Origin of the sequence: Nonomuraea sp. NPDC049607, assembly GCF_040675375.1 — a bacterium.
Lineage (GTDB): Bacteria > Actinomycetota > Actinomycetes > Streptosporangiales > Streptosporangiaceae > Nonomuraea.
This window is the reverse complement of record NZ_JBFAOV010000003.1, coordinates 505,530-562,416: the sequence shown is the minus strand read 5'-3', so window position 1 is coordinate 562,416 and position 56,887 is coordinate 505,530. Positions and strand designations below refer to the sequence as shown.

Here is a 56,887-nt window from a genome sequence, read left to right as displayed (position 1 = left end):
GACGTGACGGCGGAATCCGCGGCCGTCGGGGGCCCCGGTGACGGTGACCGTTCCCGACGTGGGCTCGGCGAAGCGCACCACCATGCGCGCGGTGGTGGTCTTGCCCGATCCCGACTCCCCGACCAGGGCGTGCGTGGTGCCGCGCGGCACCTCGAACGAGACGCCGTCCACGGCCCGGAAGGCCCGCCGGCCTGAACGGAACTCCTTGACCAGGTCGCGCACCACGATCGCGGGCTCGGCGGCCACCGGCTCGCGGAAGGGACGGGCCGACAACGCGGGGGCGTCGTGCAGCAGCCGCCGGGTGTAGTCCGCGCCGGGCGCCGCCAGGATCTCCCTGGTCGGGCCCTGTTCCTCGACGCGGCCGTCCTTCATGACGACCAGCCGGTCCGAGCGGCTCGCGGCCACGCCGAGGTCGTGGGTGACCAGCAGCACGGCCGTGCCGAACTCGGCGCGCAGGTCGTCGATGAGGTCCAGGATGCGCCGCTGCACGGTGACGTCCAGGGCGCTGGTGGGCTCGTCGGCGATGATCAGCCGGGGTTCGAGCGCGACGGCGATGGCGATCAGCACGCGCTGGCGCATGCCGCCGGACAGCTCGTGCGGGTACTGGCGGGCCCGCGTCTCGGGGTCGGGCAGGCCGACGCGGGTGAGCAGTTCGACCACCCGGCGCCGGACGGCGGCCCGGTCGCCGCGCTTGTGGATGCGCAGCACCTCGGCGATCTGCGCCCCGACCGTCTTGACCGGATCGAGGGAGTTGGACGGATCCTGCGGCACGAGCCCGATCTGCGCCCCGCGTACGGACTCCATCCGCCGCGGCGACCAGGTCGCCAGGTCGTTCTCGCCCAGCAGCACGCTGCCGCGCTCCAGCGAGGCGTTGCCCGGCAGCAGGCCGATGATCGAGTGCGCGGTCGTGGTCTTGCCGGACCCCGACTCGCCGACGACCGCGACGACCTCGCCCGGCTCGACGGTGAAGGAGACGCCGTGCACCGCCGGGCGGCCGTCGTAGGAGACCGCGAGGTCGCGGACGTCGAGCAGGCTCACGAGGACTCCTTGGCGATGGACCGGCTGATCCGGCCGGCGGCGAGCACGACCGCGACCACCACGGCCCCGGGCAGCGTGGTCAGCCACCAGGACGTGGCCAGGTAGTTGCGGCCCTCGGCGATGAGCAGCCCCCACTCGGGGGTGGGCGGCTCGGCGCCGTAGCCGAGGAAGCCGAGCGTCGAGATGGCCAGGATGGCCACGCCGAACTGCAGGGCGGCCAGCGCGACGACGGGACCGAGCGAGTTGGGCAGCACGTGCCGCCACAGCACGGCGGTGAACCGGCCGCCGCTGCCGAAGGCGGCCTCCACGTAGTCGGTGCGGCGCACCCGGACGACCTCCGAGCGCGACAGCCGGGCGAACGCGGCGACCGAGCCGACGCCGACCGCGACGGCCACGTTCACCGTCCCCGGGCCGAGCAGGATGATCATGACCAGGGCCAGGAGCAGGCCGGGGACCGACAGCAGCACGTCCACGACCCGCATGACGGCGGCGTCGGTCACCCCGCCGAGCGAGCCGGCCAGCAGCCCGAGCAGCGTGCCGAGCAGCAGGCCGACCGCGACGGCGACGAACGCCCCCGACAGCGAGTTCACGGCTCCGTGCACCACCCGCGCGAACACGTCACGCCCGACGGCGTCGGTGCCGAACAGGTGCTGCCCGCTCGGCGCCTGGAGCTTCTCGACCGGCACGCCGGCGATCGGGTCGTACCCGGTGAACAGGCCAGGGACGACCGCCCACAGCAGCACCACGGCGATCACCGTCCAGGACAGGATCAGGCCGGCCCTCACGACGCCGCCTTCAGCCGCGGGTCGAGCACCGGGAACAACACGTCCACCACCAGGTTGACCAGGACGAACACCGCCGCGGCGAGCACCACGACGGCCAGCATCACCGGCGTGTCCTGGGCGGTCACGGCCTGCTCGGTGAGCCGCCCGATGCCGTTGCGGCCGAAGACGGTCTCCGTCACGACCGAGCCCGCGATCAGCTCGCCGAACGTCAGGCCCGCCACGGTCAGCGTCGGCAGCACGGCGTTGCGCGCCACGTGCCGCCACAGGATCCACCAGCGGGTGGCGCCCTTGGCCGCGATCACCGGCACGAACGGCTGCGCGTACACCTGGTCGATGCCGCGCGCCAGCACCTGCGCGATGGGCGCCGAGATCGGCACGGCCAGCGTCACCACCGGCAGGACGAGTTGCTGGAGCTCGCCGCCGCCGATGACCGGCACCAGCCGCAGCCGGAAGGAGAAGACCTGGATCAGCAGGATCCCCAGCCAGAACGCCGGGACCGAGATGAACAGCGACGGCACCGACAGCAGCGCCCCGCGCAGCCACGACGTCCTGCTGTAGCTCGCCACGAAGGCGATCACCACGGCGAGCAGGACCGCCAGCGCGAACGCCGCCGAGGCCAGCCGGGCCGTCTCGGGCAGCGCCTCGCCCAGGCGCTCGACCACGGGGGTGCCGGTGTCGATCGAGTAGCCGAAGCCGCCGGTCAGGAAGCCGGACAGGGTGCGCAGGTACTCGCCGATCGGCGAGCCGCCGCTGTAGTACGCCCGGATGTCGGCGATCTGCTGCGGCGACAGGCCGAGCTCGGGGTTCTGGAACTTGATCAGGATCGAGTCGCCGGGCAGCAGTTGCAGCAGCACGTAGCTCGCGGTGAAGGCGGCCCACAGCACGAGCACCGCCTGCCCGGCCCTCGTCAGGAGGTACCTGGTCATTGCTGCGTCTTCCAGGCCGAGTAGAACCACGGGCGGGCGACCGCCTCGAAGGCCACGCCCTTGACGTACGGCGCGCCGCCGTACACCTGGGGCTCCTCGAACAGGGGGATGGCGTAGCCCTGGTCGATCACGTACCGCTGGATCTCGGCGACCTTGGCGTTGCGCTCGGCGTTGTCGGGCTCGGCGGACTCCTCCTCCAGCAGGGTGTCGAGCTTCTTGTCCTTGGAGAGGATGACGTCGCGGTTCTGGCTGTGGAAGTGGCTCTTGATGACGTCCTGGTCGGCGCGGCCGACCATGCTGTGCGCGACGGCGGTCTTCTCGGCGTCCTTGATGTCGACGGCCTGGGTGCCGGCGTCGGCGGGGCGGATCTCCAGTTGCACGCCGAGCTTGGCCCACTGCTGGCCGACGAGTTCGAGCGTCTGCTTGGACAGCGGCTGCGGCCCGGCCACGAAGACGCCCAGCCGCAGCTTGACGCCGCCCTTCTCGCGCACGCCGTCGGCGCCCTTGGTCCAGCCGGCCTTGTCGAGCAGCTCGCCGGCCTTGACCGGGTCGTAGGCCAGGTCCTTCGACAGATCGACGTACCCCTGGGCGAGGTGGCTGAGCACAGAGGTGGCGCGCGGGTAGCTCGCGGTGAACAGGGTGTCCACGACCTCCTTGACGTCGGTGCCCGCCTGGAGCGCCTTGCGCACGTCGAGGTCCTTCAGGATGCTGTTGGACGGCCGCAGGTACAGGCCGTTGTTCACGCCCCTGGTCGGCTCGGCGTAGATCTGGAAGCCCGCGTCCTTGACCGTCTTCTCGTCGTAGGCCTGGACGTAGCGCACGAAGTCGGCCTGGCCGGAGGTCAGCGCGCCGACCCGGACGTTGTCCTCGGGCGTCACGATGATCTTGATCTCGTCCAGGTACGCCCGCCCCTGGTGCTTGGAGGAGGGCGGCGCCCAGTCGTAGTCCTTGCGCGCGGCCAGGTCCACCTCCTTGTCGACGATCTGGTTCTTCAGCGTGAAGGGGCCCGAGCCGACGATGTTCTTGAGCTGGCACTGCTGCTCGTACGGCAGCGAGATCGTCTTCTTCGACACCAGCCCGGCCCCGATGACCGAGGTGCCCTGGAGGAACCCGGGCGAGGGCTTCTTGAAGTGGAACTTGACGGTCAGCGGGTCGACGACCTCACTGCGCTCGTAGTTGTTGACGAACTCGGCGACCGGCAGCTTGAGCTCGGTGTTCCCGAGGCCGTACACGTCGAAGTTGGCGGCGACGGCGGCGGCGTCGAGCGGGCTGCCGTCGCTGAAGGTCACGCCCTGGCGCAGGTGGAAGGTGTACTCGGTGGCGTCCTTGTTCACCTCCCACTTGGTGGCGATCCAGGGCTCGATCTCCAGGGTCTGAGGGTTCTGCCAGGTCAGCTTGTCGGTGATCTGGTTGAGGATGCCGCCGTTGGGATAGAAGCCGGCGGCCGGCAGGTAGAGGCAGGTGGGCGGCTGGTGCTCCAGGTAGGTCAGCGTGCCGCCGTAGACCGGCTGATCGCTGGACGGCGCCGCGCCGGCAGCACCCCCTTGACCACCACAGGCGCCGAGGAGCCCAACGACGGCGAGCATGACGGCTGCGGTGCGCAGGTTGGATGAGGACATGGGGGTACTGCCTTTCAGACAAAACATACCTAAAAAGTAGGAAAAGGCTACAGCAAACGTGGCACCGAAGCCACCAGGGCCTCGGTGTAGGCGTGACGCGGGCGGGTGAACACCTCGCCGACCTCGCCCTCCTCCACGACCTGGCCGTCCTTCATGACCAGCACGCGGTGGCTGACGTGGTGCACGACGCCCAGGTCGTGGGAGATGAACACCATCGCCGTGCCGTCCTCGGCCTGGATCCCGGCGAGCAGGTCGAGCACCTGCGCCTGGATCGAGACGTCGAGCGCGGAGACCGGCTCGTCGCAGACCAGCACGTCGGGGCGGGGCCCCAGGGCCCGCGCGATGGCCACGCGCTGACGCTGGCCGCCGGACAGCTCGCGGGGACGGCGGTCGGCCGTCCCCGGCGGCAGGCCGACCCGGGCCAGCAGGTCGAGCACGCGGGCCCGGCGTTCGCCGCGCGGCAGCCGCAACGGCTCGGCGACCAGGCGGCCCACGGTGTGGCGGGGGTCGAAGGAGCCCAGCGGGTCCTGCGAGACGAGCTGGATCCGGGGCCGCAGCGGGCGGCGGCGGCTCTCCGGCAGGTCGCTCCAGGGGCGTCCGTGCAGGCTGACCCGGCCCGCGTCGGGCGCCAGCAGGGCCAGGACCAGCCGGGCGAGCGTGCTCTTGCCGGAGCCGGACTCGCCGACGACGCCCAGCGTCTCGCCCTCGTGCAGGGTGAAGGAGACGTGGTCGACCACCACCCGCCGCCCGTACGCGCGGGTGAGGCCCGTACCGGCCAGCACCCGGGCATACGGGTCCGGCTCGCGTACGGCGATGGGCGGGCCGGCGGTGAGCCGGGAGCCCCGGGAGGCCGCCGACGGCACGGCGGCCAGCAGCGCGCGCGTGTACGGGTGGGCCGGGGCGCCCAGCACGTCCCGCGTCCGGCCCTCCTCGACGACCCGGCCGTCCTTCATCACCAGGACACGGTCGGCGATCGAGGACACGACGGCCAGATCATGGCTGATCAGCAGCAACGCCGTGCCGGCCGCCTTGCGTTCGGCCAGCAGCCGCAGGACCTGGGCCTGCACGGTGACGTCGAGCGCCGTCGTGGGCTCGTCGGCGATGATCAGCTCGGGGTCGGCCGCGATGGCCGAGGCGATCAGCACGCGCTGCCGCAGCCCGCCCGAGAGCTGGTGCGGCCGCTGCCGGGCCCGCAGGGCGGGCTCCGGCACGCCGACCGCCGCCAGCAGGTCGAGCACCCGCTCCGCGCGCCGGGCGCGGGGCACGACGTCGTGCGTGGCCAGCACCTCGGCGATCTCCGCGCCGACGGTGCGCAGCGGGTCGAGCGAGACCAGCGCGTCCTGGAGCACCAGCCCGGCGAACCGGCCGCGCAGCCGCCGCCACTCCCGCTCGCCGAACGCGAGCGCGTCCCGCCCGGCGACCGTGAACGCCGAGGCCGTCACGGACGAGCCCGGCCCGGTCAGCCCCAGCAGGGTGCGCGCGGTGACGCTCTTGCCCGACCCCGACTCCCCCACGATCGCCACGCACTCCCCGGCCGCGACCGACAACGAGATCCCGTGGACGACCTCGGCGTCGCCGAAGCTCACCCGCAGGTCCTCCACGGCGACCAGCGCGGAGCCGGCGGGCCGGGCCACGGCGGGCGCGGTGCCTTCGTCCCGGACGGCGGTCATGGGGTCCTCCCTTCGAAACGGCGTTGCAGCCGGCGTCCGACGACGGTCAGGCAGACCACGGTCAGCGTGATCGCCAGGCCCGGGAACAGCGCCTCCCACCAGGCGACGCGCAGATAGTTGCGGCCCTCGGAGAGCATCGCCCCCCATTCGGCGGCCGGCGGTTGCGGCCCCATGCCGAGGAAGCTGAGCCCCGAGCCCGCGATGACCGCCGTGCCGAGCCCGATCGTGGCCAGCACGGGGACGGGCCCGAGCACGTTCGGCAGCACGTGCCCGAACGTGATCGCCGCGGGCGGGCGACCGAACGTGCGGGCCTGCTCCACGTACCCCGATCGGCGCACCACGAAGGTCTGGGCGCGGACCACGCGGGCGTAGTTGGGGATCTGCGCGACGGCGATCGCGAGGATCACGTTGACCGTGCCCGGCCCGGTGATCGCCACGACGAGCAGCGCGAGCAGCAGCTCGGGCAGCGTGGACAGCACGTCGAACGAGCGGGCCAGGGCCTCGTCCAGCCATTTCGGCGACAGCCCGGCGGCCAGCCCGAGCAGCGCGCCCGTCACGACCGCGAGCAGGGTGGCCCCGACGCCGATGCTGATCGAGTGCCGGGCGCCGTGGACGACGCGGGCGAGCACGTCCCGGCCGAGATGGTCGGTGCCGAGCGGGTGCGCGCCGCCCGGCGGGGACAGCGCGCCGAGCGGGTCGGCGGCCAGCGGGTCCGCCCCGGCGAGCAGCCCCGGCGCCAGCACGGCCAGCGCGAGCAGGGCGAGCAGCAGGACCGGCGCCGCCGTCCGGAGCGCGGCGGCGGACGGGCGGCGGCGCGGGAGCGCGAGAACCGGCGCGCTCATCGCCGCTCAGCCCCTCATCCGCGGGTCGATGACGCGGTAGGCCAGGTCGAGCAGGGTGCTGATGGTCACGTACGCGACCGCCGACAGCAGCACGACGGCCATCACCACCGGCATGTCCTGCCCCGTGACGGCCTCCATGGCCACCCGCCCGAGCCCGGGACGCCCGAACAGCACCTCGGTGATCACCGTCCCGCCGAGCAGCGTGCCGGTGAACCAGCCGGCCAGCGTCACGGCGGGGATCAGCGCGTGCCTGAGCGCGTGCCTGGCCACCAGCGCCCGCTCGGTCAGCCCGCGGGCCCTGGCGGTGACCGCGAACGGCTGTTCCAGGGCCCGTTCCAGCCCGCCGCGCAGCACCTGGCCGAGCACGCCCGCGATCGGCAGCCCCAGCGAGAGCGCGGGCAGCACGAGCGCGAGCGGCCCCGCCGCCCCCGACACCGGGAACCAGCCGAGCGTGAACGAGAACACCGACAGCAGCACGATCCCGATCAGGAACGGCGGCACCGACACCGACACCAGCTCGGCCAGCGAGGCCACGCCGCGCGGCAGCCGCCCGCGCCCGGCGGTGACGATCGCGATCACCCCGGCGAGCGCGACGCCGACCCCGGCCGCCGCGAGCGTGAGCTGCGCGGTCGGCAGGATCTGCGTGGCCAGCACCTCGCCGACGCCGAGCTGGAGCCGGTACGAGCGCCCGAGGTCGCCGTGCAGCAACCGCCACAGATAGGACAGGTACTGGACGACCTCCGGCCGGTCGAGTCCCCATTCCTGGACGATCCGCGCCCGGATCTCCGGCGTGTCGGCCCCGTCGCCGATCAGGATGTCCACGGTGTCGCCGGGGGCGAGCAGCAGCGCGAGGTAGGAGGCCGTGGCCGCCGCCCACAGGACGGCGAGCCCGGTCCCGAGTCGTCGGATCACGTCCCGATCCGTACGTCGTAGGCGCCGGCCGGCGTGCCGGACGCGGGATCGAAGCCGAGCCCCTGCACGCTCCTGCGCGCGGCGAGCTGGTCGGCGGGCACGTAGAGCGGGAACACGATCGCCTTCTCCCGCACCACCGCCTGCTGGACCTTGGCGTAGAGCTCCTTGCGCCTGGCCTGGTCGGAGCTGGCCGACGCCTGCGCGAGCCACTTGTCCACGCGCTCGTCGGTGAAGTGGGTCCGGTTGATCGCGCCCTGGCCCGGCAGGATGAGGTTGAGCGCCGCGCCGACGTCGGGGTCGCCGCGCGAGTTCTCGAAGATCTCGTACTCGTTCTCCTCCACGGCCTTCTGCGCGCTGCCCTGATCGACGATCTTGACCTGGAAGTCGATGCCCGCGCTCTGCTTGACCTGGGCCTGGACGGCCTGGGCGAGGATGTCGCGGCGGTCGCGGACGAACGGCGCCGAGGCGACCGTGCGCACGGTGAGCCGCCTGCCGTCCTTGACCCGGAAGCCCTCGGCGTCGCGCTGCCGCCAGCCCGCCGCGTCGAGCAGCGCGTTCGCCCTGGCCGGGTCGCCGCCGTAGGCGTTCTCCAGGGTGGCGTCGTAGAACGGGCTGCGTTCGCCGACGACGCTCCACGCCCTGGTGGCGGTGCCCTGGTAGACCGACCGCAGGACGGCGTCCACGTCCACGGCCTCGCGGAAGGCCTCGCGCACGCGCTGGTCGTCGAAGGGGGCGCGGCCGGTGTTGAAGTAGTAGGAGAAGGAGGTGCCGGCGTTGAGCGACGTGCGCAGGGCCAGGTCGGGGTCCTTCTTGATCAGTTCGACGTCGGTGGCCGGGACGCCCTCGATGACCTGCACCTGCCCCGAGGTGAGCGCGCCCACCCGGACCGCCGCCTCCGGCAGGAACCGGTAGGTGAGCTCGGAGAGGTAGGCGGGGCCCTGGTGCGCGGCCCCGGCGGGCGGCCACTTGTAGGCGGGGTTGCGGCGGTAGCGGATCTCCTGGCCGGGCACGTACCGGTCGAGGATGAACGGCCCGGTTCCGACCAGGTCCGTGCCGCCGAACTTGAGGTCCTTGGCGTGCTTGAGTGAGGCCGGCGAGACCTGCCCGGCGTACGGGGAGGCGAGGAAGTCGAGGAACAGCCCGTCGGGCTCCTTGAGCGTGATCCTGACCGTGTACGGCGAGACCACCTCGGCCTGGTCGAAGGCGCGCAACTGGATCGCCGAGACGGCCGGGTTGTAGCCGGGCACGCGGAACTGGTCGAGGTTGGCCTTCACCGCGGCGGCGTCGAACCGCGTGCCGTCGTGGAAGGTCACGTCCCGCCGCAGGTCGAGGGTGTAGGTCAGGCCGTCGTCCGACGCCTTCCACGAGGTGGCCAGCCAGGGGTGGAAGGTGCCGTCCTCGGCCCGCGAGAGCAGCGCGTCGAACTGGTTGAACACCAGCAGCCGGACCTTGTTCTGGGCCCACTGCTGGGGGTTGAGGGTGATCGGCTGCGTCTCGATCGCCCAGGTCAGGGAGGTTCCGGGGGCCTGCTCGGCGGGTCGCTGGGCGCCGCACGCGGCCAGCGCGAGTGCCAGCAGGACGGCGGGCAGGCGCTTCACGGGCGTTCCCAGGCTTCGGCGAGCAGCTCGTAGGAGCGCACGCGGTCGGTGTGGTCGTGGGTGATGGTGGTGACCAGCAGCTCGTCGGCCCCGGTGACCCGGCGCAGCACCCGCAGCCGCTCGGCCACCGTCTCCGGCGTGCCGACGAACTGCGTGTCGATCCGGTCCTTGACCAGCGCGCGGTCGGCGTCGGTCCAGACGTGCCGGGCCGCCTCCGCCGGCGTCGGGTACGGCATCGCCCCCTCCCCGGTCCTGATGCTGCGCACCCACAGCCCGTACGGCGAGGCCAGCTCGCGCGCTCTGGCCTCGTCCTCGGCCACCACCGCGTCGGCCGACACGATCACGTACGGCTCGGCCAGCTCGCCCGACGGCTTGAACGCCTCCCGGTACGCCTCCACGGCCTCCAGCACGCTGGACGGGCTGACGTGGTAGTTCGCCGCGAACGGCAACCCGCGCTCCCCCGCGACCTGGGCGCTCTGCCCGCCGCTGCTGCCGAGGATCCACACCCGCAGGTCGGCTCCCTCGCCCGGCACGACGTGCGCCTCGTGGGTCCCCTTGAGCAGCGCCAGCACCTCGTCGATCTGGTCGGCGAAGTCAGGCGTCACGGCTCCGGGCTGCTGGAGCAGGCTCGCCTGGAAGGCCAGGCGGGGCACCTTGGCCAGCCGCGACCAGTCGAAGGGCGGCGGGATGAGCAGCCCGTCCACCACCCTGGCCTCCTGGCCAGGGTGGTGGACGGGGGCCGGCTCGGTCCTGCGCTGCCCTGACCGCCCGATCCCCAGATCGAGCCGTCCCGGATGCAGCGCGTCGATGACCCCGAACTGCTCGACCACCGACACCGGCGTCTGGTGACCGAGCTGTACGGCGCCCGAGCCGACCCTGATCGTCGCGGTGGCCGCCGCCACCAGGCCGATCAGCACGGCGGGGGCCGAGCCGGCCACGCCCCGGGCGAAGTGGTGCTCGGCCAGCCAGTAACGGACGTAGCCGAGTTCCTCCGCGCGGCGAGCGAGGTCGATGGTGTTGCGCAGCGCCTCGCCCGCGGTGCCGCCCGAGCTGATGGGGGCCAGGTCGAGGATGGACAGGCTCATGACGCGCTCCCCGGGAACGGACGGCTGGGGATCTCCTTGCGCAGCGCCGGCGCGATCTCGGCCTGGAACAGCTCCAGCGTCTCCCGGTGCTGCCCCGGCGTGAGGCCGTCGGCGTCGGCCTGCAGATGCATGACCTCGTGCCCGAACCGCTTGTGGTAGCGCAGCACCTTGTCGATGATCTGCTGCGGGCTGCCGACCAGGATCGAGCTGCGCTCGATGGCGTCCTCCAGGGTGGGGAAGACCGGCTCCACGCCGACCCGCCGGAACGTCTCCAGCCGGGCTTCGTAGATCGGCCGGTAGACGGCGACGGCCTCCTGCGAGGTGCGGGCCGCGTAGTAGCCCGCGGTGCCCGCCCCGACCAGCGCGTCGGCGGGGTCGTGGCCGTAGTGCGCCCAGCGTTCGCGGTAGTGGTCGATCAGCTCGGCGTAGGGCTCGATGGGGTTGGTGACGTTGGCCGAGAACAGCGGGTCGCCGTAGCGGGCGGCCAGGTCGACCGACTCCTTGCTGGTCGCGCTGCCGTGCCAGACCCTGATCGGCTTCTGCAGCGGACGCGGCCAGGTCTCGGCGTCGGTCAGCGAGGGGCGGAACCTGCCCTCCCAGGTGACCCTGTCCTCCCGCCAGAGCCGGCGGAACAGCTCGTACGACTCGCGGTTGCGCTCCCACTGGTCCTCGGTGGTGACGTGGAAGAGCTTGGCCTGCGCCGCGCCGTTCCCCTTGCCGACGATCAGTTCGAGCCGGCCGCCGGACAGGTGGTCGAGCGTGGCGTAGTCCTCGTAGGCGCGGACCGGGTCGAGCAGGCTCAGCGTGGTGACCGCGGTGAACAGCCTGATCCTGGACGTCCGGGCCGCGATGTGGCTGAGCACGACCGGGGGCGAGGAGGAGATGAAGGGCCGTTCGTGCCGCTCGCCCACGCCGTAGCCGTCGAAGCCGAGTTCCTCGAAGAGCACGGCGTTCTCGACGACCTCGCGGAAACGTTCCGTCGGTGATCTGCCGTCGTTGTGGACGATCAATGTGATGCCGAGAAATTTCATGACACCTCCGCGTACCTGCTCGCCGGGCGCGGCAGGCCGAGGAGCCCGCGTAACGTCCCGGCTTCGTACCTGCTCCTGAAGGCCCCGCGCCCGCGCAGCTCGGCCGTCAGCTCCCGGCTGATCCGCTCCAGGTCGTACGGCACCGCCCCCGGCCGCAGCCGGAACCCCTCGATCCCGGCCCGCCGCCACTCCAGCAGCAGGCCGGCCAGCTCCGCCACGGTCCCGGTGAAGATCGCCGCGTCGGAGGCCAGTTCGGCGCCGTCCAGCTCGTCGAGCCGCGCCTTGCGCCGGGCCGCGTCCGGGCCCAGGAAGACGACCAGGTCGGCGAAGATCTTGATCGTGCCGGACAGGCCCCGGACCTCCTCGACGATGTCCCGCGCGTGCTCGGCCGAGCGCGGCGTGACGAAGACGACGTCGGCGCTCGCCGCGGCGAACTCGTACGGCAGTCGCGCGTGGGCCAGCGCGGCCACCACCGGCTGCCCCTGCGGCGACCTGGGCGTGATGGACGGCCCCTTCACGGAGAAGAACCCGCCCTCGAAGTCGATGTAGTGGAGTTTGTCCCGGTCGATGAACCGGCCGGTGGCCACGTCCCTGATCTCGGCGTCGTCCTCCCAACTGTCCCAGAGCCGCCGGGCCACCTCCACCGCGTCGGCGGCCTCGGCGAACAGGGCGCGCACGTGCGGGTCGGCCGACAGGTCCACGCCGCCGGGCCGGTTCAGCACCTGGTCGATCGGGGGGAACCGGCGGCGGCCGAAGTGGGCGGCCTCGCTCGCCCGCGCCGAGATCTGCGGCCGCCAGCCCGCCCGGCCGCCGCTGACGTGGTCGAGCGTGGCGATGCCGATGGCCACGTGGAACGGCTCGGTGTGCGTGGTGGTGGCCGTCGGCACCAGGCCGATCCGGGTGGTGAGCGGCGCCAGCCGGGCCGCCAGCAGCACCGCGTCGAACCGGCCGCGCACCTGGTCGGTGCGGTCGTCGGGGCCGTCGGGCAGGGTGGACTGCGGTCCGAGGGCGTCCTCGACGGTGACGAAGTCGAGCAGCCCGCGCTCGGCCTCGGCGACCAGCCCCGCCCAGTGGCCGGCCGAGAAGAGCCGTTCGCCGGGGGTCTCGCGCCAGGCGGCGGGGTGCCAGCCCGCGCCGTCCAGCGCCACGGCCAGGTGCAGTGTCATGACAGCTCCAGGTGTTCGCGCAGGGTGGTCCCGGTGTACTCGGTGCGGAAGACGCCGCGTTCCCGCAGCACCGGCACCACGCGGTCCACGAACTCGTCCAGCCCGCCGGGGGTCAGGTGCGGGACGAGGATGAAGCCGTCGGCCGCCTCGGCCTGCACGTGCTCGTCGATCTGCCGGGCCACGCTCTGCGGGGTGCCGACGAACGTCTGCCGTCCGGTCACCTCGATCACCAGCTCGCGGATGCTCAGCCCCTTCTCCCCGGCCAGCGCCCGCCATTTGGCCGCCACCTCGGCGCGGTCCTTGATCGGCACCCGTCCCTGGGAGACGCCTTCGGACAGGTCCGGCTCGACGTCGGGGAACGGTCCATCGGGGTCGAAGGCCGACATGTCCCGCCCCCACACCTGCTCCAGGAACGCGATCGCGGTCTGCGGCCCGACCTGCTGCCGCCGGATCAGGGCGGCGTTCTCGGTGGCCTCCTCCTCGGTGTCGCCCAGCGCGAACGTCACGCCGGGCATGATCTTGAGCTGGTGGGGTTCGCGGCCGTACCTGGCCAGGCGGCCCTTGACGTCGGCGTAGAAGCGCCTGCCGTCCTCCAGCCTGCCGTGCGGGGTGAAGATCACGTCGGCGTGGGCGGCGGCGAACTCGCGGCCGTCGTCCGAGTCGCCGGCCTGGATGATCACCGGGTGTCCCTGCGGGGCGCGCGGCAGCGTGAACCGGCCCTCGACGGTGAAGTGCCTGCCCCGATGGCTGACCGTGCCGATCGCGCCCTCCCTCAGGAAGCGGCCCGTGTCCGCGTCGGCGAGCACGGCGTCCGGCTGCCAGGAGTCCCACAGCTCGCGCGACAGCCGGACGAACTCCGCGGCCCGCTCGTACCGGTCGGCGCGGTCGAGGAAGCCGCCGCGGCGGAAGTTCTCGCCGGTGAAGGCGTCGGAGGTGGTCACCACGTTCCAGGCGGCCCGGCCCTCGCTCAGGTGGTCGAGCGTGGACAGCCGCCTGGCCAGCTCGTACGGCTCGTTGAAGGTGGCGTTGACGGTGCCCGCGAGCCCGAGCCGTCCGGTCACCGCGGCCAGGGCGCTGAGCACGGTCAGCGCCTCGGGCCTGCCCACGACGTCCAGATCGTGGACGCGGCCCTTGAGCTCGCGCAGCCGCAGCCCCTCGGCCAGGAAGAAGAAGTCGAACGTGCCGCGCTCGGCCGTCCTGGCGAGGTGGACGAACGAGGCGAAGTCGATCTGGCTCCCCGACCGGGGATCGGCCCACACGGTGGTGTTGTTCACGCCGGGGAAGTGCGCGGCGAGGTGCACCTGCCTCTTGCGCGTCACCGGCCCCGCCCGTGCGGCGTGTTCCAGGCGTCGGGCAGGCCCTCGATGGTCTCGCCGAACGCCGGGCGCTGGTAGAGGTCGCGGGCGTAGCCCCACAGGTGCTCGAAGTCGGGCAGCTCGCGCTCGCTGACGAGGTGGTCGCGGTTGTGCAGCGCGTCGAACCTGGCCAGCGTCACCCACAGCCGCACGTCCGCCTCGGTGATCGTGTCACCGGTCAGGAAGCGCTGCTCGGCCAGGCGTTCGTCCAGGCGTTCCAGGGCCGAGACGACGCGGTGGCGCTCCTCCTCGCGGGCGGCCTCGGTGCCGGCGGGGGCCACCCGCGTGACGCCGGTGTTGACGTCGTGGTAGATCCACCCGTTCAGCTTGTCGATCTCGGCGCGCAGGTGCTCGGGGTAGAGGTCGACCGAGGTGTCGGCCCACTTCTCGAACTGGGTGGCCAGGTCGATCGTGATGTCGGGGAAGTTGTTGCTGACGATCCTGCGCCGCGCCCTGTCCCAGAGCACGGGCACCGAGATGTGGCCCGGGTAGCCCTTCTCGGTGGCGTCGTACGCCTGCTCCAGCAGGGTGAAGCCGTTGACCGGGTCCGGGCCCCTGCGCTCCCTGAAGGCCCAGCCGCGGCCGTCGCGCTCGTCGTCCACGTACGACAGCGTGACGACGTCCTCCAGGCGCTTGAGCTTGCGGACGATCACGGCGCGCTGGGCGTAGGGGCAGGTCCAGGCGACGTAGAGGTGATAGCGGCCGGGCTCGGCGCGGTAGCCGCTGGTCCCGTCGGCGGTGACGCGGTCCTGGAAGGGGTAGATCGGGCGGTCCCAGCCGGACGACAGATGCAGGCGGCCGGGGCCGTACTGGCCGTAGGCGGTGCGGTCGAGCGGGCCGGCGTAGACCGGCGTGCCGGTGGTGGCGGTCACAGGTTCTCCTGGTGGGGTAGGAAGCGGCCGAACCGGCCCTGGTGGTAGAGGAGCGGACGGCCGGCGTTGTGCGTGGCCGCCTCGGCCACCAGACCGACGACCAGCACGTGGTCGCCGACCTCGACGGTCTCGTACGGCAGGCAGATCAGGTGCGCGGAGACGTCCTGGAGCAGCGGCGCGCCCAGCGGCCCGGCCCTCCATCGCGTGGGCGCGGCGAACCGGTCCACCCCCTTGCGCGCGAACCGCGCCGCCAGCTCGGCCTGGTCGCTGGCCAGGATGTTGACCGCGAAGTGGTCGGCTCCGCGCAGCCACGGCCAGGTGGTCGAGGACTGGTCGACGTAGAAGGAGACGAGCGGCGGATCGAGGCTGACCGAGGAGAACGAGGTGGCCGTGAGCCCGACGGGGATGCCGTCGCTCTGCGCGGTGATCACCACCACTCCGCTGGCGTGCACGGCGAGCGCCTGGCGGAACACGTCCGCGCCGACGGCCTGCTGGTCGGGCAGCGTGTCGGTCATGCGCCGGCCCTGCCAGGTCGGCGGGCTCGGGACGGGCGGACAGGTCGGAATGCGATCACGGAAAGGCTCCTCACGGGAGAGAGGGCGTGCTCACGCCGCTCCCGGCGGCGGGGCCGGGAGCGCCGGGAAGGGGGCACGGAGAGGGGGGATTCGTCAGCGGAGGCGTGGACGGCGTCGGCCACGCTGGAGCGCTCGGGGGAAGGCGGGCGGCTGCTGGTCCGTGATCAACGACACTGGGCGCTGGCGACGTGGCCGAAGTCCACGTGCGGGCGCCTGGTCAGGAGAGTGCCCTGGCTCATGCCCACGACGCTAGGCCGCCGCAAGCCGGAAGTCAATATTCCCTACTGGTTTTAAAGGGAATACCTATTGGGATGAATCGCGAAGTTTGGCGGACGGCACCGGGATCGCCGGGAAAGGGTTGTCCGGCAGCAGGATGACCCGGCGCGCCTGCCGGGACTGTAGGGCCGCGTCGAGGTGCAGCAGGGCGGCCCCGATGCCGGCCGCGCCGACCATGTACCCGGTGTCCGCGCTCACCTCGCCCGGACGCAGCCGCCGGTACGCCTGGTACCAGCGGAACCCCTGGCCGTCGTGGTTGTCGCCGCGTCCGATGAGGTGCTCGGCGAGCACCCGGGCGTGCTCAAGGCGGGCCTCGTCGCCGGTCGCCGCCCACAGGCCGACGAACAGTTCGAGCAGCCCGGCCGCGCCGCAACACTGGCAGGCCACGTTCCAGAAGCCGTCGGTCTGCCGGTGGGGGGCGCCGCTCTCGACGACGCCGTGCGCGAGTCGTTCGACCCAGTCGAGGTGGCCGGGGTCGCCGGTCACCCGGTACAGCTCGTAGAACATCCGGGCCACGCCCGCCGAGCCCGAGCAGAAGCCCAGGTAGTGCAGCTCGCGCCCCTGCGGCACATGGTGGGGGACGACCGCGCACCTGCCCGCCACCGCGCTCACCTCGCGCACGAAGCCCGCGCCACGGGCGGCCGCCTCCAGGAAGCGCCGCTCCCCCGTGACGCCGAAGAGCCTGGCCAGCAGGAAGGCGGTGCCCGCCGTGCCGGACAGGAAGCCCGGGGTGACGGCGTCGAGGGGCAGGTCGGCGCAGTCGCCGAAGCGGTGGCCGGGCACGGCGAGCCCGGCGATGCGCTCGCCCGCCGCCACGGCCGTCTCCGCGTAGCCCGGCACGCCGAGCGCCGCCGACGCCTGGAGCAGCCCCAGCACGATCCCGCCGTCGCCGCGCTGTGCGGGCTCCCGCGTCCAGCCGGGCCCGCCGTCGAGCGGGCGCGCGGCCCGGACGATCGCGTCGGCCACCGCGACGGCCTCCTCCTCGAAGACGCCGTCGCCGAAGGCCCAGCCGGCCTCGATGAGCGCGACGAGGGTGCCGGTCAGGCCGTGGTAGAGGGACAGGTCGGCGCGTTCGCGCCAGGTGGCGGCCAGGTAGCGGGCGCCCCTGCGGGCGTCGTCCAGGTACGCCTCGTGGCCGGTCGCGGCGGCCAGTTCCAGGAAGAACAGCACGATGCCGGCCGCGCCCGCGTACAGGGAGGCGGAGTCGCCGGCGGCGGCCGACCTGCCCCGGGGGTCGGGGTTGGCACGCCAGTGACGGCCTCGGCCGTCGTCCACGGCGGCGGTGCGGATCCAGCGGCCCGCCATGATCGCGGCGGTCAGCGGAGTCTCGGCGCGCTCACTCGGCGAGCGGGTCCGGTCCAATCCCATACTCCATTCTCCCACACTTCCGGTAGGAAAATTGGTGTTTCGCCAAGGGTTCGCCTCCATCATGACGGGTAACGGAACGATGACGGTGTGTACCGAACGGGGAGGGCGTCGTGAAGCGTCCCATCAGCTGTGCCGCGCTCCTGGCCCTGGTCGCCACGGGCTGCACGAACACCGGGTTCGACACGGGGCAGCACCTGCCGCAGAACGACGGCGCGAACGCCGACGCCAAGGGCGTCCTGCACGTGCGCAACGCCCACCTCCGGGCCGCCTCCGGCCAGGCGGCCTCGCCCGTCTCGCCCGCCTCCGAGCAGACCCTCTACGCCGTGCTGATCAACGACGGCCACAAGCCCGACCAGCTCCAGCAGATCACCGTCGACGGCGGCGGCTCGGTGCAGCTCTCCGGCGCCGCCACCGACATCCGGCCCGACCAGCCCGTGGGCACCAACGAGCAGCCCCTCGGCACGGTCACCGGCGTACGCGGACCCTCCGTGCCCATGACCTTCGTCTTCCGCGACGCGGGGGCCGTGCGGGTGATCGTGCCGGTGAAGCAGAACGCGTCCCAGCCCCCCGCCGGCCCGGCCGCCACCACCACCCCGGCGGCGCCGGGACACGCGCCCAAGCACGCTCCCCGGCACTCACCCGGCCACTGAGGCTGACGGCTGCCGACCGCCACGGCCGTCAGCGCATGCCCGCGAGCACGCCGCGCGCGACGGCGTCGCGTTCGGCCGCCCCCTCCGCCGCCGCCTCCTGCTCGCCCGCCACGCGCACGTCGTAGGCGGCGCGGGCGGCGGCGATCTCGCCCTGGTGCTCCTCGGTCCAGGTGACCAGGGCGCGGATGGTGGCGTGCAACGTGCCGCCCAGGGGCGTCAGCGCGTAGTCCACGCGGGGCGGCACGGTCGCATGGACCGTACGGCTCACCAGGCCGTCGCGTTCCAGGTGACGAAGGGTCCTGGTCAGCATGCGCTGGCTCACGCCGTCGATCATGCGGCGCAGCTCGGTGAAGCGCAGGCTGCGCCGGTCGAGCAGCGCGATCACCTGGAGCGACCACTTGTCGGCGACCCGGTCGAGGATCTGCCTGACCTCGCAGTCCTCCCGCTGGTCCCATTGCAGCACGTCGTAGTCGGTATCCCCGCAGTGACCGAGTGACATCGAAGTTCCGTCTTCCATGAGTCCCAATAGTCACCAAAAATGCTGCTGGTTACAAGAAGGAACCGACTGTTGTGGAAGGAATGCATCATGTCTCCCATGTCTCCCTCGAACGAGCGCATGGGCGCACGCGCGTGGAGCGCGCTGTTCGTCCTGGCGGGGGCCGTCTTCCTGGAAGGCATCGACGTGGCCATGCTGAACGTGGCGCTGCCGTCGATCCGCGCCGACCTCGGCCTGTCCACCGGCACGCTGAGCGGCGTGGTCAGCGCGTACGTGCTGGGCTACGGCGGGTTCATGCTGCTGGGCGGACGGGCCGCCGACCTGCTCGGGCACCGCCGCATGTTCCTGACCTGGATGACGGTGTTCCTGCTCTTCTCCGGCCTGGGCGGGCTGGCGACCGAGGGGTGGATGTTGCTGCTCGCCCGGTTCGTCACGGGGGTCGCCGCCGCGTTCATGGCGCCCGCCGGGCTGGCGCTGGTCACCGGCACCTTCCCCGAGGGCCCGCAGCGCACCAAGGCCCTCGGCGTCTACGCCGGGACCGCGGCCGGCGGCTTCTCGCTCGGCCTGGTCGCCGGCGGCCTGCTGGCCTCGATCGGCTGGCGCTGGGTGTTCTTCGCCCCCGTGGTGCTGTCGGCGGTGATCCTGCTGGCCGCCGTCCCGCTGGTCAAGGACTCCGGCGAACGGGCGCGGGGCTCGTTCGACCTGGCCGGGGCGCTGACCATCACCGGCTCGATGCTGCTGCTCGTGTACGGCGTGGTCCGCCTGGAGGCGCCCGCCGACGGCTCCGGCGTCACGCTCGCGACGTTCGCCGCCGGGCTGCTGCTGCTCGCCCTGTTCGTGCTGATCGAACGCCGCTCGGCCAACCCGCTGGTCCGGCTGGACATCCTGCGCTCGGGGCCGCTGGTCCGGGCCAACCTGGGCGCGCTGCTGTTCCTGGCCTCGTTCGCCGGGTTCCAATTCCTGGCCACGCTCTACCTCCAGGAGGTGCGCGGTTGGAGCACCCTGCAGACCGGCCTGGCCATGCTGGTGATCGGCATCGACACGGTCCTGGCCCCCACGCTCACGCCGCGCCTGGTGAACAGGTTCGGCAACGCCCGGGTGCTGTTCGGCGGCATCGTGCTGTCGGCGCTGGCGTACGCGCTGTTCCTGCCGGTCGGCCCGGACTGGACGTACGCCGCCATGCTGCCCACCATGCTCCTGCTCGGCCTGGCCTTCTCGCTGACGTACGGCCCGTTGACCATGGCCGCGACCGAAGGCGTGGACGAGGACCGGCAGGGCCTGGCCGGCGGCCTGCTCTACACGGCGATGCAGTTCGGCACCGCGCTCGGCCTGTCGGCGGTGACCGCCGTGAACGTGGCCGCGCTCGGCGGGGGCACCGCGCCGACCCTGGACTCGCTCCGGATCGCGCTGGTCGTCCCGGTGGCCGCCGCGGTGGTGGCCGTGCTGGTGACCGCGTTCGGCCTGCGGGCCCGCGCCGCCGCCGCGCCCGTCGAGAGCCCGGTGCCCGAGACCGTCGGTTAGGACGATCCCCTGCGCAGGAACCGCCACGGCCGGACGATCTCCCGGCCGGGTGGCGGCTCCTCGGCCTGGAGCCGGTCGAAGAGCAGGCGTACGACGTCGGTGTAGTCGTGCCTGAGCGGGCCGACGGTGCTGAGCTGCGGGTTGCTGATGAGCCCCTCGTCGATGTTGCCGACGCCGACCACCGCCAGATCCTCGGGGATGCGCAGCCCCGCGTCCCGGGCGGCCCAGATGACGCTGATCGCGGCCCGGTCGGAGGCGGCGAAGACCGCGTCGGGACGGTCGGGCGAGCGGAGCAGTTCGGCGGCGGTCTGGTAGGCCGAGACCCGGTCGTCCGCGCCGGAGGTGATGATCCGGTCGGTGACGCCGTGCCGGTCGAGGGCCGTGGTGTAGCCCAGCAGGCGGCCGACCGGCCGGTCGCGGTAGAGCTCGTAACGCTGGCCCATGAACGCGATCCGCCGCCGTCCCCCGGCCACCAGGTGCTCGACCGCCTCGGCGCACGCCTCCGTCTCGGGGGTGCGCACGACGTCGCAGCCCTCGGGCACCTCCTCGTTGCGCAGCGCCACCATGGGCAGCCCGGCGGCGGCCAGCTCGGCCAGCAGGTCGCCGGTGAGATGGTCACCGGTGACGTTGAACAGCGCGCCGTCGGCGATGCCGCCGAGCAGCACGTCGACCGCGGAACGGGCGCGGGCCGGCGAGTAGACGGCCAGCGTGACCACCGAGTAGCCGCGGGCGTCGGCCATGTCGTGCAGGTCGGCGGCCAGCCGCTCGTCGGCGGGCACCCCGCCGAGCGAGCCGAGCACCAGGCAGACCCGCTGCGTGCTGCGCCGGCGCAGGCTGCGGGCGGCCTGGTTGGGGGTGTAGCCGAGCTGTTTGGCGGCGTCGAGCACCCGTTTCCTGGTCTCCGCGCCGACGGGACGGTCCCGGCCGCTGAGTACGTAGGAGACGGTCGCCACGGACACGTTCGCCAGTTCGGCCACCTGGCGGGCTGTAGGTCTCACGCCTAGATCATGGCTCCTTCCGCACCCTGGAGAGCTTGTCGGGGTTGGCGACCGTGTAGATGTCGCGCACCTGCGACCCGTCGGGGGTCAGGTCCACGACCATGACGGCGAACGGCGCGTTCTCCACGAACACCACCGCCGAGGGGTCCCCGTTGGTCTCTCTGTACTGGATGTCCAACCCTTCCATCGGCTGGGCGGTGCGCGCGACGAGCAGCCGGGCCACCTTGTCCCGGCCCCGGACCGGACGCGGGCCGCCCACCACCGACTTGCCGCCGCCGTCGGCCCACAACGTCACCTCCGGCGCCAGCAGCTCCATCAGCGCGTCGAGGTCGCCGCCGAACGCCGCGGCCACGAACCGTTCGGTCACCTCCTGCTGGACGTGCGCGTCCACCCGGTTGCGCGGCCGTCTGGCCTGGACGTGCTCGCGGGCCCGGTGCGCGACCTGCCGTACGGCGGCGGGGCTGCGGCCGAGCATGCCGGCGATCTCGGTGTGCTGGAAGGCGAACACCTCGTGCAGGATGAACACGGCCCGCTCCAGCGGGGTCAGCGTCTCCAGCACCACCAGCAGCGCCAGCGACACCGACTCGCCCCGCACCACCTCCTCCGCCCCGTCGGCTGCCCTGTCGGCTGCTCTGTCGGCGGCTCTGTCAGCCGCGGTGACCAGCGGCTCGGGCAGCCACGGCCCGACGTAGGTCTCGCGGCGGCGGCGCAGCGCCGACTGGTGGGCGAGCGCCTGGTTCACGGCGATGCGCACCAGGTAGGCGCGCGGGTTCCCGATCTCGTCCGGATCTCTCGACGACCACGACAGCCAGGTCTCCTGGAGCACGTCCTCGGTGTCGGAGACGCTGCCGAGCATGTTGTAGACGATGGAGAACAGCAGCTCCCTGTGGCCGGCGAAAACGTCCGTCATTCCAGGCATCATGTCCTCTGAGAGCGTTCGCGGCCCCCTGGTGTGACATGAGCCGCGTCACGCCAGGTAGCGCAGCCACAGGTACGGCGTGGCGAGCGCGACCGTCGTCACCGTGACGACCAGGCCGTACTTCGTGAACTGCCAGAAGCTGATCGGGGTGCCGTTGCGGGCCGCGATGCCGAGGATGACCACGTTCGCCGCCGCGCCCACGGCGGTGGCGTTGCCGCCCAGGTCGGCGCCGAGCGCCAGGGCCCACCACAACACCTGCGCCGGTCCGTTGCCGCCGTTGGCCTGGACGAGGTCGGCCACGATCGGGCTCATGGTGGCCACGTACGGGATGTTGTCCACGATGGCGGACAGGCCCGCCGAGGCCCACAGCAGCACCATCGCGGTCAGCCCGAGCTCACCGTGCGTGGCCCGCGCGGCGGCCTGGGAGACCCGGTCGATGACCCCGGTCTCCACCAGCGCCCCGACCATGACGAACAGGCCCGCGAAGAACACCAGCGTGGGCCACTCGACCTCGGCGATCGCCTCCTCGGTGGTCACCTTGGTGAGGGCCACCAGCACGCCGGCGCCGAGCAGCGCCACCACCGACGGCTCGTAGTGCAGCACGGGATGCAGCACGAACGCCGCCATCACCAGCGCGAGCACGGTCAGCGACTGCCACAGCAGCCTGCGGTCGGCGATGGCCTCGCGCTCGTCGAGCGCCATGATCTCGGCCGCCAGCTCGGGATCGTAGGTGAACGACCGGCGGAACATCACCCGGCACAACCCGATGAAGACGACGATCAGCACCACGATCAGCGGGGTCAGGTGCACGAGGAAGTCGTTGAAGGTCAGCCCGCCGCGGCTGGCGATGATGATGTTGGGCGGGTCGCCGACCAGGGTGGCGGTGCCGCCGATGTTGGAGGCCATCGCCTCGGCGATGAGGAACGGCGCCACCGGCAGCGCCAGCCGCTCGCAGACCAGGAACGTCACCGGCGCGATCAGCAGCACGGTGGTCACGTTGTCCAGCAGCGCCGACGCGCCCGCGGTGATCAGGATTAGCAGCACCATGAGCCGGAACGGGCGTCCCCTGGCCCGTTTGGCGGCCCAGATGGCCAGGAATTCGAAGACGCCCGTCTGTTTCAGCACGCCGACGATGATCATCATGCCGAGCAGCAGGAAGATGACGTTCCAGTCGATGCCGGTGTGCTCGTCGAAGAAGGCCGCGCCGCCGTCGGTGGCGTGCAGCACCAGCATGATCCCAGCGCCGCCGAGCGCCGCGGCGACCCGGTGCACCTTCTCGGTGGCGATCAGCGTGTACGAGACGAGGAAGACGGCGACCGCCAGCCACGCGGTGACGGTCACGGCGGACCACCTGGGAAAGCCTTCAAGGAGAACTCCACGATCGACGGCAGAATCGCCGACCAGACTTCCCGGCACACCTCACGACAACTTACCAAACAGACGCGATCGAGCGGGACCGGCGGACTGGCCGCCCGTACGGGGGCCAGGCGCCGGTCGCGCCCTGTGGCGTGGCGGTCAGGCGACCTCGAACTCGCCCCTGAAGTCCGCGTTCAGCACGCTGCCGGACGCGCCCGAGACGCACGAACCGCCGAGCAGGTGGCTGCCGAACCGGCCCGTGAACGTCTTGCCCCTGAACGGCCCGGACTGGATCGTCCCGGACACCTTGGCCGTGTCGTGCACGACGTCGACGATGCGCGCACTGGCCATGCTGGTCTGCTTGGTGCCTCTGATGGTCCAGTCGATGGTGACCGTGCCGATGCCCCCGGGCGCGGTGCTCCCGGCGGAGGCGGCGCGGTCGCGGACGACCCCGTCGGAGGCCCCCCAGCGCTCGCGGTCGTAGACGATGCGGTCGGCCATCTCGCGCTCGTCGCGGTCGTGGATGATGCGGTCGGCCAGGTTGTGGCCCTCGCGGTCGTAGATGATGCGGTTGGCGAGGTTGCGCCGCTCGTAGTCGCGGGTGCCGAACACCTGGTCGAACGCGTTGCCGCCGCCGGACGGGCGCCCTCTTGAGGTGAACGCCCTGCTCCCGTCGCAGTTGGAGTGCACGCCGTTGAAGGTGGCGTGGAGCTGGGCCGCCGTGACCCCGGAGCCGCTGCGGTCCACGCAGTTCCACGCGCCCCTGTCGGAACGTTCCGTCTGCGAGAGCCGGCCCGCCCCCGGCAGGTACTGGGCCTTGCCGGACACGGTGCACGAGATCGCGGCCGCGGCGTGCGCGGCCCCCGGGACGACGACCGGAGCCAGGACGGTCAACCCGGCGGCGGCCAGAGCGGGCAGTGACGTGGCGAGAGTGGGCATGACTGCTCCCTTTCGAGACAGGACGGGTCGGCGCATCACAACGGGATGGGCCGACCTGTCACGACGGGACAGGTCGACGCGAGCCGCCGGCCGGGCCCGCCATCGCTCTCCGGTGAGAGGTCCCGATCTCGGACGCTACGAGGCGAGACGCAAACGTCGTCCCAAATGGCCGCACGTGGCGTCCCAGATGTACGGACTCACCCCTGCCTGTCCCGCCAACGGGTCTGCTTGGCCTGGCCCAGGTGCCGTCGCCCATCGGCCCCCCTGCCGGAGAACTCGACCACCACGCCCGACCACCGCGCGGCCTCGTTCAGCGCCGCGATCACACGAGCCCGTGCGTCCGGGCGGCGGCGGCCGCCTGGGTACGGGTGGAGACGTCGAGCTTGCTCAGGATGTTGGAGACGTGCACGCTCACCGTCTTCTGCGCGATGAACAGCCGCCCGGCGATCTCCCGGTTGGTCAGCCCCTCGGCGACCAGCCGCAACACCTCGACCTCGCGCGCGGTCAGGCCACCCTCGGGCTGCCCGCCGCCGAACCGGGCCCGCCTGCCGAACTCCAGCAGCGCGGCCTCCAGCGGCGCGGCCCGCAGGCTGCCGGCCGCCTCCTTGGCCAGGGCCCACTCCGCCTGCGCCGCCTCCCGCTCGCCGGCCGCCAGCAGCGCCTCGGCCAGCCGCCAGCGCGCCCTGGCCACCTCGTAGACGAAGCCGAAGTCGAAGGCCGCGACCACCTCGCGCCACAGCTCGACGTCGAGCCGCCCGTGGAGGCGGTGCCAGTCGGCCTCCACCCGCAGCGTCCAGGCCTGGCCCTCGGGACCGAGGTGGCCACCTTCGCCGGTCGGCCCCTTGGTGGCGGCGAACCGGGCGCGGGCCAGCAGGTCGTCGGCCCCCTCCGTGGTGCCCAGCTCGGCCATCGCCCACAGGCCGACGGCGGCCAGCCGCAGCGCGCCGGACTCGCCCTCGTCGAGCGTGGCCATGGCCGCGTGGACGTGGTCGAGCGCGGCGGCCGGGTCGCCGTTCCACAGGGCGTGCTCGGCGGCCATGCCCCGCGACATGTACGTCGCCAGCGGATCATGCCAGAACGGACGCAGCCACCCCAGCCGCTCCTCGACCACCGGCAACCCTCGCCCCACCTCGATGAACAGGGCGAACGACGACAGGATGGCCTCCGACAGCGTGCCCACCCGCGCGCCGAACCCGGCGGCCACCGCCTCCGCGGCGTCCCACTCGCCGGCGACGTAGTGGATGAGCAGGCGCAGGAAGCGCAGGTCGGTGCCGTAGGTGCTCCAGTTGAGGCCGGTGCTGACGGCCAGCTCGATGCCGTTGTCGGCCACCTCGGCGGCCTGGGCGAGCAGGCCCTGCTCGTAGTGGATGCGGGCGTGGTGGAAGCGGGCCCGCAGGTCCATCGCCAGGTCGCCCGTCTCCCGGGCGGAGGCGCTCTCGACCAGCGAATGGGCCCGCGCCACATCACCCCGCTGCTCGACGTAGCTGGCCAGCGTGAGCAGCGCGCCCACCTCGGCGTCGACGGCGCCGCACGCGCGGGCCGTCTCCAGGGCGCGCGCGGTCAGCGGCTCGACCTCGTGGTGGCGCGCGGTCCACAGCAGCGTGCGGGCCTGGGTGGCGAGGGCGCGGGCGAGGCTCGGCTGGTCTCCGGCCTCCTCGACCGCGCGCTCGGCGGCGGCGATGGCGCCGGGCGGGTCGTTGGTCTCGAAGAGGTAGTAGGCCAGCCGCTCGTCGACCTCGGAGGACGACGGCAGCGCCCGCAGCCGGTGGACCGCCCGGTGGTTGTCGCCGCTGTCGGCCGCCGCGACGGCGCTGCGGAAGGCCAGCGCGACCCGGCTCTCCCCGGCCAGCTCGTCGGCGCCCTCGACGCGGTCCCACAGGGCGAGCGCCTGGTCATAGTGGTTGTGGGCCTCGGCGGGCGCGCCCAGCCGCTCGGCGTCCCGGCCCGCCTGGGCCGAGGCGGCGAGCGCCCCGGCCAGGTCGTGGCTGGCGAGGTGGTGGTGGGCCAGCTCGGCGGGCGAGGTGAGCAGACGGGTGAAGTCGGCGTGGAGCCTCGTGCGCTCGCCGGGCAGCAGATCGGTGTAGACCGCCTCCTGCAGCAGGGCGTGACGGAAGGTGTAGCCGTGGCCCTGCACCTTGAGCAGGCCGCGCGAGACGATCTCCCTGACCGCCTCCTCGAACTCGGCCAGCGGCAGCCCCGAGACCTCGCGCAGCAGCTCGTCCTCCACCCGGCGGCCGGCCACCGCGGCGGCGCGCAGCACCCGCTGCCCGGCCTCGGACAGCACCTCGACCCGCGACAGCAGCAGGCTGGCCAGCCCGTCGGGCAGGCTGTCGCCCTCGGACATGGCCGCGAACAGCTCTTCGGCGTAGAACGGGTTGCCGTCGGCGCGCGAGACGATGACCCCGAGCTCCTGCGCCCCCACCTCTCCCAAGGTCGTGACATAGTCCGACATCTCGCCGGACCCCAGCGGACCCAGCTCCACGTTCGTCACCGACGGCAGCCGCTTCAGCTCGGCCAGCACCCCGCGCAGCGGATGGCGGCGGTGGAGGTCGTCGGTGCGGTAGGTGCCGGCCACGCAGACGCGCTCGCTCTGGAGCATGCGGCTGAGGAAGACCAGCAGGTCGCGGGTGGAGCGGTCGGCCCAGTGGAGGTCTTCGATCACGAACAGCACCGGCTGGACGTCGGCCAGCAGCCCGAGCAGCGAGCCGAACAGCCGCTGCTGGGTGAGCCCGGCCGAGGGCGCCCCGCTCTCCTGGCCCGGAAGGAGCTGGCCCAGCATGGGATGGGCGGCGACCGCCTCGCGCACGCCGGGCTCGGCCCCGCGCAGCGCGTCGGCCAGCGGCAGGTAGGGCAGCGCGTCGCCCAGCTCGGCGCACTGGCCGACCATGACGTGGAAGCCGCGCTCGCGCGCCTCGGCCACCAGCTCACCGGCCAGACGCGTCTTGCCGATCCCCGCGTCGCCGCCGATGAGCGCGACCCCGGCCGTGCCGCCGGCCGCGGACTCCAGCACACGCACGAGCTTGGACAGCTCGGCCGAGCGCCCGACGAGAAGACCGTTCACGCCAGCAAGTGTGCCACGCTCCTGCGACATTTCATTGGTCCGCCCGACCGCCGCGGAATTGGCCCTCATCGTCATACCAAAGTCACTCTACGCTGCTCTTTCGTGATCTCCTTGACGACTTTCGCGCTCTTCGTGATGGCCTCGCTCACCCTGGTGATCGTCCCCGGGCCCAACCACCTGTACATCGCCGCCAGGGGCCTGGCCCAGGGCAGGGCGGCCGGGCTGGCCAGCGCGCTCGGCGTCGAGACCGGCACGCTGGTGCACATCGCCGCGGCCGCCGCCGGGCTCTCCTACGTCATCTCGCGGTCGGCGACGCTGTTCGCGGTCGTCAAGTGGGCGGGCGTGGGCTACCTCGTCTACCTGGGCGTGCGCGCCTTCACCGGCAAGGACGCGCAGGCCGGGACACCGCCCGTGCAGCCGCTGTCCAAGGTGTTCCTCGAAGGGGTCCTGGTCAACGTGCTCAACCCCAAGGTGGCGCTGTTCTTCGTGGCGTTCCTCCCGCAGTTCGTGAACCCCGGCGCCGGCTCGCCGGCACTCCAGATCGTCGTGTTCGGCCTGACGCTGCTGCTCCTGGGGTTCGCCTCCGACATCGTGTACGCCCTCACCGCCGGCACCCTCGGCGCCCGCCTGACCAGGGCCGCCAAGGCGATGCGGTACGTCAGCGGCGTCGTCTACCTGGGGCTCGGCGTGGCCATGGCGTTCGCCGGGAGAAAATGACCTATGGCGCCGAGGAAGCAGCAGGAGATCTTCGACGCGACGCTGTGGATGGTCGCGGAGAAGGGCTATGACGGGCTGACGGTCGAGGGGGTCGCCGAGCGGTCCGGGGTCAACAAGACGACGATCTACCGGTGGTGGCCGTCGAAGGCGGCGCTGCTCGGGGCCGCGCTGGTCGAGTCCGACGTGCTGGCGTTCGAGCCGCCGGACACCGGGTCCTTCCGGAGTGACCTGGTGGCGCTGGTCGAGCAGGTCGAGCGGCTGCTCACCGAGCCGCCCGGCAGCGACATCGCGGTCGCGGCGCTGGCCGCCGCCGTGCGCCATCCCGAGCTCGACGCCCGCCGGTTCTTCGCCGACCGGTTCGCGCGGGAGCGTGTGGTGTTCGAGCGGGCGGTGCGGCGGGGTGAGCTGAGCGGGTCGGCCGATCCGTTGCTGATCATGGATCTGCTGGCGGGGGCCGTGTGGATGCGCACGGTCCTCCGCGGGATGCCCCTGCCCGACGGCTTCGCGAAGAAGGCCGTCTCAGCCCTGCTCGACGCCTTCTGAGCGGGCGGGGTCAGCCGGCGGCGGCGAGGGCGGCCGGGATGCGGTCGAGCACCGGGTGCGGCACCAGGCCGTAGGCGTAGAAGTCGACCGCCAGCGCGCCCGCCGCCTTCGCCCCCCTGGCCTTGGCCACCAGGCGGTCGGTCGAGTCGCTGTCGGGGTAGCCGGGCCGCAGCACCGCCCGCACCTCGCGGTCCTTGCCCACCGACCGCAGGTACGCGCCCACGTCGTCGGCCACCCGCGCCGCGTCCCGCGCGTACGCCAGCACGCCGAAAGCGGGCACCAGGTCGCCCAGCGCCACCAGGTCCACGCCGAGCTGCCAGGCGTCGTGGGCGGCCAGGCCCGGGGTCGGCAGGCCGTCCCGGTAGCCCTTCACCGCGCCGGTCGAGTCGACGAAGACCAGCCTGGAGCCCTCTTCGGCGACCGCCGACGACACCTCGGAGACGAGCGTGGTGACGGTCTCGGAGCGCGCCCGCGCGTACGCCACCACCTCGGGCCCGGCGTAGGCGGTGAGCGCCGCCCTGGTCACCTCGCCCTGCGCGGCCGGGTCGCCGTCGAAGACGCCGCCCACGATCCGCGCGCACTCCTCACGCGCCACCTCGGCGTTCACGCCCAGGTCGGTGGCCCGGCGCATGCAGTAGTCGCAGAAGCAGAGCCCGAACAGGTACGTGTCCATGGGCCCGAGCTGCACGAAGGAGCGCTGCGGCTCGACCGGCGTGAAGTGCAGCGCCTCGGCGACCACGCTGTCGACGCCCAGCCTGGCCACCGCCCTGGCCAGCGCGACGGAGTACTCGCGCACGTCGGGATGGGCCGGGCACAGGTCGATCAGCGAGCCGCGGTCGCCGAAGCAGTCGCGGACGGTCACGTCGGGGTGCTCGTTGCCGAGCGTGGCGTTGCGCAGGAAGACCGTCCAGCCGTGGAGCTTCAGGCCGCGTCCGGCGCACGCCTCGCGCAGCCCGTCGAGGGCGTGGACGTGGCCGGGCACGGGAGCGAGCCGGAGCCCGTCGAACAGCCCGGCCGGCGGGGTGAAGTGGGCGCCGTCGTGCCTGATGGTCAGCCTGGACAGTCCGTGCGGGGTGACGTCGCGCGCGGCGTGGTGGACGGCGCCGACCGTGACCCCGCCCACGCCGTACGCGCTGACCCTGTCGAGCACCCGCTCGACGCCCTCACCGTGCAGGTCCTCGGCGAAGACGTATACCGAACTGTCCACGTGCAGACCTTACGCGCTCTTGTGCGCGACGAAGTCGATCTCCACCAGGATGTTCATGAGCTGCGAGCCCACCGTCGTCCGCACCGGGTACGGCTGGGTGAAGTACGACTTGTACACCTCGTTGTAGGCGGCGAAGTCCTCCTTGACGTCCTGGAGGTGGACCGTCGACTTGATGACGTCGTCGAAGCCCAGGCCGTGGGCGGCGAGGATGGCCCCGAGGTTCTTCATGACCTGGTGGGTCTGGGTGGCGACGTCGTCGCCGACGATCTCGCCGGTGTGCGGGTCGAGCGGGCCCATCCCGGAGGTGTAGACGAAGTCGCCCACCACGAGCCCCTGGGAGTAGGCCCCGACGGGAGCGGCGCCCTCGGTGGTCTTGAGCTCTTTCTTCACGAAATCTCCCTAGAAATCGGTGTGTATCGTGCCGACGACACGGTAGTCCCGGTCCACCAACGGCAGAACGCGCCACTTGTCGAAGGCGGTGCACGGATGTGAGATCCCGAAGGCCAGCAGGTCGCCCGGCTTGAGCCCGTCGGCCCGTACGACGGTGTGCTGGTCCTGCATCTTCGTGATCGTGACGCCGTTCCGGCGCGGCACCGGCAGGCCCTCGTCGTAGGGCGCGTCGCGCTTGCCCATGCCGACGACCGCGAGGCCCGGCTCGGGCGTGGACAGCACGTGCGCCCACACCTCAAGGGCCGGTCGCAGCTCGCCCTCGATCCGGTTGAACGGCGTGCGCTCGCGGTAGTAGCCGTCGTCGTGGGTGACGTACGCGCCGCTGCGCAGCAGGATGCGGGCGTGCGTGGTGACCAGCTCGCGCCCGATCACGTCGAACCACTGGCTGCCGCCGATCGTCAGGATCGGGTTGCGGACCCGGACGTGCTCGACGGCCTCCTGAAGGCCGCCCAGGTAACGCCGGACCTCCTCCGCGCTCTTCAGCGCCCCCTCGTACCCGGCGACGCCGGCCAGCTCGACGCCGGGCGTCTCCTGCACGTAGGCGGCCACCTTCAGCAGCTCGTCGAGGGTGCGGCAGCCGGCTCGTCCGCCTTCGTGCCCGAGCTCCACGAGCACCCGGAACGGGCGGGTCGAGGCGTGCCGGGCGAGAATGTCCACCCCGGCCTCGGAGTCGACGAAGCTGAGGAACTCGAAGGCCGGGTCGCGGTCGAGCTCTCCGGCGGCCCATGTCAGCCCGGCGGAGTCGACGATCTGGTTGGCCACCATGATGCGGTCGCCGCCGTAGCCGCGGGCGATCCTGGCCTGCCGGGTCGTCGCGACCGTCAGCCCCCACGCGCCCGCTTCGAGCTGCATGGCGGAGATCTCCGGCGACATGTGGGTCTTGACGTGCGGAGCCAGCTCCATGCCGTGGTCGCGGGCGAACGCCGCCATCGTGGCCACGTTGTGCTCCAGCGCGTCGCGGTGCACGATCATCAGCGGAAAGCCGAGCTCGCCGTCGAGGACCGACTGCCCAAGGATTACCTGCACGACACCCCCCTTTATCCGCGTCTGACCTTATCCCAGGCGGGATCAGCGTGATCGAAGTGCCCGTCCCGGACGGGCCCCGGTCAGCTCGCCCCCGGCCAGCACCCGTACGCCGGACACGAGCACGTCGTCGACGCCGTGCGCCGGGCTGCGCGGATCGGCGTACGTCGCCCGGTCGGACACCGTGAGCGGATCGAACACCACCAGGTCGGCGACGCACCCGCCGCGCACCAGCCCGCGCCGGTCGAGCCCGAACCGCCGGGCCGGGTGGGAGGCCAGGTGCACGACCGCCTGCTCCCACGTCCAGTCGCCCAGCTCGCGGACGTGCCGGCCGAGGAACCTGGCGAAGGCCCCGAACCCGCGCGGATGCGGATGACCGCCCACGTAGATGCCGTCGGAGCCGCCGGTGTGGGACGGATGGCGCAGGATCCGGCGTACCGACTCCTCACCCGCGGGGCCCTCGTCGGGACGCGCGGAGACGCACCCGGCCTCCAGCCGCGTCTCCACCAGCAGGTGGCGGCAGAACGCGGCGGGCGTCATGCCGGCCCGCGCGGCGGCGTCCGGCAGGGCGAGCCCCTCGGCCCATTCCAGGCCGGGCGCGTGGGAGACGGTCAGCCGGGGGTAGACGTCGCCGAGCCCGGCCCACCAGTCGTCCAGCTCGGGCGAGGTGATCATCTCCAGCGCCGCGTCGGTCTCGGCGCCCGGCACGGACGGCGGCAGCACCACCATGGCCAGGATCGTGCTGCCGCGCAGGTAGGGGTAGGTGTCGAAGGTGAGGTCGACGCCCTCGTCGTGGGCCCTGCCGACCAGCGGCAGCAGCACGTCGGCCGGCCCGTGCAGATGGGAGACGTGCACGGCCGCGCCGGAACGCCCGGCGATGTCCACGACCTCCGCCATGCCGACCCCGGCGTTCACGCCGTAGGCCCGCATGTGGGTGACGTACGGCAGGCCGCCGAGCGGCGCGCACAGGGCGGCCAGCTCCGCGGCGTCGGCGTAGCGGCCCGGCAGGTACTCCAGCCCGCTGGACAGCCCGACCGCGCCCTCGGACAGGCCGCGCTCGACCCGCTCGACCATCGCGGCCAGCTCCGCCCGCGAGGCCTGCTCCGGCGAGGCCCCCAGGACGTCGTAGCGGATCGTGCCGTGCGGCAGCAGGTAGGCCGTGTTCAGCGCCACCGCGCGGTCGTAGCCGTCGAGCAGCTCGGCCACGCTCAGCGGGCCCTCGTGCAGGGCGCCGTTGACGGCGGCGAAGTAGCGGGAGGCGTAGGCGACGGTCTCGGCCGACCCCGGCGCGAAGGACAGACCATCCTGTCCCAGGACGAACGTGGTCACCCCCTGCCGCAGCGCCGCGAGCTGCACGGCCGGGTCGAACACGGCGGCGTCGCCGTGGGCGTGGCAGTCGACGAAGCCGGGCGCGACGAACCGCCCGGTCGCGTCGATCACCGTCTCCGCCTGCGCGCCGTCCAGCCTGCCGACCGCCGCGACCTCGTCGCCCGCGATCCCCACATCCGCCCGGTACGGCGGCGCGCCCGTGCCGTCGAGCACCCGGCCGCCGCTGATGACTACGTCGAACCTCACACCAAGATTCAATCAGAGCCGCGCGAGGACGCCGATGGGCACGGTGACCAGCGGTCTACGGGCCGCTCGGCCAGCAGGTCCCTGGCCCGGGCGCGGGCGAGGTTCCAGCCGTTCCACGGGTCGGCGCGGTCGAGCCCGTTGGCGCGGACCACGTCGGCGAGCACGCAACTGCGCTGCGGCTCGGGCAGCCGGTCGAGCGCGGACACGGCCTCCGCGCCGAGGTCGCCCAGGTAGTCGGAGTCCATGTTGGTCACGCCGCGCACCTCGACCTGGGTCTGCGCGACCTGGAGGTCGGGGTTCACCAGCGAGAACACGCCCAGGCCGAGCCCGGTGACCAGGACGACCGTGCGCGGCAGCCAGCCGGAGCCGCGGCCCGCCAGGCGTACCGCGCCGGCCAGCAGCACGAGCGCGAACAACGCGCCCAGCCACCACACGGTCGCCTGGACGGAGATCCGCAACCGTGACAGGCCGTAGGCGTCGGTGTAGAGGTTCATCCGGTGCAGGGCCGAGGCCAGCACCACCATGGTCAGGCCGCACAGCACGCCGAGCACGACGGCCAGCAGCCAGCGCTCGCCGCGCTCGGTCCGCAGCAGCCCCCCGGCCACCGCGACGATGCCGAGCACGAACACGCTGACCACCACGAGCTGGAAGAACCCCTGCCTGGCGTACTCGGCGTAGGTCAGGCCGGCCGTCCGCAGCACCCAGTCGGCGCCGCCGAACAGCGCCCTGATCTGGACCGCCACGAACGCCGAGAACAGCAGGTTCACCGAGACCAGCGGCACCAGCCACACGCTCCTGCTCACGCCGAACTTGTGCGCGGGACCGACCGGGTCGATCACCGGCCGCAGCGCGACCAGCACCGTGGCGGCCAGCAGCAGGGCGACGAACCCGAAGACGAAGATCCGCGAAGGCACCGAGTCGGCCCAGGCCGGGGTGCTGGTCAGGCGCTCGACGTACGCGGCGAACACCGCGTCGGCCGAGGCGAACAGCAGCCCGAACACCAGCACCAGCACGACCGTGATGCCGAGCCCCGCGAGCACCGGCATGATCCGCCGCCTGGCGGTCAGCTTCCTGATCGGCCCGGCGAGGAACCACGGCACCGGACCGAGCGCGAGCACCACGGACACGCCGCCCCTGATCACGCCGAGCCATCCCGCCCCCGCGCCGGACACCGCCAGCGCGCCCAGCCCGGCCCCCGCCACGAGCAGGATCGCGACCAGCCAGTCCGCGTCGCGCACGGCCGCCATGGAGATCAGCCAGTACGCCGTCACCCCGAACGCCAGCGTCCAGGGGGTCATCCTGCGCAGCACGGCCGGCAGCGCCGCCGCGCCGAGCACCATGGCCACGAGCACGATGCCCAGCCCCACCTGGGCCTCGGGCAGCGCCACGGCGGCGAACACGCCCGCGCCCGCGGCGGCCGGCAGCAGCCAGCGTGGCGCGACGGGCAGCTCGGGCCTGGGGAAGAGCGGCGGCGGCACGTACGCCGGCCCGCCCCCGCCCGGCCCCCGCCCCGCCACCTGGTACGCGGCCTGGTACGCCGCCGCCCTGCGCCCCGACCCCGCGCCCAGCGCCATTCCGAGCGCGCCGCCCAGCGCGGTCACCATGACCAGCGTGACGAGCGCGAGGCCGTCGCCGACGGTCACCGAGGCCAGCACGGCCGCGAACAGCCCGCCCAGGAAGCCGACCACGACCCCGAGCACCCCGCCCCCGACCATCCTGGCGAGCCCCCCGCTCCCCGCCTGGTTCACGGGCGGAACCGGGGCTCCCGCAGGCATCCCCGCCCCGGCCCCCACGAGGGTGCCGGCCCCTGGTGCCGTCGCGTCCGGGGGGAGCGGCGCCGGGTCCCCGGCGGCGCCCGGTCCGGCGGGCGGCTGCGGGCCCGCCCTGCCCGGGGTCGCCGGGCCAGGGCCCGCCGTGCCAAGGGGCGCGGGGGGCGGAGGCGGGCCGTCCTCGGCCGCGGGGAGCGCGTCGCCCAGGGGAGGCGCGTCCGCCGGACGGCCCTCGTGCACCCTGTTCGCCCCCTTGTCGAACGGTGTCTCCGTCATCGTCGTCCTTCCTGGTAAGTCGACGACCATGCGGCACCCCGCGCAGTCGTCGATGCGGATCGACCCCCCGTGCAGCTCCACGACCTCCTTGACGATCGCCAGCCCCAGCCCCGCGCCCCCGGAGTCGGCCGCCCGCCCCGCGTCCAGCCGGGAGAACCGTTCGAACACCCGTCCCCTGGCCGCCTCCGGGATGCCCGGCCCCTGGTCGGCCACCACCATCCGCGCCCCGTCCCGCCCGGCCGAGCACGTCACCGTCACCACGCCCCCGGAAGGGCTGTGCCGTACGGCGTTGTCCAGCAGGTTCGCCAGCACCTGCGCCAGCAGGTCGGGATCGGCCCGCACCGCCGGCCCGCCGGGCGCCGACGCCGTGATCGTGACGTCCTCGCGCGCCAGCGACGCCTCCCGCACGGCCTGCTCGACCAGCGGCGCCAGCTCGACGGCCTCGGGCTCGATCAGCCGTACGCCCGAGTCGAGCCTGGACAGGTCGAGGAGCTGGGCGACCAGGCGGCCGAGCCGTTCGGTCTGGGCGAGCGCGGTCCTCATGGTGACCGGGTCGGGCGCGGAGACGCCGTCCACGACGTTCTCCAGCACCGCGCGCAGGCCGGTGATGGGGGTGCGCAGCTCGTGGCTGACGTTCGCGACGAGCTCGCGCCGCTGCCGGTCCACCGCGCCGAGGTCGGCGGCCATCGCGTTGAACGCCCTGGCCAGCTCGCCCACCTCGTCCCGCGAGGTGGCGCTGACCCGCAGGCCGTAGCTGCCCTTGGCGATGGTCTGGGCGGCCCTGGCCATCTGGCGCAGCGGCTTGGTCATGCCCATGGCCAGCACCTGGACCATGATCAACGCGAGGATGACCGCGACCACGATGCGGACGTCCCGGGTGAACCCGGCGTTGAGCCCCACCTCGTTCACCACGAACGCGGTGCCCACCGCCAGCACGATGACGATGCCGAGCTTGACCTTGATGCGGCCGAGGAAGTCGAGCGGCCTCATTGCCGGACCAGGGCGTAGCCCACACCGTGGACGGTACGCACCACGTCGGAGCCCAGCTTGCGGCGCAGCGCGCGGACGTGGCTGTCCACGGTCCTGGTCGCGGCGGCCTCGGAGAAGCCCCACACGTCCGACAGCAGCCGGTCGCGCTCGAAGACCTGCCCGGGGCGCTCGGCCAGCCGTCGCAGCAGGTCGAACTCGGTCCTGGTGAGCTGGGCCTCGACCCCCCGGACGAACACCCGGCGCGCGGCCGTGTCGATCTCCACCTCGCCCACCCTGATCACCGTGTCCTCGACCGCGAGCTGGGCGGCCCGCTCGACCCGGCGCAGCAGCGCGTGGATCCTGGCCACCAGCTCGCGCATGCTGAACGGCTTGGCCAGGTAGTCGTCGGCCCCCACCCCCAGCCCGACCAGCACGTCGGTCTCCTCGCCGAGCGCGGTCAGCATGAGGACGGGCACCGGGCGCGCCGCCTGCATCCTGCGGCACACCTCCAGCCCGTCCAGACCGGGCAACAGCCGGTCGAGGATCACCAGGTCGGGCTCCGCCTTCCCGTACTGGACCAGGGCGTCGTGCCCGTCGCCCGCCACCCGGACGTCGAAGCCCTCGGCGGCCAGCCTGTTCCGTACGGCCAGGGCGATCGTCACATCGTCCTCGACCACGAGGACGCACCGCTGCTCTGCCACGTACGAAAGAGTAGAAGTGCGCCGTGCAGACGACACTCCATAATTTGTGCACATCTGGTGCAGACTTGGCCGGTGAACACCGCTGGCTACCTCAGCCGTCTGGGCCTGTCCCGCCTGATCGACGCCCCCGCGAGCGCCGAGGGCCTGCGCGCGCTCCACGTCGCGCACGTCGAGAGGGTCGCCTACGAGGCGCTGGAGATCTGGCTGAACCGTCCCACCTCCCTTGATCCCGTCGAGTCCGCCGAGCGCATCATCAGGGGGCGCGGCGGCTACTGCTACCACCTGAACGGCGCCTTCTCCGAGCTGATCAGGAACCTCGGCTACGACGTCACCAGGCACGTCGGCGGCGTGCAGAACCCCAGCAGCGAGCCCGGCGTCACCGGCAACCACCTGGTGCTGACCGTGCGCGGCCTGCCGAGCGAGGACAACCCGGGCGGCGAGTGGCTGGCCGACCTCGGGCTCGGGGACGGCCTGCACGAGCCGCTGCCGCTGGTCGCGGGCGCGTACCGGCAGGGGCCGTTCACGTACGCCCTGCGGCCGTCGGAGGTCGCGCCCGGCGGGTGGCGGTTCGACCACGATCCGAGTGGTTCGTTCGTGGGCATGGATTTCGAGCGGACCTCCACAGACATGTCCGCGTTCGCTGATATGCACAACCATTTGTCGACGTCACCGTCGTCGGGGTTCGTGCGCACGGCCGTCGTCCAACGGCGGGACGCCTCCGGTGTGGACTCGCTGCGCGGGCTCGTCCTGTCCCGCGTCGGCGCCGGCAGCCACTCGATCACCCTGGACACGGCGCGCGACTACTACGCCGCGCTCGCCGACGTGTTCCGGCTGACCTTCGACGACCTGGGCACCCACGACGCCGAAGGGCTCTGGAGCAGGCTGAACGACGCCCACGAGGCGTGGCTGACCGGCCGGACCGCGTGATGGCCGGGCAGTGCGGGCGAGCGCTATCGTGCACTCGACATGGCTGAGACCAGGAAGCTCGCCGGGCGCTATCGGCTGCTCAACCCCCTGGGCGCGGGGTCCGTACGGCTGGCCTTCGACGAGACGGAACACCGCGACGTCGCGGTCAGGGAGCTGCGCATCCCGCCCGAGCTCCGCGAGTCCGCCCTGCACGAGGCGCGCAGGGCCGCCGGGTTGCGCCACGCCTCCATCGCCCGGGTGCTCGGCGTGCTGGTCGAGGACCGGGTGCCGTGGCTGGTCATGGAGTTCGTCTCGGGCGTGTCCCTGGAGCAGGCCGTACGCGGGCGGCAGCCGCTGCCCGTCGTCCAGGTGGCCAGGATGGGCGTCTGCGTGTTGTCGGCGCTGGACGCCGCGCACGCGGCCGGGATCGTCCATGGGCAGGTCAGCCCCGGGAACGTGCTGCTGACCAGCACCGGAAGGGCGGTGCTCACCGGGTTCGGGGTGCCGAGCCTGAGCATGCGGCCCTCGGCCGACCTGTGGTCGCTGGCGGCCACGCTGCACTTCGCCGTGGAGGGCCGCCCGCCCGGCCAGGTGCCCGCCGAGGGCGCCGACCCGCTCAGGTCGCTGATCCGGGCCATGTTGCATCCCGCCGGATCGCCGCCGGTGGAGGTGGTGCGCGAGACGCTGGAGCGGCTGGCCGTGGACCAGCCGCTCGACCAGGTCGTCCACGCCCTTGGACCGCTCCCGCCCGCCGAGGTGGCCGAGATCGGGCTCGCCGTGCTCGACCAGCTCCAGGCCAGGGGCGGCCACCACGGGGCGGTGCAGCCGGGCGGCATCCTCATCTCCGACCAGGGGCGGGCCACGCTGGTCGCCCCGCTGCGGTCGGCCACCGTCCCGGCGTACACGGCTCCGGAGGGGGGCGCGGGCCCGGCCGCCGACCTGTGGTCCCTGGGCGCGACGCTCTTCATGGCCGTGGAAGGTGTGCCGCCCGCGCCGGGGGCGTCGCTGGCGCTGGCGGGGGCGCTGGCTCCCGTCCTGGTCCGCCTCCTGTCCGGCGTCCCGGCCGACCGTCCCACCCCCGAGGCCCTCCGTCAGCAGCTCCTCGCGGTCATGGGCCCGCGCCGATGACCGGCGTGACCGTCCTGCCGCGTCAGGCCGAGGCCGGAGCCGCCGGGCGGGGCGCCGGCCGGTGGTGGCCCGCCGGGCCCGCGCTCGTCGCCGCGGTGGCCGGGTTCTGGGGGCTCCCGGTGCCGTCGCTGTGGCGGGACGAGTCGGTCAGCGCGCTGGTCGCGCGCATGTCTTTCGACGAGCTGCGCCGCTTCCTCGCCGACCTCGACGCCGTCCACGCCCTCTACTACCTCCTCCTGCGGCCCTTCGCCGCCCTTCCCTGGCCGCCGGAGATCGCCGTCCGCCTGCCCTCGGTGCTCGCCTTCGTGGCCGCCGCCTACGGGGTCGCGGCCCTGGGCCGCCGCCTGGCCGGCACCGCCGCCGGCCTGTACGCCGGTCTCCTGTACGCCCTCACCCCCATGGCCGCCCGGTACGCCCAGGAGGCCCGCTCGTACGCCCTGGTGAGCGCGGTCGCCGTGCTGGCGACGTGGCTGCTGGTCAGGCTGCTCGACCGTCCCGGCCGGGCCGCCCTCGTGGCCTACGGCGCGAGCGTGGCCCTGCTCGGCTGGCTGCACCTGTACGCGCTGCTCCTCGTCCCCGCCCACCTGCTCACCGCCTGGTTGCCGGTGCTCCGCCGCACGCTCGCCGCGAACCCGGCGCCCGCCGTCGTGCGCTCGCTGGTCGCCGTGGGGGCGGCGGGGGTGGCGCTCGTCCCGCTCCTCGCCCTGGCCGCCGGTCAGCGGGACGCCCAGGTGTTCTGGCTCAGGTCACCGGGCTGGGCCGAGCTGGCCGCCTTCCCCGGCGAGGTCGCGGGGGCGGGCGCGGCCGTGCTGTTCGCCGCCGCCCTGTGGGGGGCCGTACGCGCCCCGGCGGTGGCGGTGTGGGCGGCGTCGCCGGTGGCGCTCTCGTTCGCGATCTCCCAGGTCCAGCCGGTCTACCATCCGCGTTACGTGCTCTTCGCGGTCCCGCTGCTCGCTCTGCCGGCCGGGATCGGCCTGGCCGGGGTGCGGTGGCGTCCCGTGGCGGTCGCCGCGCTGGCCCTGTACGCCGTGCTCGTCCTGCCCGCGCAGGTGGCGATGAGGCAGCCCGCCGCCCGTCCCGACGACCTGCGCACGCTGGCCGCCGCGCTGGCCGCGGAGGAGCGTCCGGGGGACCGGGTGTTGTTCGTGCCGCAGCGCTTCCGGCTGTTCGTGGCCGTGTACGGCACCCCGTACGACCGCCTGACGGACCTCACCCGCGCACCCGGCGCGCCCGGCCCGCGGACGGCCGACGAACTGGACGCGGCGCTGAAGGGCGTCGACCGGGTCTGGCTCATCTCCCCCAGGATCGGGACGAAGTACGCCGACGACGAGCGCTACCGCACCCTGAAAAGAACGCTCGTACCAGGACAGACACGCACCTACGGCTCGATCCACCTGACCCTCTGGTCCCGCAACAATTGAGATACATCGCGTCCTGGAACCCAGGGCACGGGTCCACTCGTTGGAAGGGCGACGCAGAATGTGGGAGAGGCGGGGCACGGGCTCCGCGTTCGGAGGAAGCCAGGGATGTCGCCAGTTCAGAAGTACGTCATCGGCGCAGGCGCCGCGGTTCTGCTCTCGCTGATCTTCTTGCCGGGCTGGATCACGCTGCTGGTGGTCCTCGGCGCGGTCGCGGCGCCGGTGGTCGGCTACCTCATGCTCGACCCGTCGCAGCGCGAGCGGCTCAAGCGGGCCCGCAGGCGCGGGATCGGCAGCTGAGGCCCGCGAGCCGCGGCGGGGGCCGCCGTCAGGCCCTCGCCGCGCTCAGCTCGGTGCGCACCCGGCTGTGCACCCGGCGCTCCACGTAGAACGACAGGAACGGGATCGTGCCGCCGAGCATGACCCCGAGCATGTAGGGCCAGCTCCAGCGCGCCTTCATGCCCAGGTTCATCACGGTGATGAGGTAGATCATGTAGAGGCCGCCGTGGATGGGCGCGATGATCTTGGACATCTCCGCGGCGCCGAAGCCGTAGCGCAGCACCATGGCGACGCACAGGATGAGCAGCATGACGCCGACCACGTAGGCGAGCACCCGGAAGGGCTTGAGAGCCGATTCCACCGTTAACCTTCCAGAACCATCTCGGGGGACTTGTCGCGGTCCCGATCCGCCCGTACGGCGTCGCGTACGAAGTGGAACCACATGAAGACGGCGAATCCAGCGAAGATCCACCAATTTGCGGCATATGCCAGATTACGCCAGGTCAGTGTGCCACCGACCTCCGGCGGCCGGATCTTGACCTGCCCGAGCGAGCCGGACGGCGGCTGCGCCACCATGAAGCCGGTCCGCAGCTTCTGGCCGGTCCACAGGTTGATCAGCTCTCCGGTGGACACCGTCTGGACCTGACCGGGAGGCAGCCCCTCCACCCGCCGCTGGACGCTGTCGGTGCCCTGCTGGCCGCGCAGCCGCCCGATCACCGCGACCCGGCCCTCGGGCACGACGGAAACGCCCGGGTCGTCCGCCTTGGCCGCCCAGCCGCGCACGACCGGCATCAGCGTGCCGTCGTCGAGCCTGATCGGGGTGAGCACCCAGTAGCCGTGGTCGCGCGAGACGTTGCCACCGGGGGCGTCGACGTCGGGGCGGCGGTCGGCGACCAGGAGCTGGCGCGCGGCCTCGTACGTGCCCTCAGCCGTGACCCTGCGGCCGACGGCCTCGCCCTCCATCTGCCCGCCCACGGGAGCCAGCGTGGCGACCCCCACGGGGGCCGGGTCGACGGCGGCGTGCGGCCTGCCGGAGTCCTGGAACACACCGAGCTGCCAGCGGCCGAGCAGGATGAACGCGATCAGGACCCCGATCGTCAGCAGATGCAGCCCCACGACGCGGGGTGAGAGCAGGGTCCGGAGCATGACTCAAAGCTATCCGCCGGGTGGAGTGGTCCCCTCATCAGCCCATGCCTATAGATAGTGGCAAAGGGTGCAAATGGACCATGTCATCACGCTAGGCTGCTGGCCATGTCTGACCAGCATATCGACCCGGCGGGCAACACCCAGCAGTTCCGCGCCTTCGCGCAGCGCCAGGAGCAGGAAGCCGAGGCGGCTCCCAAGAAGTCGCCGCTGCTGCCGATCCTGGCGGTCGCCGTGGTGATCGTGATCATCGGCGTCGCCGCCTTCCTGCTGCTCCGCTAGCACACAACCCCATACGGACCACCCACCCGCCCCGACGCCGTGGCGGGTCTTCGTCGTTTCCGCACACTCGTTTCGCACAGGCCGGGCGTACCGCCTCCCTGGACCGGCGGTGGCCGGCCGACTACATTGGACGATACGTCCAATACATCGGACCGCGGTGGTCGCGGTCGTCGTGGAGGTTCAGTGGCCGAGCCAGGATTGGTGATCGTCGGCACCGGCTTCGCCGGGATCGGCATGGCGATCAAGCTCAAGGAGGCGGGCTACCACGACTTCGTGATCCTGGAGAAGGCCGCCGACCTCGGGGGCACCTGGCGGGACAACACCTACCCCGGGTGCGCGTGCGACGTGCCGTCGCACATGTACTCCTACTCATACGAGCTGAATCCCGGATGGTCGCGGATGTTCGCCCCGCAGGCCGAGATCTGGGACTACCTGCGCACGTGCGCGGACAAGTACGGAGTAACGCCCCACATCCGCTACAACAAGCACGTCACGGCCCTGGAGTACGACGACGACCATCGAGGCTGGGCGGTCACCACGGACGACGGCGCCACCATCCGGACGAACGCGGTCGTCTCCGGCATCGGCGCCCTCCATATCCCGAAATTTCCGGCAATTGTGGGGAGGGAGTCCTTCGCCGGCCCCTCCTTCCACTCCGCCGAATGGGACCACTCGGTCGATCTCACCGGCAAGCGCGTCGCGGTCATCGGCACCGGCGCCTCCGCCGTGCAGTTCGTCCCCCGGATCGCCCCACAGGCGCGCGAGCTGACCGTCTTCCAGCGCACGCCGCCGTGGATCCACCCCAAGCCCGACCTCACCTTCTCCCCCGCCGCCCGGCGGGTCCTGCGCCTGCCCGGCATGGCCCGGGCCCTGCGCGGCGGCATCTACTGGGCGCTGGAGAGCCGGGCGCTCGGCTTCGCGGTGCACCCGCGCCTGATGAAGCCGCACGAGTCGCTGGCGCTCAGGCACCTGGCGGCCCAGGTGCCCGATCCGGACCTGCGCAGGAAGCTGACGCCCGACTACACGATCGGCTGCAAGCGCCTGCTCGTCTCCAGCGACTACTACCCGGCCCTGACCAGGCCCGACGTCACCCTCGTCACCGACGGCATCGCCGAGATCCGGCCCCGCTCGATCGTGACCGCGACCGGCGAGGAGCACGAGGTGGACGTGATCGTCTACGGCACCGGCTTCAAGGTCGTGGACGCCCTCCAGACCCAGCGCATCACCGGCCGGAACGGCCTGAAGCTCCAGGACGCCTGGCAGGACGGCATCGAGACCTACCTCGGCATCACGGCCTCCGGCTTCCCCAACCTGTTCTTCCTGCTCGGCCCGAACACCGGCCTCGGCCACCACTCGGTCGTCTTCATGATCGAGTCACAGGTGCGCCACGTCGTCGAGTGCCTGCGCCTGCTGTCCAGGACCGGGGCCAGGGCGGTGGACGTCAGGAAGGACGTCCAGGACGCCTTCAACCGCCGGCTGCGCGCCCGCCTGGACCCGCTCGTGTGGAACGCGGGCGGCTGCACCTCCTGGTACCTGGACGAGCACGGAGTGAACCGGACGATCTGGCCGGGCTTCACCTTCGAGTACTGGGCCCGTACGCGGAAGGTGCGCCCGGCGGCGTACGAGCTCATCTACTGAGGACGGCGGGTCACCTGCGGCCCAGCGCCTTGAGCTGGACGGGGGTGAGGGCGGAGACGTTCTGGTCCACCGGCGCGTCGGCGTACTGGTGGATGGTCCAGGTCTTCCAGTCGGCGGGGGCGGTCACCTGGCCGGGGCCCTGGCCGTAGCGGGCCACCCACAGCGGGTACTGCTGCAGGCCGTGGCCGTACTCGTCGGCGAAGTTCCAGCCGCTGTAGAACAGCGGCGTGATGCCCGTCCTGGCCTGGACGTGCGCCAGCCACTTCTTGGCCCAGGCGTTGACCGCGGTCACGGACTGGCCGTCGGTGGTCTCCAGGTCGAGCGCGAGCAGGTCGCCCTTGGCGGCCGGCTGCCGGTTCACCACGGACAGGAAGTGGTCGGCCTCGGCGACCGGGTCGTTGGACGGGTGCCCGTAGTGGTAGGCGCCCCGCACCTTGCCCTTCGTGCCCAGGTCGGCCCAGTGGCGGGCGAAGGAGGCGTCCACGTGGGTGGCGCCCTCGGTGGCCTTGACGATGCCGAACGAGGCGCCGCTGGCGGCCCAGTCGTGGTCCGGCTGGTAGCTGGAGACGTCCTGGCCGTAGGTGAGGCCGTCGGCGTGGGCCGGGGCGGACGTCAGGCCGAGGGCCGACACGGCGGCGGTGGCGGCCAGCAGGGCGGTCGCGTACAGCTTCTTGGCGTTCACAGGGTTCCTCCTGAGGGCAGGCCGGGGCAGCCCACGGATGTCTCTCGGGATCCGGCTCGAACGACGGCGGCTGAATGAGGGTGCGGCCGGCGGATTCCGCTCGGCGGCACGGCGCCACGACCCGTCGCGATGCCCGTTACAACCCTGTGACCTGCGCAAACATTCCCTCATGCGGCAGTCAAGCCGTGACCTCGGTCACCCCCGCAAGAGGCGGCGGCCCGCCGGGGGCCGCCGCCGTGCGCGCTCAGCGCGGGTTTCAGCGCGGGTCGAGCACCAGGGCGCTGCCGCCGCCCCGCCGTACGGGCTCGGCGACGGCCTGGACGAGGCCGTGGCCGCGCAGTTCCAGGGCCGTGGCCGCGCCGATCTCGGGGTTCAGCACGAAGCTGTGCCCCTTGGCCTCCAGCTCGGTCCGGTACTTGTCGAGGAACGCCTGCTCGGCCTGCGTCTGGGCGGTGTTGCGTTGGGTGGCCCGCGGCGCGGCGAGCGCGTCGGGCAGGCTCATGCCGAACTCGTACCGGTTGACCAGGATCTGCAGCACGGTCGTGATGATCGTCGAGCCGCCCGGCGAGCCGGCGGCCAGCACCGGCCTGCCGTGGTCGAACACCAGAGTCGGCGCCATCGACGAGCGCGGCCGCTTGCCGGGGCCGGGCAGGTTGGGGTCGCCGGGGGCGGGGCCGAAGGTGAAGTCGGTCAGCTCGTTGTTGAGCAGCACGCCGCGGCCCGGCACCACGATGCCGTTGCCTCCGGTCGACTCGATGGTGAGGTTGTAGGCGACCACGTTGCCCCAGCGGTCGGCGACGACCAGGTGCGTGGTCTCCGGCCCCTCGTCCGCGATCGGGGTCGCGCTGCCGGTCGGGGTGGCGCAGGCGCCGTACGTGCCGTCGGGGCTGCCGGGGGCGGCCGGGCTGCTCAAGGCCCGGTCGCCGATCAGGCAGGCCCGCTCCTTGGCGAAGCCGTCGGACAGCAGCTCGTGCAGCGGCACGCCGGGCAGGTCGCCGACGTAGGCGTTGCGGTCGGCGAAGGACAGCCTGGACGCCTCCAGGTACTCGTGCAGGCCCACCTTGGGCAGGGCTTCGAGGATGTTGAGCGCCTCGCCGACGGTCGAGCCGCCCGAGGACGGCGGCGCCATGCCGTACACGTCCATGCCGTTGTAGGAGATCTTGGTGGGCTCGCGCAGGAGGGCGCGGTAGTCCCGCAGGTCCGACAGCTCCATCAGGCCGGGCCGCACGTTGCGGGTGCTGCCGGGGGTGACCGGCGGCTTCTTGACGGTGGCCACGACCTCCTGGCCGAGCCGGCCGCCGTACAGCCAGCCGGGGCCGCGCCGGGCCAGTTCCCGGTACGTGTTCGCCAGCTCCGGGTTCCTGAACACCGAGCCGACCGGCGGCGGCGCGCCGTTCGGGAGGTAGAGCCGGGCCGTGGAGGCGATGTCCTTGAAGCGGTCGACGTTGGCGGCCGTCTGGTCGTGGAACGTCTGGTCCACGACGAAGCCGCGGGAGGCCACCTCGATGGCCGGCTGGAGCGCCTGGCCGAGCGAGAGCGTGCCGAACCTGCGCAGGGCCAGGTCCCAGTGGGCCAGCGTGCCGGGCACGCCCGCCGACAGGCCGCTGGTGACGCCCTCGTCGAACGGGATGCCCTCGAAGCTGGTGGCGGTCATGGCGCGCGGGGCCGTCTCGCGGCCGTCGATGGTGAACACCTTGCGCTGCCTGGCGTCGTACAACACCATGAAGCCGCCGCCGGTCAGGCCGGCAGAGTACGGCTCGGTGACCCCGAGCACGGCTCCGGCGGCCACGGCCGCGTCGACGGCGTTGCCGCCGCGTCTCAGCACGGAGAGCGCGGCCTTGCTGGCGTCGAGGTCGACGGTGGCGACGGCGCCTCCGTACCCCTCGGCGACCGGGGACTTCTGCTGGGGGCCCGCGGACGCGGGCGCGGCGGGCAGGAGGGAGATGAGGACTGCTGCTGCGGAATGGATCACACGGCGCATGGTGTCCACCATGACCCAGCTACGCCCGTCGTGGTAGGGCCCCCTCGCACGAGGGGAGGATGTCCGGCCCTCCGCCGGTGGCCTAGCGTGGTGGGGTGCGCAGGAAGTCCGGTTTCGACCCTTATCTCGCCCTGATCGTGGCGGTCGCCCAGTTGGTGATCGCCCAAGGCGCGACGTGGGGCCAGCGTCTCCTCAGGGAGCAGCTCGACCCGTACGCGTACGCGCTGCTGCTGATCGGGCCGCTGGCCATCCTCTTCCGCAGGCGGTTCCCGCTGCTGACGGTCTCCGTCGCGCTCGCCGCGATGGACCTGTTCCTCATCGGCGGCTACGCCTACGGCCCCGCCTTCCTCAGCCCGGGTGTCCTGCTGTTCCTCCTGGTCACCGGGGGCAGACGGCTGATGGCCTGGACGATGGCGACCATGACGGTGACCTCGCTCCTCAGCTACGCCTGGTGGGTGGGCAACCGCGACCTGTTCCACAGCCTGTCGATCCTGGCCTTCATCCTGCTGTTCATGGTCGTGGCCGAGCTGGTCAGGATCGTCAGGGAACGCCGGGCCGAGCGCGAGCGCATCCTTGAGGAGGAGGCCAGGCGGCAGGCCAGCGAGGAGCGCCTGACCATGGCCCAGGAGCTGCACGACGTGCTCGCGCACAACATCTCGCTCATCCACGTGCAGGCCAGCACCGCGTTGCACCTCATCGACGCCAACCCCGAGCAGGCCCGCTCGGCCCTGGCCACGATCAAGACGGCGTCCAAGGAGGTGCTGGGCGAGATGCGCTCGGTGCTCAACGTGCTGCGCGAGGGCGCTCCGCGTTCCCCGACGGCCGGGCTCGACCGGCTCGACGACCTCGTCCAGCGTTCGGGGATGGAGGTCTCGCTCAGGCGGGTGGGCTCGCGGCCGCTGCCGCCGCAGGTCGAGCGGGCCGCGTACCGGATCGTGCAGGAGTCGCTCACCAACGCCGCCCGCCACGCGCCCGGCTCGCGGGTGACGGTGCGCCTGGAGTACGGCGCGGCGCAGCTCGTCATCGTGGTCGCCGACACGGGGGCGACGACTCCCGCCGTGCTGTCGGAGGAGGGCAGCGGCAACGGCATCCCCGGCATGCGCGAACGCGCCTCCGCCCTGGGCGGCACGCTCGTCGCCGGCCCGTCGGGCGACGGCTTCCAGGTCGAGGCCCGTCTGCCCCTACCCGAGGAGAACCCAACGTGATCAAGGTGTTGCTCGCCGACGACCAGGCGCTGGTCCGCGCGGGCTTCAAGGCGTTGCTGGACGCCCAGCCCGACATGACCGTGGTGGCCGAGGCGGCCGACGGCGCGGAGGCGGTGCGCCTGGCCGGCGAGCACGCCCCGGACGTCGTGCTGATGGACATCCGCATGCCCGGCACCGACGGCCTGACCGCCACCCGCCTGATGCCGCCCGGCCCGCACATCATCATCCTGACCACGTTCGAGCTGGACGAGTACGTCTTCGAGGCCCTGCGCGGCGGCGCGTCCGGCTTCCTGGTCAAGGACACCGAGCCGGCCGAGCTCATCCAGGCCGTACGGGTGGTGGCGGCGGGCGAGGCGCTGCTGTCGCCGAGCGTGACCCGGCGGCTGATCGCCGAGTACGCCTCGCGCGCCAAGGAACCGGTCGCCACGCAGGGCCTCGACCAGCTCACCGACCGCGAGCGCGAGGTGCTCTCCCTGGTCGGCACGGGCATGACCAACGACGAGATCGCCGCCAAGCTGTTCATGTCGCCGGCCACCGCCAAGACCCACGTCAGCCGGGCCATGATGAAGCTGCACGCCCGCGACCGCGCGCAGCTCGTGGTCATCGCCTACGAGTCGGGCCTGGTCAAGCCGGGGTGGCTCTGACGGCGGGCGGCTCCGCGCCGAACCACGCCCGCGCGGCCCCGGCCAGGCCGTCGGTGCCGGCCCAGGCCACGTACCCGTCGGGGCGGATCAGCAGCACGTCGGCGGGCGGCTCGGCGCACCGCGCCCTGACCACGTCGATCCAGCCGCCGCCGGGCGACGCCGGGCCGGTCTCGCCGCGGAGGTCGAGGAGCACCGGCCGCCCGGCGCGCATCAGTTCGGCCACCCGCCGCTCCCCTTCCGCCGTGCTCAGCCGCAGGTCGGGGACGAACCGGCCGACGAGCGGATGCGGGTGCTCCGGGCCGGGCGGGTAGCGGGTGTCGGAGCCGTGCAGGATCGCGGCGAGGTGGCGCAGCGGCTGCTCGTGGGCGAACAGCTCGGCGAGCAGCGCGCGCAGGGCGTCGCCGTCCTCGCCGGGGGCCCGTTCCAGCGCCGCCTGGGCACGGGTCTGCGCCAGCGCCCGCCCGGCCACCGGACGGCGTTCCTCCTCGTAGGTGTCCAGCAGGCCCTCGGGCACCCGTCCGAGCAGCACGGCGGCCAGCTTCCAGGCCAGGTTGACGGCCTCCGTCATGCCGACGTTGAGCGCCGTCCCGCCCGCCGGGAACAGGTGGGCGGCGTCCCCGGCCAGGAACACCCGGCCGGCCCGGTAGCGGTCGGCGAGCCGGGCCTGCGCGACCGTGCCGGACAGCCAGAGCGGCTCCCCGAGCGGCAGGTCCCGCCCGATCACGCGGCGCACGGCGGCGCGGAAGTCCTCCGGCGTGACCGGGCCCTCGGGCGCCGCGCCGCGCTCGCGCACGCCCGCGACGAGCACGCCGGGCCGGAGCGAGGTGAGCAGCAGGCGTCCGGCGGGGGTGCGGTTCCAGCCCGGCTCCAGGCCCTCGGCCCGCGGCTCCTCGAACGGGCCCTGCCCGTCCCAGGCGAAGTGGCCGAGCCGCAGCACCTCGTCGTCGGTGCTGCCGGGGAAGCCGATGCCCGTCAGCGCGCGCACGGTGCTGTGCCCGCCGTCGCAGCCCACCGCGTAGCGGGCGCGGGCCCGGCCGGTGGACAGCTCCAGCGTGACGCCCTCCTCGTCCTGGACGAGCCCGAGCACCTCGTGGCCCCGCCTGATCTCGGCTCCGAGCCGTCCGGCCCGCTCGGTCAGCAGCCGTTCCAGCCGCGGCTGCTGGATCAGCAGCAGCCGCAGCGGCATGTCGTCGTGCCCGGCGAACCGCAGCGGCACCTGCCCGAACGGGAACCCCGGCGCGGGGCCCGCGAAGCCGCTGCCCTCGGAGAGGGGGCCGAGCAGGCCCCGGTGGTCGAGCAGCTCGACGATCTGGCCCGCGAGCCCGTTCGCCTTGGGTAGTTCGCTCGGTTCAGGGCGTTTGTCCAGCACGATCGGGCGTAGTCCAGCCAGGGCCAGTTCGCCCGCGAGCATGAGCCCGACCGGGCCCGCTCCCACGATCATCACGTCGTCCATGCCCGTCAGGCTAGATTGACAAAAACCTGTCTGTCAATCTAGCCTGACGACGTGGACATGGAAGAGCTGTCTCAACGCATCAGGTCGAACGACCCCGCCCTCGGCCTGCGGGCCGTGGGCGCGCTGCACCGGCTGGCCGAGCAGGTCGAGGCGACGTCGGTGGCGCTGGCCAGGGAACAGGGCTGGACCTGGGAGCAGATCGGCGACGCGCTCGGCATGTCGCGGCAGTCCGTGCACGCCCGATACGGAAAGTGAGGATCGCCATGTTCGGCAAGGAGAAGAGCCCGTTCGCGGCCGTCGTCAGCGCGGCGCTCGACGAGGCCAGGCAGCGCGGCGACCGGCGGCTCGGCACCGAGCACCTGCTGCTCGGCCTGCTGCACGACCCCGCCGCCGAGCCGGCGCGGGCGCTCGGCGTGGACCTGGCGGGGGCGCGGGCCGCGCTCGACGAGCTCGACCGGGAGGCGCTGCGCTCGATCGGCCTCGACCTCGGCCAGGCACCGCGCGCGACGCCGCGCCGGCACCCGCCGGTCCCCGGCACCTCGCTCACGTCGAGCGCCCGCGCGGTGGTCAACGCCGCCATCGGCGCCACGCGGCGCAAGACCAGGCAGGAGGTTCCCCGGCACCTCCTGCTCGCCCTGCTGGAGCGGGACCGCCACGACCCGGTGGCCGGGCTGATCGACCAGCTCGGCATCGACCGCGCCGCCGTGCGCGCCCGCATCGCCTGATCCGCGACACGGGAGAAATCCGGTTGAAGCCACCCCCCGGGCGCTGACATGGTCGGAGGATGCGGCGTACGTACGATGACCTGGTCGAAGAGGCCGACACCGTGTCCGTGGACGGCTGGGACTTCTCCTGGCTGGAGGGCCGGGCCACCGAGGAACGGCCCTCATGGGGCTACTCCCGCCTGCTGGCCGGGCGGATGGCGGCGGCCGAGGCGGCGCTCGACGTCCAGACCGGCGGCGGCGAGATCCTGGCCGGGCTGCCCACACTGCCGAAGGTGACGGTGGCGACCGAGTCGTGGCCGCCCAACCTGGCGCTGGCCGCCGCCCGGCTGCGCCCGCGCGGGGCGCGGGTGGTGGCCGACGACGACGAGCCGCGCCTGCCGTTCCGCGACGGCGTCTTCGACCTGGTGGTCAGCCGCCATCCGGTGGAGACCTGGTGGGCGGAGATCGCCAGGGTGCTGCGCCCCGGGGGCGCGTACTTCTCGCAGCAGGTCGGCCCGCGCAGCGTGTTCGAGCTGACCGAGTTCTTCATGGGCCCGCAGGACGGCTCGGCCCGCGACCCGCGCCAGGCCGTGGCGGAGGCGGAGGCGGCCGGGCTCGAAGTGGCCGACCTGCGGGTCGAGCGGCTGCGAATGGAGTTCCGCGACATCGGCGCGGTGATCTACTTCCTGCGCAAGGTGATCTGGATCGTGCCGGGCTTCTCGGTCGGCCGCTACGGCGGCAAGTTGCGCGAGCTGCACGAGCTCATCGAGGCCGAAGGGCCGTTCGTCGCCCATTCGTCCAGGTTCCTCATCGAGGCCCGGCGTCCCGGCGTACCGACGTCCGGGGCGTGATTGCGGGCGCAACCACCTAAACGTCACTAAGGGTACAAGAACTGTCACTGGCCGCATCCGGCGGGCCGCGTTACGTTTCCCCCAGAGCTTCGCGAGAGAGCCGGGAGGGGCTGAACGTGGAGGCCGTCACCCTGTTCGCCGGGGGCGTGGCCGCCGGGCTGGTGGGCGGCACCGCGTCCTGCACCGCCGCGCAGGGCGGGCTGCTGGTGGGCCTGGTCGGTCGGCGTCCCGGAGGCGACCCCGCGCTGGTGGCCTGGTTCCTGGGCGGGCGGTTGGCCTCGTACACGCTGGTGGGGGCGTTGCTCGGGCTGCTCGGCTCGGCCGTCGGCCTGCCGCCGCGGGCGCGGGCCCTGCTCCTGGTCGCGGCGGGCTGCGCGGTGATCGGGTTCGCGATCCGGCTCCTGCGCGGCGGGGGCCACGCCTGCGCCGAGCCCGTCCGGACGTCCGGTTACAAGGCGCCGCTGCTGGGCGCGGCCACCGTCCTGGTGCCCTGCGGGGTGACGCTCGGCATGGAGATGCTCGCCGTGTCCAGCGGCTCGCCGCTGTCGGGCGCGGCGGCCATGGCGGGCTTCGTGCTCGGCACCGCGCCCGCGTTCGCGCTGCTCGGGTACGTGCTGCGGCGGATCTCCCGCACCAGGCTGGCCCGGCTCGCCGGGGTCGTCGCCATGGCCGCCGGGCTCTGGACCGTCGTGGCCGGGCTCAACCTGGGCGGCTGGACGGGGGACGCCGCACCGGCCGCCGCCGGGCCCGCCGCCCAGATCGTCACGGTCTTCGCCACCCGCGACGGCTACCGGCCCGCCACCGTGTCCGCCCGCGCGAACGTACCGGTCGAGGTCATCTTCAAACTGGTCGATCCGGGCTGCACGAGCACGGTCACCATCGACGGGCGCGACGTGGCCCTGCCCGCCACCGTACGGCTGCCGCCCCACCGCCCCGGCTCGCTGCGTTACGTGTGCGGGATGGGGATGTATTCGGGGTTCATCAGGTTCTCCTAGGCCCGTTGTCGGCGATTACGGTTCGCGATCGTATGATCACGTGCCAGTCTGTCGCCATGGCCTGGTGGCAGGGAGAGGTGGCGACGCCGGCCGTTCCGGCGCCACGGGCGGGGGACGAGCCGGAGCTGCTGGCGGCCGCGCGGCAGGGCGACGCCCAGGCGGCCCACCGGCTCGGCAAGCTCTACGCCCAGCACGGCGACCGCGCGGCGGCCCGGCTCTGGTGGGAGCTGGCGGCCTCGGGAGGCAACGTCGACAGCGCCTACAACCTGGGCGTCTGGCACGAGAAGCACGGCAGCCTGGAGGAGGCGGTCGGCTGGTACGAGACCGCCGCGGCCACCGGCGACGCCGAGGCCGCCGCCAACCTGGCCACGCTCCTGCTCGAACAGCGCGGCGACGCCGGGGCCGCCAGGGCCTGGTTCGAACGCTCGGCCCTGGCCGGGTCGCGCACCGCGGCGCGCCGGCTGGCCCTGCTGTGCGAGGACACCGGCGAGACCGGCGTGGCCCGCGAGTGGCACCGCAGGGCGGCCGACGAGGGCGACATGACCTCGGCCCACGACCTCGGCTTCCTGGCCTACTCCGCCGGCGAGGACGAGGAGACCGTGCGCTGGTGGGAGTACGCCGCCAGGGGCGGCCACGCCGACTCCGCCCACTGCATGGGCCTCTACCTGCACGCCAGCCGCGACCCCGAGGGCGCCGAGGCCTACTACCGGCTGGCCGCCAAGAACGAGCACCCGGGCGCCGCCTCCCGCCTCGGCGCCATCGCCCTGTCCTGCGGCGACCTGCGCACGGCCCGCGCCTGGTACGAGCGGGCGGCCGCGGCCGGGCGGCTGGAGGACCAGCGCATGGCCGGGTTCGTCTGCGTGGAGCTCGGCGACACCCCGGCCGCCAGCCACTGGTTCGGCAGGGCGGCTGCGGGCGGCGACGCCGAATCGGCCTTCAACTACGGCCTGCTGCTGATCGCCGAGTTCGGCGACCTGGCCGGCGGCCGCCACTGGTTTCGCCAGGCCGCGCGGGCGGGCCACCACGGCGCGGCGGTCGAGCTGGGCGGGCTGCTGACGGTCGCCGGCGAGCTGGGCGAGGCCGAGGAGTGGCTGGCCGCCCCGCCGCCTCCGGCGTGGGCGCGCACTGCCGAGCCGGAGCTGGCCGCCCGCGCCGAGCTGGCGGCCGCGGCCACGGGCCGCCGGGGCGGCGTGCCGCTGTCCGTGCCGGACCTGACCGAGGTCCTGGGCACCTGGGACCTGGTGACCAGGCCGCTGCACGACCACTCCGACGTGATCGGCTGGCTGGTCGAGCGGAGCGGGGTGCACCGCAGCGCGGTCGAGCACCTGGCGTCGGTGCGCGGCACGCTGCTGCGTCCCGGCAGCGCGCCGTGGCCGGGCACGGGCGAGATCCACCACGTCCTGGCCACCGCGCGCGATCTGCGCCGCCGCCTGGGAGTGAGTTAGGGGCGCGACCTCGTGCCGCGCCCCTTCAGAGGTTTCAGAGCACGTCGGCGACCGGCGTGTACGCCAGCCCCAGCGCCTGGGCGACCGGCTCGTTGGTGAGCTGGCCGTCATGGGTGTTCAGACCGCCCGCGAGGCCCTGGTCGGCCTTCAGCGCGTCACGCCAGCCCAGGTTGGCCAGCTTGACCGCGTACGGGAGCGTCGCGTTGGTCAGGGCGTAGGTGGAGGTGTTGGCCACCGAACCGGGCATGTTCGCCACGCAGTAGAAGATCGACTCGTGCACCTTGTACGTCGGCTCGGCGTGCGTGGTCGGCCGCGAGTCCTCGAAGCAGCCGCCCTGGTCGATGGCGATGTCCACGAGCACCGAGCCCGGCTTCATCCGTGAGACCAGGTCGTTGGAGACCAGCGTCGGGGCCTTGGCGCCGGGGATCAGCACCGCGCCGATGACCAGGTCGGCCTGGAGGACCTCCCGCTCGATCGCGTACGAGGTGGACACGAGGGTCTTGAGCCGGCCCTGGTAGATGGCGTCGATCTGGCGGAGCCGGTCGATGTTGGTGTCGAGCACGGTCACGTCCGCGCCCATGCCGACGGCGATCTGGGCGGCGTTCAGGCCCGAGACGCCGCCGCCGATGACGACGATCCTGGCCGGGGCCACGCCGGGCACGCCGCCGGGCAGGACGCCGCGGCCGCCGTTGAAGCGCATGAGGTTGTAGGCGCCCACCTGCGGCGCGAGCCGGCCCGCGACCTCCGACATCGGGGCGAGCAGCGGCAGCGTGTGGCCCACCTGCACGGTCTCGTACGCGATGCCGGTCGTCCTGGCGGCGAGCAGGGCGTCGGTGCACGGCCGTGAGGCGGCCAGGTGCAGGTAGGTGAACAGGACCAGGCCCTCGCGCAGGCGGTGGTACTCCTCCGCGATGGGCTCCTTGACCTTGAGGACCATGTCCGCCCTGGCCCATACGGCGTCGGCGTTGTCGAGGATCTTCGCGCCCGCGGCGAGGTATTCCTCGTCAGTGATGTGTGAGCCGAGGCCGGCACCCCGCTGGACGGTGACGTCGTGACCGTTCCGCACCAGCTCGTGAACACCGGCGGGGGTGACCGCCACACGGTATTCGTGGTTCTTGACCTCGGCAGGGACGCCGATCTTCATCGTAGGGATCCTTTCGGAGACCGCGGCACTTCGTCGTACCGGGTGGGGAGGGTGTTAGAGGCGCGCCCACGCTTCCGAGAGCACGCCCCTCAGGATGGATCCGATCTCGTCGAACTCCCTTGGCCCCGCGATCAGCGGGGGCGCGAGCTGGATCACGGGGTCTCCGCGGTCGTCGGCCCGGCAGTAGAGTCCGGCGTCGAACAGCGCCTTGGACAAGAACCCGCGCAGCAACCGCTCGGACTCCTCGGCGTTGAACGTCTCCTTGGTGGCCTTGTCCTTGACCAGCTCGATGCCCCAGAAGTAGCCCGAGCCCCGCACGTCGCCGACGATCGGCAGGTCGCGCAGGTCGTCGAGGGCCGCCTGGAAGAGGGGCTCGTTCTTGGTGACGTGGCCGAGCAGGTCCTCGCGCTCGAAGATGTCGAGGTTGGCGAGGGCCACGGCGGCGGACACGGGGTGGCCGCCGAAGGTGTAGCCGTGGGCGAACATGGTGTCGCCCTCCTTGAACGGCTCGAACAGCCGCTCGTGCGCGATCATCGCGCCGATGGGCGAGTAGCCGCTGGTCAGGCCCTTGGCGCAGGTGATGATGTCGGGCACGTAGTCGAACTTCTGGCCGCCGAACATGGTGCCGAGGCGGCCGAAGGCGCAGATGACCTCGTCGGAGACGAGCAGCACGTCGTACTCGTCGCAGATCTCGCGCAGGCGCTGGAAGTAGCCGGGGGGCGGCGGGAAGCAGCCGCCGGCGTTCTGGACGGGCTCGGCGAAGACGGCGGCCACGGTGTCGGGGCCCTCCATCTCGATGGCGCGGGCCACGCGGTCGGCCGCCCAGATGCCGTATTCCTCCGGCGACATGCCGGGAACGCCGCTGATTTCGTCGGCGCGGTAGTAGTTCGTGTTCGGAACGCGCACCGAACCGGGCACGAGAGGCTCGAACATCTGCTTGAACGCCGGGATGCCGGTGATCGACAGGGCGCCCTGCGGGGTGCCGTGGTAGGCGATCTGGCGGCTGATGACCTTGTGCTTGAGCGGCTTGCCGACGAGCTTGTAGTACTGCTTGGCCAGCTTCCACGCGGTCTCGACGGCCTCGCCGCCGCCGGTGGTGAAGAAGACCCGGTTCAGCTCGCCCGGCGCCTGGGCGGCCAGGCGGGCGGCCAGCTCGGCCGCCTTGGGGTGCGCGTAGGACCACAGGGGGAAGAAGGCCAGCTCCTGCGCCTGCTTGGCGGCGGCCTCGGCCAGCTCGCCACGCCCGTGCCCGACCTGGACGACGAACAGCCCGGCCAGGCCGTCGAGGTAACGCTTGCCGTGAATGTCGTAGATGTAGGACCCCTCACCGCGCACGATGGTCGGGATCTCGTTCTTCTGGTAGGCGCTGTGCCTCGTGAAGTGCAACCACAGGTTGTCCTGCGCGGCCTTCAGGACGTCGTTTTCCGGCTGCGTCATGGTTATCTTCCCTTGTGTCGAACTCCCCACAGTCTGCATCTTCACCTGCGGTTTGCCAAGCGAATCGGTCGCAGCACTATGCAAGAAAATCGAGATCCGCAGAACCGTTGTGTAACAGCAACGAAATCCGCAGGTAGATTAACGCGCGGGTCATGCCTGTTTCCGTACTGTGGAACGTTCTGTGATCCAATGAGACCAAACTGTCGAGAACGACCCCCGGGGGACCGTCCCGTGACTCCTGACCAGATCGAGAGCGCTGTCGCCGCCGCGATGCCCCAGGCCATCGAGGAGCTCAAGCGGCTCGCCGCCATTCCTTCCGTGGCCTTTCCGGGACACCCCGACCAGCCGGTCCTCGCCGCCGCGTCGGTGACGGAGGAACTCGTCCGCTCGGCCGGCCTGCCGCACGTCCAGCAGGTCGCCGTCGAGGGCAGCTTCCCCGCGATCTACGGCGAGGCCCCCGCCCCTCCCGGAGCGCCCACGGTCCTGCTCTACGCGCACTACGACGTGCAGCCGGCCGGCGACCTGGCCGCCTGGCGCACGCCGCCGTTCGAGCCGACCCTGATCGACGGCAAGCTGTACGGCCGAGGCTGCGCGGACGACAAGTCAGGCATCATCTCCCACGTCACCGCCCTGCGTGCCTTCCAGGGCCGGTTCCCGGTGGGCATCAAGGTCATCATCGAGGGCCAGGAGGAGTACGCGGGCGAGCGCCTGGAGTCCTTCGTCGAGCGCAACCCCGACCTGCTGCGCGCCGACGCGATCGTGGTGGCCGACAGCGGCAACCCGCGCGTCGGCGACCCGGCGATCACGACGTCGCTGCGCGGCATGGCGGCCTTCACCATCGAGGTGCGCACGCTGCGCGAGGCCGTCCACAGCGGCTCGTTCGGCGGCGCCGCCCCCGACGCGCTGGCCGCCCTCATGCGCATGCTGACCGCGCTGCACGACGAGAACGGCGACATCCGCGTCCCCGGCCTGCCGCGCGGCAGCTTCCTCGGCCAGGGCCCGTCGGAGGAGGAGTTCAGGAAGACCGCCGGCGTGGCGGACGGCGTGTCGCTGGTCGGGTCCGGCTCGCTGGCCGACCGGCTGTGGGCGTCGTACGCCATCACCGTCACGGGCCTCGACGTGCCGAGCGTGTCGGGCGCCGTGAACGCGGTCCAGCCCGCGGCGCGCGCCCGGGTGACCGTCCGGATTCCTCCGTCCGGCGACCCGAAGACCACGGTCAACGCCGTGGTGGAGTTCCTGCGCCAGGTGGCGCCGTGGGGCGTGC

At 72.7% G+C, this 56,887-nt stretch carries 52 protein-coding genes (2 of these 52 only partly in view); 18 read left to right on the top strand and 34 right to left on the bottom strand.

Translation table 11 applies throughout. The annotated features are described in order from the left end of the window. The 15 genes from AB0J97_RS09870 to AB0J97_RS09800 form a co-directional block, all read right to left on the bottom strand. On the bottom strand, nt 1-1,038 hold the 5' portion of the coding sequence (locus AB0J97_RS09870; RefSeq protein ID WP_364086639.1) for an ABC transporter ATP-binding protein. The gene continues 510 nt to the left of window position 1, outside the view; only the first 1,038 of its 1,548 coding nucleotides appear in the window; it begins with the start codon at nt 1,036-1,038; its stop codon lies beyond the left edge, outside the window. After that, the gene (locus tag AB0J97_RS09865; protein ID WP_364086637.1) at nt 1,035-1,823 is read right to left on the bottom strand and encodes an ABC transporter permease; all 789 of its coding nucleotides are present in this window, start codon (nt 1,821-1,823) and stop codon (nt 1,035-1,037) included. Before AB0J97_RS09865 ends, AB0J97_RS09870 begins: the two co-directional genes overlap by 4 nt. Continuing rightward, entirely contained in the window at nt 1,820-2,749 is a 930-nt protein-coding gene (locus AB0J97_RS09860) for an ABC transporter permease (protein ID WP_357702809.1), read from the bottom strand. The genes AB0J97_RS09865 and AB0J97_RS09860 overlap by 4 nt, the downstream gene beginning before the upstream one ends. Further along, entirely contained in the window at nt 2,746-4,368 is a 1,623-nt protein-coding gene (locus AB0J97_RS09855; RefSeq protein ID WP_364086634.1) for a TIGR04028 family ABC transporter substrate-binding protein, read from the bottom strand. Before AB0J97_RS09855 ends, AB0J97_RS09860 begins: the two co-directional genes overlap by 4 nt. 47 nt (nt 4,369-4,415) lie before the next feature. Then, nucleotides 4,416-6,038 (bottom strand): ABC transporter ATP-binding protein, encoded by a 1,623-nt coding sequence (locus AB0J97_RS09850; RefSeq protein ID WP_364086632.1) that lies wholly within the window; start codon nt 6,036-6,038, stop codon nt 4,416-4,418. Continuing rightward, a complete protein-coding gene (locus AB0J97_RS09845) occupies nt 6,035-6,880 on the bottom strand; it encodes an ABC transporter permease (RefSeq protein WP_364086629.1) in 846 nt (281 codons plus the stop codon). The genes AB0J97_RS09850 and AB0J97_RS09845 overlap by 4 nt, the downstream gene beginning before the upstream one ends. 6 nt (nt 6,881-6,886) lie before the next feature. Next, on the bottom strand, nt 6,887-7,792 hold the full coding sequence (locus AB0J97_RS09840) for an ABC transporter permease (RefSeq protein WP_364086627.1): 906 nt from the start codon (nt 7,790-7,792) through the stop codon (nt 6,887-6,889). Then, a complete protein-coding gene (locus tag AB0J97_RS09835) occupies nt 7,789-9,390 on the bottom strand; it encodes an ABC transporter substrate-binding protein (RefSeq protein ID WP_364086625.1) in 1,602 nt (533 codons plus the stop codon). The genes AB0J97_RS09840 and AB0J97_RS09835 overlap by 4 nt, the downstream gene beginning before the upstream one ends. After that, entirely contained in the window at nt 9,387-10,475 is a 1,089-nt protein-coding gene (locus AB0J97_RS09830; protein ID WP_364086623.1) for an LLM class flavin-dependent oxidoreductase, read from the bottom strand. The genes AB0J97_RS09835 and AB0J97_RS09830 overlap by 4 nt, the downstream gene beginning before the upstream one ends. Next, nucleotides 10,472-11,506, bottom strand: coding sequence for an LLM class flavin-dependent oxidoreductase (locus AB0J97_RS09825; protein ID WP_357702823.1), 1,035 nt, complete (start codon nt 11,504-11,506; stop codon nt 10,472-10,474). The genes AB0J97_RS09830 and AB0J97_RS09825 overlap by 4 nt, the downstream gene beginning before the upstream one ends. Then, entirely contained in the window at nt 11,503-12,672 is a 1,170-nt protein-coding gene (locus AB0J97_RS09820) for an LLM class flavin-dependent oxidoreductase (RefSeq protein ID WP_364086621.1), read from the bottom strand. Before AB0J97_RS09820 ends, AB0J97_RS09825 begins: the two co-directional genes overlap by 4 nt. Then, nucleotides 12,669-13,991: an NtaA/DmoA family FMN-dependent monooxygenase gene (locus AB0J97_RS09815; RefSeq protein ID WP_364086619.1), complete on the bottom strand. Its 1,323-nt coding sequence runs from the start codon at nt 13,989-13,991 to the stop codon at nt 12,669-12,671. Before AB0J97_RS09815 ends, AB0J97_RS09820 begins: the two co-directional genes overlap by 4 nt. Then, on the bottom strand, nt 13,988-14,899 hold the full coding sequence (locus tag AB0J97_RS09810; RefSeq protein ID WP_357702829.1) for a glutathione S-transferase C-terminal domain-containing protein: 912 nt from the start codon (nt 14,897-14,899) through the stop codon (nt 13,988-13,990). Before AB0J97_RS09810 ends, AB0J97_RS09815 begins: the two co-directional genes overlap by 4 nt. Further along, nucleotides 14,896-15,414 carry a flavin reductase family protein gene (locus AB0J97_RS09805; RefSeq protein ID WP_357702831.1) on the bottom strand — a complete coding sequence of 173 codons (519 nt, stop codon included), beginning with the start codon at nt 15,412-15,414 and terminating at the stop codon, nt 14,896-14,898. The genes AB0J97_RS09810 and AB0J97_RS09805 overlap by 4 nt, the downstream gene beginning before the upstream one ends. A 363-nt stretch (nt 15,415-15,777) precedes the next feature. Continuing rightward, nucleotides 15,778-17,118, bottom strand: coding sequence for a lanthionine synthetase LanC family protein (locus AB0J97_RS09800; protein ID WP_357702833.1), 1,341 nt, complete (start codon nt 17,116-17,118; stop codon nt 15,778-15,780). 110 nt (nt 17,119-17,228) lie between these two features. On the opposite strand from AB0J97_RS09800, the gene AB0J97_RS09795 reads away from it, so the two are divergent. Next, complete coding sequence (locus tag AB0J97_RS09795) at nt 17,229-17,768, top strand: hypothetical protein (protein WP_364086616.1); 540 nt, start codon at nt 17,229-17,231, stop codon at nt 17,766-17,768. A 28-nt stretch (nt 17,769-17,796) separates the two neighbouring features. Here AB0J97_RS09795 and AB0J97_RS09790 read toward each other — a convergent pair whose 3' ends face one another. Then, a complete protein-coding gene (locus AB0J97_RS09790; protein WP_364086614.1) occupies nt 17,797-18,285 on the bottom strand; it encodes a helix-turn-helix domain-containing protein in 489 nt (162 codons plus the stop codon). A gap of 78 nt (nt 18,286-18,363) precedes the next feature. Between AB0J97_RS09790 and AB0J97_RS09785 the strand changes: the two genes are divergently transcribed. Continuing rightward, on the top strand, nt 18,364-19,785 hold the full coding sequence (locus tag AB0J97_RS09785) for an MFS transporter (RefSeq protein ID WP_357702839.1): 1,422 nt from the start codon (nt 18,364-18,366) through the stop codon (nt 19,783-19,785). Here the strand turns inward: AB0J97_RS09785 and AB0J97_RS09780 are convergent. The 5 genes from AB0J97_RS09780 to AB0J97_RS09760 form a co-directional block, all read right to left on the bottom strand. Further along, complete coding sequence (locus AB0J97_RS09780) at nt 19,782-20,783, bottom strand: LacI family DNA-binding transcriptional regulator (protein WP_364086611.1); 1,002 nt, start codon at nt 20,781-20,783, stop codon at nt 19,782-19,784. The two genes, AB0J97_RS09785 and AB0J97_RS09780, sit on opposite strands and share 4 nt — an antisense overlap. A 7-nt stretch (nt 20,784-20,790) precedes the next feature. After that, on the bottom strand, nt 20,791-21,693 hold the full coding sequence (sigJ, locus tag AB0J97_RS09775) for an RNA polymerase sigma factor SigJ (protein ID WP_364086609.1): 903 nt from the start codon (nt 21,691-21,693) through the stop codon (nt 20,791-20,793). A gap of 57 nt (nt 21,694-21,750) precedes the next feature. Continuing rightward, entirely contained in the window at nt 21,751-23,043 is a 1,293-nt protein-coding gene (locus AB0J97_RS09770) for an ArsB/NhaD family transporter (protein ID WP_364086606.1), read from the bottom strand. 174 nt (nt 23,044-23,217) lie between these two features. Beyond that, complete coding sequence (locus AB0J97_RS09765; RefSeq protein ID WP_364086604.1) at nt 23,218-23,997, bottom strand: hypothetical protein; 780 nt, start codon at nt 23,995-23,997, stop codon at nt 23,218-23,220. Nucleotides 23,998-24,319: 322 nt separating this feature from the next. Then, on the bottom strand, nt 24,320-27,058 hold the full coding sequence (locus AB0J97_RS09760) for an AAA family ATPase (protein ID WP_364086602.1): 2,739 nt from the start codon (nt 27,056-27,058) through the stop codon (nt 24,320-24,322). A gap of 102 nt (nt 27,059-27,160) precedes the next feature. Between AB0J97_RS09760 and AB0J97_RS09755 the strand changes: the two genes are divergently transcribed. Together AB0J97_RS09755 and AB0J97_RS09750 are read left to right on the top strand one after the other, a co-directional pair. Further along, a complete protein-coding gene (locus AB0J97_RS09755; protein ID WP_364086600.1) occupies nt 27,161-27,775 on the top strand; it encodes a LysE family translocator in 615 nt (204 codons plus the stop codon). Between the two features lie 3 nt (nt 27,776-27,778). Then, nucleotides 27,779-28,318, top strand: a complete 540-nt coding sequence (locus AB0J97_RS09750) for a TetR/AcrR family transcriptional regulator (RefSeq protein WP_357702853.1) — start codon at nt 27,779-27,781, stop codon at nt 28,316-28,318. A gap of 10 nt (nt 28,319-28,328) precedes the next feature. Here the strand turns inward: AB0J97_RS09750 and AB0J97_RS09745 are convergent, their stop codons facing one another. The 6 genes from AB0J97_RS09745 to AB0J97_RS09720 are packed head-to-tail and all read right to left on the bottom strand — an operon-like array spanning nt 28,329 to nt 36,264. Further along, a complete protein-coding gene (locus tag AB0J97_RS09745; protein WP_364086597.1) occupies nt 28,329-29,525 on the bottom strand; it encodes a hypothetical protein in 1,197 nt (398 codons plus the stop codon). Nucleotides 29,526-29,534: 9 nt separating this feature from the next. Continuing rightward, nucleotides 29,535-29,915, bottom strand: a complete 381-nt coding sequence (locus AB0J97_RS09740; RefSeq protein ID WP_189649864.1) for a Rid family detoxifying hydrolase — start codon at nt 29,913-29,915, stop codon at nt 29,535-29,537. A gap of 9 nt (nt 29,916-29,924) precedes the next feature. Then, complete coding sequence (locus AB0J97_RS09735) at nt 29,925-31,001, bottom strand: alanine racemase (protein ID WP_364086594.1); 1,077 nt, start codon at nt 30,999-31,001, stop codon at nt 29,925-29,927. A gap of 42 nt (nt 31,002-31,043) precedes the next feature. Further along, a complete protein-coding gene (locus AB0J97_RS09730; protein ID WP_364086590.1) occupies nt 31,044-32,573 on the bottom strand; it encodes an amidohydrolase family protein in 1,530 nt (509 codons plus the stop codon). 8 nt (nt 32,574-32,581) lie between these two features. Next, a complete protein-coding gene (locus tag AB0J97_RS09725; RefSeq protein WP_364086588.1) occupies nt 32,582-35,608 on the bottom strand; it encodes a DUF4153 domain-containing protein in 3,027 nt (1,008 codons plus the stop codon). After that, nucleotides 35,605-36,264, bottom strand: coding sequence for a response regulator transcription factor (locus AB0J97_RS09720; protein ID WP_357703064.1), 660 nt, complete (start codon nt 36,262-36,264; stop codon nt 35,605-35,607). Before AB0J97_RS09720 ends, AB0J97_RS09725 begins: the two co-directional genes overlap by 4 nt. Before the next feature lie 96 nt (nt 36,265-36,360). Here AB0J97_RS09720 and AB0J97_RS09715 point away from each other — a divergent pair, with 96 nt between their 5' ends. The 4 genes from AB0J97_RS09715 (at nt 36,361) to AB0J97_RS09700 (ending at nt 40,040) form a co-directional block, all read left to right on the top strand. Then, a complete protein-coding gene (locus AB0J97_RS09715; protein WP_364086586.1) occupies nt 36,361-37,215 on the top strand; it encodes an arylamine N-acetyltransferase in 855 nt (284 codons plus the stop codon). 39 nt (nt 37,216-37,254) lie between these two features. Then, entirely contained in the window at nt 37,255-38,322 is a 1,068-nt protein-coding gene (locus AB0J97_RS09710; RefSeq protein WP_364086584.1) for a protein kinase, read from the top strand. Next, entirely contained in the window at nt 38,319-39,743 is a 1,425-nt protein-coding gene (locus AB0J97_RS09705; protein ID WP_364086581.1) for a glycosyltransferase family 39 protein, read from the top strand. The genes AB0J97_RS09710 and AB0J97_RS09705 overlap by 4 nt, the downstream gene beginning before the upstream one ends. A gap of 105 nt (nt 39,744-39,848) precedes the next feature. Next, complete coding sequence (locus AB0J97_RS09700; RefSeq protein WP_364086579.1) at nt 39,849-40,040, top strand: hypothetical protein; 192 nt, start codon at nt 39,849-39,851, stop codon at nt 40,038-40,040. A 28-nt stretch (nt 40,041-40,068) separates the two neighbouring features. Here the strand turns inward: AB0J97_RS09700 and AB0J97_RS09695 are convergent, their stop codons facing one another. Continuing rightward, a complete protein-coding gene (locus AB0J97_RS09695) occupies nt 40,069-40,380 on the bottom strand; it encodes a DUF3817 domain-containing protein (protein WP_357702871.1) in 312 nt (103 codons plus the stop codon). A gap of 2 nt (nt 40,381-40,382) precedes the next feature. Beyond that, nucleotides 40,383-41,165, bottom strand: coding sequence for an SURF1 family protein (locus AB0J97_RS09690; RefSeq protein WP_357702873.1), 783 nt, complete (start codon nt 41,163-41,165; stop codon nt 40,383-40,385). 105 nt (nt 41,166-41,270) lie between these two features. Here AB0J97_RS09690 and AB0J97_RS09685 point away from each other — a divergent pair, with 105 nt between their 5' ends. Continuing rightward, nucleotides 41,271-41,444, top strand: a complete 174-nt coding sequence (locus tag AB0J97_RS09685; protein WP_357702875.1) for a hypothetical protein — start codon at nt 41,271-41,273, stop codon at nt 41,442-41,444. Nucleotides 41,445-41,627: 183 nt separating this feature from the next. Then, nucleotides 41,628-43,082, top strand: a complete 1,455-nt coding sequence (locus AB0J97_RS09680; RefSeq protein WP_364086576.1) for an NAD(P)/FAD-dependent oxidoreductase — start codon at nt 41,628-41,630, stop codon at nt 43,080-43,082. Between the two features lie 10 nt (nt 43,083-43,092). Here AB0J97_RS09680 and AB0J97_RS09675 read toward each other — a convergent pair whose 3' ends face one another. Together AB0J97_RS09675 and ggt are read right to left on the bottom strand one after the other, a co-directional pair. Then, nucleotides 43,093-43,764, bottom strand: a complete 672-nt coding sequence (locus tag AB0J97_RS09675) for a GH25 family lysozyme (protein WP_364086574.1) — start codon at nt 43,762-43,764, stop codon at nt 43,093-43,095. A gap of 256 nt (nt 43,765-44,020) precedes the next feature. Beyond that, complete coding sequence (ggt, locus tag AB0J97_RS09670; RefSeq protein ID WP_364086572.1) at nt 44,021-45,745, bottom strand: gamma-glutamyltransferase; 1,725 nt, start codon at nt 45,743-45,745, stop codon at nt 44,021-44,023. 95 nt (nt 45,746-45,840) lie between these two features. Here ggt and AB0J97_RS09665 point away from each other — a divergent pair, with 95 nt between their 5' ends. Next, a complete protein-coding gene (locus tag AB0J97_RS09665) occupies nt 45,841-46,950 on the top strand; it encodes a sensor histidine kinase (protein ID WP_364086570.1) in 1,110 nt (369 codons plus the stop codon). After that, nucleotides 46,947-47,594, top strand: coding sequence for a response regulator transcription factor (locus tag AB0J97_RS09660; RefSeq protein WP_357702885.1), 648 nt, complete (start codon nt 46,947-46,949; stop codon nt 47,592-47,594). Before AB0J97_RS09665 ends, AB0J97_RS09660 begins: the two co-directional genes overlap by 4 nt. Here AB0J97_RS09660 and AB0J97_RS09655 read toward each other — a convergent pair. Beyond that, the gene (locus AB0J97_RS09655) at nt 47,575-49,047 is read right to left on the bottom strand and encodes an FAD-dependent monooxygenase (protein ID WP_364086567.1); all 1,473 of its coding nucleotides are present in this window, start codon (nt 49,045-49,047) and stop codon (nt 47,575-47,577) included. The genes AB0J97_RS09660 and AB0J97_RS09655 overlap by 20 nt on opposite strands. A 57-nt stretch (nt 49,048-49,104) precedes the next feature. Here AB0J97_RS09655 and AB0J97_RS09650 point away from each other — a divergent pair, with 57 nt between their 5' ends. The 5 genes from AB0J97_RS09650 to AB0J97_RS09630 all read left to right on the top strand — a co-directional run bounded on the left by AB0J97_RS09650 (nt 49,105) and on the right by AB0J97_RS09630 (nt 53,042). Further along, nucleotides 49,105-49,302 (top strand): helix-turn-helix domain-containing protein, encoded by a 198-nt coding sequence (locus AB0J97_RS09650; RefSeq protein ID WP_357703066.1) that lies wholly within the window; start codon nt 49,105-49,107, stop codon nt 49,300-49,302. Then, the gene (locus tag AB0J97_RS09645) at nt 49,299-49,772 is read left to right on the top strand and encodes a Clp protease N-terminal domain-containing protein (protein WP_364086565.1); all 474 of its coding nucleotides are present in this window, start codon (nt 49,299-49,301) and stop codon (nt 49,770-49,772) included. Before AB0J97_RS09650 ends, AB0J97_RS09645 begins: the two co-directional genes overlap by 4 nt. 59 nt (nt 49,773-49,831) lie before the next feature. Next, nucleotides 49,832-50,602, top strand: coding sequence for a class I SAM-dependent methyltransferase (locus AB0J97_RS09640; RefSeq protein ID WP_364086563.1), 771 nt, complete (start codon nt 49,832-49,834; stop codon nt 50,600-50,602). Between the two features lie 116 nt (nt 50,603-50,718). After that, entirely contained in the window at nt 50,719-51,597 is an 879-nt protein-coding gene (locus AB0J97_RS09635; protein ID WP_364086561.1) for a sulfite exporter TauE/SafE family protein, read from the top strand. 56 nt (nt 51,598-51,653) lie between these two features. Beyond that, on the top strand, nt 51,654-53,042 hold the full coding sequence (locus AB0J97_RS09630) for a tetratricopeptide repeat protein (protein ID WP_364086559.1): 1,389 nt from the start codon (nt 51,654-51,656) through the stop codon (nt 53,040-53,042). A gap of 34 nt (nt 53,043-53,076) precedes the next feature. Here the strand turns inward: AB0J97_RS09630 and ald are convergent, their stop codons facing one another. Beyond that, nucleotides 53,077-54,186 carry an alanine dehydrogenase gene (ald, locus tag AB0J97_RS09625; RefSeq protein WP_357702896.1) on the bottom strand — a complete coding sequence of 370 codons (1,110 nt, stop codon included), beginning with the start codon at nt 54,184-54,186 and terminating at the stop codon, nt 53,077-53,079. A 54-nt stretch (nt 54,187-54,240) separates the two neighbouring features. Beyond that, nucleotides 54,241-55,623, bottom strand: coding sequence for an aspartate aminotransferase family protein (locus AB0J97_RS09620; RefSeq protein ID WP_357702898.1), 1,383 nt, complete (start codon nt 55,621-55,623; stop codon nt 54,241-54,243). 231 nt (nt 55,624-55,854) lie between these two features. Here AB0J97_RS09620 and AB0J97_RS09615 point away from each other — a divergent pair, with 231 nt between their 5' ends. After that, nucleotides 55,855-56,887 carry the 5' portion of a dipeptidase gene (locus AB0J97_RS09615; RefSeq protein ID WP_357702900.1) on the top strand. It continues 323 nt past the right edge of the window, so 1,033 of the gene's 1,356 nt are visible here — the first part of the coding sequence; its start codon is at nt 55,855-55,857; its stop codon lies beyond the right edge, outside the window.

Bases quoted from the DNA above. Each gene is read 5' to 3' on its own strand.
- AB0J97_RS09860 (WP_357702809.1), bottom strand. From the start codon at position 2,749: ATGACCAGGTACCTCCTGACGAGGGCCGGGCAGGCGGTGCTCGTGCTG.
- AB0J97_RS09855 (WP_364086634.1), bottom strand. From the start codon at position 4,368: ATGTCCTCATCCAACCTGCGCACCGCAGCCGTCATGCTCGCCGTCGTT.
- AB0J97_RS09850 (WP_364086632.1), bottom strand. From the start codon at position 6,038: ATGACCGCCGTCCGGGACGAAGGCACCGCGCCCGCCGTGGCCCGGCCC.
- AB0J97_RS09845 (WP_364086629.1), bottom strand. From the start codon at position 6,880: ATGAGCGCGCCGGTTCTCGCGCTCCCGCGCCGCCGCCCGTCCGCCGCC.
- AB0J97_RS09830 (WP_364086623.1), bottom strand. From the start codon at position 10,475: ATGAGCCTGTCCATCCTCGACCTGGCCCCCATCAGCTCGGGCGGCACC.
- AB0J97_RS09825 (WP_357702823.1), bottom strand. From the start codon at position 11,506: ATGAAATTTCTCGGCATCACATTGATCGTCCACAACGACGGCAGATCA.
- AB0J97_RS09820 (WP_364086621.1), bottom strand. From the start codon at position 12,672: ATGACACTGCACCTGGCCGTGGCGCTGGACGGCGCGGGCTGGCACCCC.
- AB0J97_RS09805 (WP_357702831.1), bottom strand. From the start codon at position 15,414: ATGACCGACACGCTGCCCGACCAGCAGGCCGTCGGCGCGGACGTGTTC.
- AB0J97_RS09800 (WP_357702833.1), bottom strand. From the start codon at position 17,118: ATGGGATTGGACCGGACCCGCTCGCCGAGTGAGCGCGCCGAGACTCCG.
- AB0J97_RS09790 (WP_364086614.1), bottom strand. From the start codon at position 18,285: ATGGAAGACGGAACTTCGATGTCACTCGGTCACTGCGGGGATACCGAC.
- AB0J97_RS09785 (WP_357702839.1), top strand. From the start codon at position 18,364: ATGTCTCCCTCGAACGAGCGCATGGGCGCACGCGCGTGGAGCGCGCTG.
- sigJ (WP_364086609.1), bottom strand. From the start codon at position 21,693: ATGACGGACGTTTTCGCCGGCCACAGGGAGCTGCTGTTCTCCATCGTC.
- AB0J97_RS09765 (WP_364086604.1), bottom strand. From the start codon at position 23,997: ATGCCCACTCTCGCCACGTCACTGCCCGCTCTGGCCGCCGCCGGGTTG.
- AB0J97_RS09750 (WP_357702853.1), top strand. From the start codon at position 27,779: ATGGCGCCGAGGAAGCAGCAGGAGATCTTCGACGCGACGCTGTGGATG.
- AB0J97_RS09725 (WP_364086588.1), bottom strand. From the start codon at position 35,608: ATGAGGCCGCTCGACTTCCTCGGCCGCATCAAGGTCAAGCTCGGCATC.
- AB0J97_RS09710 (WP_364086584.1), top strand. From the start codon at position 37,255: ATGGCTGAGACCAGGAAGCTCGCCGGGCGCTATCGGCTGCTCAACCCC.
- AB0J97_RS09705 (WP_364086581.1), top strand. From the start codon at position 38,319: ATGACCGGCGTGACCGTCCTGCCGCGTCAGGCCGAGGCCGGAGCCGCC.
- AB0J97_RS09700 (WP_364086579.1), top strand. From the start codon at position 39,849: ATGTCGCCAGTTCAGAAGTACGTCATCGGCGCAGGCGCCGCGGTTCTG.
- AB0J97_RS09690 (WP_357702873.1), bottom strand. From the start codon at position 41,165: ATGCTCCGGACCCTGCTCTCACCCCGCGTCGTGGGGCTGCATCTGCTG.
- AB0J97_RS09685 (WP_357702875.1), top strand. From the start codon at position 41,271: ATGTCTGACCAGCATATCGACCCGGCGGGCAACACCCAGCAGTTCCGC.
- ggt (WP_364086572.1), bottom strand. From the start codon at position 45,745: ATGCGCCGTGTGATCCATTCCGCAGCAGCAGTCCTCATCTCCCTCCTG.
- AB0J97_RS09655 (WP_364086567.1), bottom strand. From the start codon at position 49,047: ATGGACGACGTGATGATCGTGGGAGCGGGCCCGGTCGGGCTCATGCTC.
- AB0J97_RS09650 (WP_357703066.1), top strand. From the start codon at position 49,105: ATGGAAGAGCTGTCTCAACGCATCAGGTCGAACGACCCCGCCCTCGGC.
- AB0J97_RS09640 (WP_364086563.1), top strand. From the start codon at position 49,832: ATGCGGCGTACGTACGATGACCTGGTCGAAGAGGCCGACACCGTGTCC.
- AB0J97_RS09630 (WP_364086559.1), top strand. From the start codon at position 51,654: ATGGCCTGGTGGCAGGGAGAGGTGGCGACGCCGGCCGTTCCGGCGCCA.
- ald (WP_357702896.1), bottom strand. From the start codon at position 54,186: ATGAAGATCGGCGTCCCTGCCGAGGTCAAGAACCACGAATACCGTGTG.
- AB0J97_RS09620 (WP_357702898.1), bottom strand. From the start codon at position 55,623: ATGACGCAGCCGGAAAACGACGTCCTGAAGGCCGCGCAGGACAACCTG.